This window comes from Haemophilus sp. HMSC061E01, assembly GCF_001810345.1.
GTDB lineage: Bacteria > Pseudomonadota > Gammaproteobacteria > Enterobacterales > Pasteurellaceae > Haemophilus_D.
The window spans coordinates 27,282-84,952 of sequence record NZ_KV801003.1 but is presented as its reverse complement, the minus strand read 5'-3'; the positions used below and the strand labels follow the sequence as shown (position 1 = coordinate 84,952).

Annotated in this window: 57 protein-coding genes (1 of these 57 only partly in view); 14 read left to right on the top strand and 43 right to left on the bottom strand. The window is 40.0% G+C overall.

What is annotated here, in order from left to right:
- The 22 genes from HMPREF2732_RS03075 to gpt all read right to left on the bottom strand — a co-directional run.
- Nucleotides 1–969 carry part of the coding region annotated (locus HMPREF2732_RS03075; protein WP_070591036.1) for an ABC transporter substrate-binding protein on the bottom strand (this coding region is incomplete at its 3' end). 475 nt of the annotated region lie to the left of the window's left edge, so 969 of the 1,444 annotated nt are shown.
- Between the two features lie 168 nt (nt 970–1,137).
- Nucleotides 1,138–2,547, bottom strand: coding sequence for an MDR family MFS transporter (locus HMPREF2732_RS03070; RefSeq protein ID WP_070591034.1), 1,410 nt, complete (start codon nt 2,545–2,547; stop codon nt 1,138–1,140).
- Entirely contained in the window at nt 2,526–3,035 is a 510-nt protein-coding gene (gene mobB / locus HMPREF2732_RS03065) for a molybdopterin-guanine dinucleotide biosynthesis protein MobB (RefSeq protein ID WP_070591031.1), read from the bottom strand. Before mobB ends, HMPREF2732_RS03070 begins: the two co-directional genes overlap by 22 nt.
- 135 nt (nt 3,036–3,170) lie before the next feature.
- Nucleotides 3,171–4,115 carry a sigma-E factor regulatory protein RseB gene (gene rseB / locus HMPREF2732_RS03060; protein WP_070591028.1) on the bottom strand — a complete coding sequence of 315 codons (945 nt, stop codon included), beginning with the start codon at nt 4,113–4,115 and terminating at the stop codon, nt 3,171–3,173.
- 70 nt (nt 4,116–4,185) lie between these two features.
- Entirely contained in the window at nt 4,186–4,767 is a 582-nt protein-coding gene (locus tag HMPREF2732_RS03055; protein ID WP_049366672.1) for a sigma-E factor negative regulatory protein, read from the bottom strand.
- Nucleotides 4,768–4,788: 21 nt separating this feature from the next.
- A complete protein-coding gene (gene rpoE / locus HMPREF2732_RS03050; protein ID WP_014064431.1) occupies nt 4,789–5,364 on the bottom strand; it encodes an RNA polymerase sigma factor RpoE in 576 nt (191 codons plus the stop codon).
- 117 nt (nt 5,365–5,481) lie between these two features.
- The gene (locus HMPREF2732_RS03045) at nt 5,482–5,739 is read right to left on the bottom strand and encodes an FAD assembly factor SdhE (protein WP_014064432.1); all 258 of its coding nucleotides are present in this window, start codon (nt 5,737–5,739) and stop codon (nt 5,482–5,484) included.
- An 85-nt stretch (nt 5,740–5,824) separates the two neighbouring features.
- Nucleotides 5,825–7,501: a fructose-specific PTS transporter subunit EIIC gene (locus HMPREF2732_RS03040; protein ID WP_070591025.1), complete on the bottom strand. Its 1,677-nt coding sequence runs from the start codon at nt 7,499–7,501 to the stop codon at nt 5,825–5,827.
- A 4-nt stretch (nt 7,502–7,505) separates the two neighbouring features.
- The gene (gene fruK / locus HMPREF2732_RS03035; RefSeq protein ID WP_070591022.1) at nt 7,506–8,447 is read right to left on the bottom strand and encodes a 1-phosphofructokinase; all 942 of its coding nucleotides are present in this window, start codon (nt 8,445–8,447) and stop codon (nt 7,506–7,508) included.
- A 3-nt stretch (nt 8,448–8,450) separates the two neighbouring features.
- Nucleotides 8,451–9,968, bottom strand: coding sequence for a fused PTS fructose transporter subunit IIA/HPr protein (gene fruB, locus HMPREF2732_RS03030; RefSeq protein WP_070591020.1), 1,518 nt, complete (start codon nt 9,966–9,968; stop codon nt 8,451–8,453).
- A gap of 74 nt (nt 9,969–10,042) precedes the next feature.
- Nucleotides 10,043–10,573: a hypothetical protein gene (locus HMPREF2732_RS03025; RefSeq protein WP_070591017.1), complete on the bottom strand. Its 531-nt coding sequence runs from the start codon at nt 10,571–10,573 to the stop codon at nt 10,043–10,045.
- An 81-nt stretch (nt 10,574–10,654) separates the two neighbouring features.
- Nucleotides 10,655–11,965, bottom strand: coding sequence for a polyamine export protein PaeA (locus HMPREF2732_RS03020; RefSeq protein ID WP_049369995.1), 1,311 nt, complete (start codon nt 11,963–11,965; stop codon nt 10,655–10,657).
- A 112-nt stretch (nt 11,966–12,077) separates the two neighbouring features.
- Entirely contained in the window at nt 12,078–12,602 is a 525-nt protein-coding gene (locus HMPREF2732_RS03015; protein ID WP_049369996.1) for a DUF1523 family protein, read from the bottom strand.
- Nucleotides 12,603–12,628: 26 nt separating this feature from the next.
- On the bottom strand, nt 12,629–13,411 hold the full coding sequence (locus HMPREF2732_RS03010; RefSeq protein ID WP_049384705.1) for a YchF/TatD family DNA exonuclease: 783 nt from the start codon (nt 13,409–13,411) through the stop codon (nt 12,629–12,631).
- Nucleotides 13,412–13,418: 7 nt separating this feature from the next.
- Nucleotides 13,419–14,399, bottom strand: coding sequence for a DNA polymerase III subunit delta' (locus HMPREF2732_RS03005; RefSeq protein ID WP_070591015.1), 981 nt, complete (start codon nt 14,397–14,399; stop codon nt 13,419–13,421).
- Nucleotides 14,396–15,028 (bottom strand): dTMP kinase, encoded by a 633-nt coding sequence (tmk, locus tag HMPREF2732_RS03000; protein ID WP_070591012.1) that lies wholly within the window; start codon nt 15,026–15,028, stop codon nt 14,396–14,398. Before tmk ends, HMPREF2732_RS03005 begins: the two co-directional genes overlap by 4 nt.
- Nucleotides 15,028–16,077, bottom strand: a complete 1,050-nt coding sequence (mltG, locus tag HMPREF2732_RS02995) for an endolytic transglycosylase MltG (protein WP_070591009.1) — start codon at nt 16,075–16,077, stop codon at nt 15,028–15,030. Before mltG ends, tmk begins: the two co-directional genes overlap by 1 nt.
- A 64-nt stretch (nt 16,078–16,141) precedes the next feature.
- Nucleotides 16,142–17,074, bottom strand: coding sequence for a peptidylprolyl isomerase (locus HMPREF2732_RS02990; RefSeq protein WP_070591006.1), 933 nt, complete (start codon nt 17,072–17,074; stop codon nt 16,142–16,144).
- Between the two features lie 77 nt (nt 17,075–17,151).
- Complete coding sequence (pyrR, locus tag HMPREF2732_RS02985) at nt 17,152–17,691, bottom strand: bifunctional pyr operon transcriptional regulator/uracil phosphoribosyltransferase PyrR (RefSeq protein WP_049365120.1); 540 nt, start codon at nt 17,689–17,691, stop codon at nt 17,152–17,154.
- Between the two features lie 78 nt (nt 17,692–17,769).
- Nucleotides 17,770–21,249 (bottom strand): DNA polymerase III subunit alpha, encoded by a 3,480-nt coding sequence (gene dnaE / locus HMPREF2732_RS02980; protein ID WP_070591003.1) that lies wholly within the window; start codon nt 21,247–21,249, stop codon nt 17,770–17,772.
- A gap of 35 nt (nt 21,250–21,284) precedes the next feature.
- Entirely contained in the window at nt 21,285–22,514 is a 1,230-nt protein-coding gene (locus HMPREF2732_RS02975; RefSeq protein ID WP_070591001.1) for a tetratricopeptide repeat protein, read from the bottom strand.
- A 79-nt stretch (nt 22,515–22,593) separates the two neighbouring features.
- On the bottom strand, nt 22,594–23,052 hold the full coding sequence (gpt, locus tag HMPREF2732_RS02970; RefSeq protein WP_070590999.1) for a xanthine phosphoribosyltransferase: 459 nt from the start codon (nt 23,050–23,052) through the stop codon (nt 22,594–22,596).
- A gap of 111 nt (nt 23,053–23,163) precedes the next feature.
- On the opposite strand from gpt, the gene HMPREF2732_RS02965 reads away from it, so the two are divergent.
- Nucleotides 23,164–24,612, top strand: a complete 1,449-nt coding sequence (locus HMPREF2732_RS02965) for an aminoacyl-histidine dipeptidase (protein WP_070590996.1) — start codon at nt 23,164–23,166, stop codon at nt 24,610–24,612.
- Nucleotides 24,613–24,664: 52 nt separating this feature from the next.
- Here the strand turns inward: HMPREF2732_RS02965 and htpX are convergent, their stop codons facing one another.
- Together htpX and mobA are read right to left on the bottom strand one after the other, a co-directional pair.
- Entirely contained in the window at nt 24,665–25,516 is an 852-nt protein-coding gene (gene htpX, locus HMPREF2732_RS02960) for a protease HtpX (protein ID WP_178162576.1), read from the bottom strand.
- Nucleotides 25,517–25,594: 78 nt separating this feature from the next.
- On the bottom strand, nt 25,595–26,161 hold the full coding sequence (gene mobA, locus HMPREF2732_RS02955) for a molybdenum cofactor guanylyltransferase MobA (RefSeq protein ID WP_070590992.1): 567 nt from the start codon (nt 26,159–26,161) through the stop codon (nt 25,595–25,597).
- A gap of 66 nt (nt 26,162–26,227) precedes the next feature.
- Here mobA and HMPREF2732_RS02950 point away from each other — a divergent pair, with 66 nt between their 5' ends.
- From HMPREF2732_RS02950 to HMPREF2732_RS02925, 6 genes are all read left to right on the top strand, one after another.
- Nucleotides 26,228–26,494, top strand: a complete 267-nt coding sequence (locus tag HMPREF2732_RS02950; RefSeq protein WP_005699179.1) for a YihD family protein — start codon at nt 26,228–26,230, stop codon at nt 26,492–26,494.
- A 9-nt stretch (nt 26,495–26,503) separates the two neighbouring features.
- Nucleotides 26,504–27,109, top strand: a complete 606-nt coding sequence (gene dsbA, locus HMPREF2732_RS02945) for a thiol:disulfide interchange protein DsbA (protein WP_070590988.1) — start codon at nt 26,504–26,506, stop codon at nt 27,107–27,109.
- A gap of 53 nt (nt 27,110–27,162) precedes the next feature.
- Complete coding sequence (locus HMPREF2732_RS02940) at nt 27,163–27,498, top strand: MaoP family protein (RefSeq protein ID WP_032804166.1); 336 nt, start codon at nt 27,163–27,165, stop codon at nt 27,496–27,498.
- Nucleotides 27,499–27,599: 101 nt separating this feature from the next.
- Nucleotides 27,600–28,691 (top strand): tRNA (uridine(54)-C5)-methyltransferase TrmA, encoded by a 1,092-nt coding sequence (trmA, locus tag HMPREF2732_RS02935; RefSeq protein ID WP_070590982.1) that lies wholly within the window; start codon nt 27,600–27,602, stop codon nt 28,689–28,691.
- Complete coding sequence (locus HMPREF2732_RS02930; RefSeq protein ID WP_070590980.1) at nt 28,673–29,440, top strand: class I SAM-dependent methyltransferase; 768 nt, start codon at nt 28,673–28,675, stop codon at nt 29,438–29,440. The genes trmA and HMPREF2732_RS02930 overlap by 19 nt, the downstream gene beginning before the upstream one ends.
- Nucleotides 29,434–29,874 carry a SoxR reducing system RseC family protein gene (locus HMPREF2732_RS02925; RefSeq protein ID WP_049384715.1) on the top strand — a complete coding sequence of 147 codons (441 nt, stop codon included), beginning with the start codon at nt 29,434–29,436 and terminating at the stop codon, nt 29,872–29,874. Before HMPREF2732_RS02930 ends, HMPREF2732_RS02925 begins: the two co-directional genes overlap by 7 nt.
- Nucleotides 29,875–29,979: 105 nt before the next feature.
- Here HMPREF2732_RS02925 and potE read toward each other — a convergent pair whose 3' ends face one another.
- The 4 genes from potE to HMPREF2732_RS02910 form a co-directional block, all read right to left on the bottom strand.
- On the bottom strand, nt 29,980–31,296 hold the full coding sequence (gene potE, locus HMPREF2732_RS02920) for a putrescine-ornithine antiporter (protein ID WP_070590977.1): 1,317 nt from the start codon (nt 31,294–31,296) through the stop codon (nt 29,980–29,982).
- A 105-nt stretch (nt 31,297–31,401) separates the two neighbouring features.
- The gene (gene speF, locus HMPREF2732_RS02915) at nt 31,402–33,564 is read right to left on the bottom strand and encodes an ornithine decarboxylase SpeF (protein ID WP_070590975.1); all 2,163 of its coding nucleotides are present in this window, start codon (nt 33,562–33,564) and stop codon (nt 31,402–31,404) included.
- A 253-nt stretch (nt 33,565–33,817) separates the two neighbouring features.
- Complete coding sequence (speFL, locus tag HMPREF2732_RS09915; protein WP_197534114.1) at nt 33,818–34,012, bottom strand: leader peptide SpeFL; 195 nt, start codon at nt 34,010–34,012, stop codon at nt 33,818–33,820.
- A 212-nt stretch (nt 34,013–34,224) separates the two neighbouring features.
- Nucleotides 34,225–35,229: an ornithine carbamoyltransferase gene (locus tag HMPREF2732_RS02910; RefSeq protein ID WP_070590973.1), complete on the bottom strand. Its 1,005-nt coding sequence runs from the start codon at nt 35,227–35,229 to the stop codon at nt 34,225–34,227.
- Between the two features lie 232 nt (nt 35,230–35,461).
- Between HMPREF2732_RS02910 and cpdB the strand changes: the two genes are divergently transcribed.
- The gene (gene cpdB, locus HMPREF2732_RS02905) at nt 35,462–37,435 is read left to right on the top strand and encodes a 2',3'-cyclic-nucleotide 2'-phosphodiesterase (RefSeq protein ID WP_070590971.1); all 1,974 of its coding nucleotides are present in this window, start codon (nt 35,462–35,464) and stop codon (nt 37,433–37,435) included.
- 57 nt (nt 37,436–37,492) lie between these two features.
- On the opposite strand, the gene HMPREF2732_RS09650 is transcribed toward cpdB, so the two are convergent.
- Both HMPREF2732_RS09650 and HMPREF2732_RS02900 read right to left on the bottom strand, forming a co-directional pair.
- Complete coding sequence (locus tag HMPREF2732_RS09650; RefSeq protein WP_032827301.1) at nt 37,493–37,591, bottom strand: methionine/alanine import family NSS transporter small subunit; 99 nt, start codon at nt 37,589–37,591, stop codon at nt 37,493–37,495.
- 2 nt (nt 37,592–37,593) lie between these two features.
- Nucleotides 37,594–39,108, bottom strand: coding sequence for a sodium-dependent transporter (locus tag HMPREF2732_RS02900; RefSeq protein WP_070590969.1), 1,515 nt, complete (start codon nt 39,106–39,108; stop codon nt 37,594–37,596).
- A gap of 159 nt (nt 39,109–39,267) precedes the next feature.
- Here HMPREF2732_RS02900 and HMPREF2732_RS02895 point away from each other — a divergent pair, with 159 nt between their 5' ends.
- From HMPREF2732_RS02895 to ilvA, 5 genes are all read left to right on the top strand, one after another.
- Entirely contained in the window at nt 39,268–39,906 is a 639-nt protein-coding gene (locus tag HMPREF2732_RS02895) for a tellurite resistance TerB family protein (protein WP_070590966.1), read from the top strand.
- A 183-nt stretch (nt 39,907–40,089) separates the two neighbouring features.
- A complete protein-coding gene (ilvG, locus tag HMPREF2732_RS02890; protein ID WP_070590955.1) occupies nt 40,090–41,745 on the top strand; it encodes an acetolactate synthase 2 catalytic subunit in 1,656 nt (551 codons plus the stop codon).
- A 1-nt stretch (nt 41,746) separates the two neighbouring features.
- A complete protein-coding gene (gene ilvM / locus HMPREF2732_RS02885) occupies nt 41,747–41,965 on the top strand; it encodes an acetolactate synthase 2 small subunit (RefSeq protein ID WP_070590954.1) in 219 nt (72 codons plus the stop codon).
- Nucleotides 41,966–42,372: 407 nt separating this feature from the next.
- Entirely contained in the window at nt 42,373–44,211 is a 1,839-nt protein-coding gene (gene ilvD / locus HMPREF2732_RS02880) for a dihydroxy-acid dehydratase (protein WP_070590951.1), read from the top strand.
- Between the two features lie 84 nt (nt 44,212–44,295).
- Nucleotides 44,296–45,837: a threonine ammonia-lyase, biosynthetic gene (gene ilvA, locus HMPREF2732_RS02875; protein ID WP_070590949.1), complete on the top strand. Its 1,542-nt coding sequence runs from the start codon at nt 44,296–44,298 to the stop codon at nt 45,835–45,837.
- Nucleotides 45,838–45,887: 50 nt separating this feature from the next.
- Here the strand turns inward: ilvA and HMPREF2732_RS02870 are convergent, their stop codons facing one another.
- The 13 genes from HMPREF2732_RS02870 to HMPREF2732_RS02810 form a co-directional block, all read right to left on the bottom strand.
- Nucleotides 45,888–46,316 carry a F0F1 ATP synthase subunit epsilon gene (locus HMPREF2732_RS02870; protein WP_005699104.1) on the bottom strand — a complete coding sequence of 143 codons (429 nt, stop codon included), beginning with the start codon at nt 46,314–46,316 and terminating at the stop codon, nt 45,888–45,890.
- 30 nt (nt 46,317–46,346) lie between these two features.
- Nucleotides 46,347–47,720, bottom strand: coding sequence for a F0F1 ATP synthase subunit beta (gene atpD / locus HMPREF2732_RS02865; protein WP_005694944.1), 1,374 nt, complete (start codon nt 47,718–47,720; stop codon nt 46,347–46,349).
- Between the two features lie 16 nt (nt 47,721–47,736).
- Nucleotides 47,737–48,606 carry a F0F1 ATP synthase subunit gamma gene (atpG, locus tag HMPREF2732_RS02860; protein WP_070590945.1) on the bottom strand — a complete coding sequence of 290 codons (870 nt, stop codon included), beginning with the start codon at nt 48,604–48,606 and terminating at the stop codon, nt 47,737–47,739.
- A gap of 18 nt (nt 48,607–48,624) precedes the next feature.
- Nucleotides 48,625–50,166 (bottom strand): F0F1 ATP synthase subunit alpha, encoded by a 1,542-nt coding sequence (atpA, locus tag HMPREF2732_RS02855; RefSeq protein ID WP_070590942.1) that lies wholly within the window; start codon nt 50,164–50,166, stop codon nt 48,625–48,627.
- Between the two features lie 12 nt (nt 50,167–50,178).
- Nucleotides 50,179–50,712 (bottom strand): F0F1 ATP synthase subunit delta, encoded by a 534-nt coding sequence (gene atpH, locus HMPREF2732_RS02850; protein WP_014064468.1) that lies wholly within the window; start codon nt 50,710–50,712, stop codon nt 50,179–50,181.
- Nucleotides 50,713–50,724: 12 nt separating this feature from the next.
- On the bottom strand, nt 50,725–51,195 hold the full coding sequence (gene atpF, locus HMPREF2732_RS02845; RefSeq protein ID WP_005699161.1) for a F0F1 ATP synthase subunit B: 471 nt from the start codon (nt 51,193–51,195) through the stop codon (nt 50,725–50,727).
- Nucleotides 51,196–51,244: 49 nt separating this feature from the next.
- On the bottom strand, nt 51,245–51,499 hold the full coding sequence (atpE, locus tag HMPREF2732_RS02840) for a F0F1 ATP synthase subunit C (protein WP_005539567.1): 255 nt from the start codon (nt 51,497–51,499) through the stop codon (nt 51,245–51,247).
- A gap of 55 nt (nt 51,500–51,554) precedes the next feature.
- Nucleotides 51,555–52,343, bottom strand: a complete 789-nt coding sequence (gene atpB, locus HMPREF2732_RS02835) for a F0F1 ATP synthase subunit A (RefSeq protein ID WP_070590935.1) — start codon at nt 52,341–52,343, stop codon at nt 51,555–51,557.
- Nucleotides 52,344–52,365: 22 nt separating this feature from the next.
- Entirely contained in the window at nt 52,366–52,740 is a 375-nt protein-coding gene (locus tag HMPREF2732_RS02830; RefSeq protein WP_049365099.1) for an ATP synthase subunit I, read from the bottom strand.
- Between the two features lie 140 nt (nt 52,741–52,880).
- Nucleotides 52,881–53,492, bottom strand: coding sequence for a 16S rRNA (guanine(527)-N(7))-methyltransferase RsmG (gene rsmG / locus HMPREF2732_RS02825; RefSeq protein ID WP_070590933.1), 612 nt, complete (start codon nt 53,490–53,492; stop codon nt 52,881–52,883).
- 170 nt (nt 53,493–53,662) lie between these two features.
- A complete protein-coding gene (mnmG, locus tag HMPREF2732_RS02820; RefSeq protein WP_070590930.1) occupies nt 53,663–55,552 on the bottom strand; it encodes a tRNA uridine-5-carboxymethylaminomethyl(34) synthesis enzyme MnmG in 1,890 nt (629 codons plus the stop codon).
- Between the two features lie 429 nt (nt 55,553–55,981).
- Nucleotides 55,982–56,419: an FMN-binding protein MioC gene (gene mioC / locus HMPREF2732_RS02815; protein WP_070590926.1), complete on the bottom strand. Its 438-nt coding sequence runs from the start codon at nt 56,417–56,419 to the stop codon at nt 55,982–55,984.
- A gap of 51 nt (nt 56,420–56,470) precedes the next feature.
- The gene (locus HMPREF2732_RS02810) at nt 56,471–56,689 is read right to left on the bottom strand and encodes a cell division protein ZapB (RefSeq protein WP_049370030.1); all 219 of its coding nucleotides are present in this window, start codon (nt 56,687–56,689) and stop codon (nt 56,471–56,473) included.
- Between the two features lie 143 nt (nt 56,690–56,832).
- Here HMPREF2732_RS02810 and glpX point away from each other — a divergent pair.
- Nucleotides 56,833–57,671, top strand: an 839-nt coding sequence (glpX, locus tag HMPREF2732_RS02805; RefSeq protein ID WP_070590922.1) for a class II fructose-bisphosphatase, incomplete at its 3' end; no start/stop codon positions are given.

Sequence of the window (57,671 nt, the reverse complement as noted above, 5' to 3'; positions counted from 1 at the left end):
TTGGCGTACTTTCACGTTATCAAATGGCGCTTTCTCTGTATTGAATGCGATATATGCCACGTTCAAACCTTTTTGTTCCAAAAGCTGTACTTTCGGATCAGTTTTCATTTTGGCTAAATCCGCCACATTCGGGAAGAGAATTAAATCACAAGAACCCGCTTGTAACTTCGCATAACGCGTCGTCGCATCTGGCACGATGCTGATGACCAAGCGATCAAGCGGTGTACGACCTTTCCAATAGGTTTCATTCGCTACGTATTGTGCCGCTTGGTCAGTTTTGTAATCCACAAAAATAAACGGACCTGTACCTACCGGTTTGTTATCGATCGTTTCTGGTTTACCCGCTTTCAGCATCGCATCTGCATATTCAGCGGAATAAATAGAGATAAAGTCCATTCCCAAGCTTGCTAAGAAAGTCGCATCTTTTTTATTCAAGGTGATACGAACGGTGTTGTCATCCACTTTCTCAACTGATTTTAATAAATCTGGGAATTTCATCGCTTTGAAATACGGATAAGTCCCTTTCGATACATTGTGATAAGGATGGTTAGGATCTAACTGACGTTGGAAAGAAAAAACCACATCATCCGCATTAAAATCACGTGTTGGCGTAAATTCTTTTGTCGTATGGAATTTCACCCCTTTACGTAGATGGAACGTATAAGTTAAACCATCATCACTGATTCCCCAGCTTTCAGCCAAGGCTGGCTCAAGGTCAGTTGAACCTTTTTTGAATTCAACCAAACGGTTATACACTTGTTGTGAACTCGCATTGTAAGATGTGCCTTCCATTACCAATGCCGGGCTAAAGCCAAGTGGTGCTTTTGCCGTACAGTACACAAATGTGTTATTGCCCGAAGGTTTTGCTGTTTCTGCTTTCGCAGTTTCTTTTGCAGCAGAACCAGATTGATCACAAGCAGCTAAAAACAAACTCGCTGCAACAAGTGTTAACGTCGCTTTTAGTTTCATAAGTTGTCCTTTCTTTGTAAGGTAAGTTTCTCGCTTACCCAACCATCAATTGTGGTAGATTCAAATCCACCCTGTATCTAAAATTTTACTTAAGATATAAGCAAATCAAACTTTTACAAAATAAGAAAATGATCTTTCTTATAACAAATTAAACTAAGGTATTCAATATCAGCGTTTTTTCCGCAAATGATCCCCGTCTGTTTTGTGCAAATAGCTCAATATCCAAACTAATGCGATCGCAAAAACAGAAGTAGTCAGAAATGTGTAACTGAAAGCATGTTGTAATGCTTCGCCTTCGTTACCAATGAATTGACGGTATAATGTTAAAATAATAGATGCCACCGCAATACCAAAACCAATACCGACTTGTTGTACGATGCTCAACACTGTGGAACCCACGCCTCCTTGTTCTTGGGATAAATCGCCGACTGTAAGAGTATTAATCGACGTAAAAATCATCGACATACAGGCACCATACCACATCAAATTACATATAATCCACATTGTTGATGATGAGGAATCAAGCCATGACATAGAAACCGTTGAGCCAGCCATTAAAACTGACGATAAAATTAACGTGGTTTTATAACCTAGCATATTTAAAATATGCCCAATAAAGCGTTTAAATACGACGGACATTAGCGCAATAGGTGCAAGTAACCAGCCTGATACTTCAGCTGAATAGCCAAAGGAAAGTTGGAACATTAATGGCAATAAGAATGGCACAGCCGATCCAGAAAGACGGATAAAAATATTGGCTGCAATGCCTAATCGGAATGTTCTTGTATTGAAAAGAGATAACGGCAAAATAGCACGATCATTACCTTTTGCATAAAAATAATAGGCCACCAATAATGCAATACCAATCGACAATGCACTATATGTAGTCATATTGTCACGGTGACTTTCGCCCAGTAAATCAAGTCCGAGCGTTAAACCGACTAAACCAAATGCAAAGAGTAAAAATCCTGTCCAGTCTAACTTACTCGCATTACCCTTATGATTTCCCATCACTTTAGCGGCAGCCCAGAAGCCTAACATGCCAATAGGAATATTGATTAAGAAAATCCAATGCCATGACGTATGCACTACAAGCCAACCACCTAAAATCGGGCCAAGAATCGGGCCGATAAGTCCTGCTGTAGCCATTAAATTCCAGGCATTAATTAATTGATTTTTCGGTACGGTTTGAATAATCGCAAGGCGAGCGACGGGCATCATAAATGCTCCGCCAATACCTTGGAGAATCCGTGCAAGCACAAGGGTCTCGAGAGACGTTGCCATCGCACAAGCCACCGAGCCGAATACAAAGGTAAAAACAGCAGAGCGGAAAACCGTAAGCGTACCAAATTTCGCTGCCGCCCAAGCGGTTAAAGGAATAAATAAGGCAACGGCAAGAGAATAGGCGATAATCGCCATTTGCATTTCAAAGACAGGAGTTTGCAGATCTGTAGCAATGGTTGGTAAGGCAGTATTTAAAATAGTCGCGTCCAAACTTTGCATAAACAAAGCCATGGAAGCCACCCAAGCCAGCCCTTTATAATGCTGACGTTCTATTACTGCGTCTTTTTCCACCATTGATAAATAAACTCTGCGATCTGTTCAATGTGATTAATATCTAATAAAGTGCGGTCAGTTTCAAGCGAATAATCTGTTGCTAAAGCCAACACGTTTTCATCTAATTCCGGCAATGGTTTTGTCATCTCTTGTCGATGCAATAGAATCTTTGGAATGGGTTCTTGTTTAAATCCTTCCACCAAAACTAAATCCGTTAAATGACGATCAAATTGTTGACTTAAATAGGCTAATGAAACTGGTTCTTGAGGGGTTTCTGTCATCAACGCCCAGCGAGTATCACAAGCCATAATAACTTGCGCAGACCCCGCCTCTTTCATTCGCCAACTGTCTTTTCCTTCTTTATCCACATGAGCGTTGTGATGGCTGTGTTTAATCACTGAAACACGTAGGCCTTTTTTAATTAATTGAGGAAGCAATTTTTCCAGCAATGTGGTTTTGCCACTACCGCTGTAACCTGTGATGCCAAGAAGAGGAAGGGGATTATTCATTGTAAAAACCTTAAGAAAAATGACCGCACTTGATAAAACAAAACCCCGCAGGACGGGGTTTAGCTATCAAAATCCATTAGGTGAAGAAAGTATAGCAAGGGGAAACAAAATAGCAACTTTCTCACTGCTACTGAATTATTTTAGGAATGTTACACCTTGTACAATTCGTTTCGCTGCGGCAATTGGAAGCTGTCCGATAAAGGTAATTTCTTTATCGCCTATGACTTCACTGTAAATCGTGTAAGCCCCTTGTTTCCACGTGTTTTCTTTTGCAGCGGTGCTATCCGCTTTATTGATATAAAGTGTGAAAGTGAAAAGACCGTCACTAAATAACGCATTTTCAATCACTTCACCGTCTATCACATCTTGATTTTGACGAATTAAATCAAACCCTTGCGGTAACCAATCTGTTTTCCAATTGATTGAAAGCGATGATTCTTGTTTTCCTTCATTTAAAAGTGGCGGCACTGATACCTTATTAAGGTAATCGGTTAAACCACGTAGACGATCATCGATATATAACGTCACCACACGGAACTGATCCAATAACTTGCCTTCACGATCAAGCATATCGCTACGCAATAACAAACCATTTTCTTCATCTAAGAAAACGAGGTATTGATAGCGAAAATCGTCTTTGGGCACAATACGAATAGTATCAACGAATCGGCCTGCAATTCGGTCTTTTCCAAGCTTAATAAAATCATAATTCTGACTCAGCTTGCTAAAATCAGTACGAATCACTGCTGGAAGCGCATCCACAATCTCACCACTGTTAATCGTGAAAGCACGTGAACCTGGCTGGAAATAGCTGACTAAATTACCGCGTTGGATGATTTCTTGCTGTTCACCATCTAATGTCACCAACTGCGCATACACTTTTTGCCCTTGCTTAATATGACGATAACGGAATGAGTCCATATTTGTTGGCGTAGTTTGCACAAAAGCAAGCTCATAGTTTAAATCTCGCATCGCTTGCGACATTTTATTTAATGACTGGATTGGCTCTTCTGCAAATGCCGTAAAAGGCAATAAGAATAAGCCTAAAAGAGCGGTTAATTTGAGAGACGTTTTTTTCATAAATAAATCAATTGATCCATAAAAAAATTCACCACGCCTAAGGTGGTGAATTATCGATTAATTGCTGTAATTATTTCGCTTGGTTGCTACCCACATTTAAGCTATCTGCATGCATACGACGCTGTAATTCATAGTTTTGTAACATCGTACCAATACGGCGATTTTTTTGTTCAACCTGTTCCGAAGTGGCTACATCTTTGGTCGGAGCGTTGTAACTTACTTCTTGAACTGAACTGTTAAATGGTAAGGTTTGTAAAACAGGGTTTTCTGGTGTAACCGACGTGCTTTTCGCATTAAATGATTGCACACCTACTACTGCCACTAAACACACACCTGCAGCCACCGCAATTTGTGTCATTGGTGCAAAGAATGCTTTTAATTTTTGCACGAATGGTAAGCTGTCTGCTTCTTCTGGTGTTGGTTGAGAAACAGTAATCTCAACGTGTTTTACTTCTTCTAATTCAATTAAATCAGCCATTTTCGCGGTAAAATCAGCACCTAATAATACTGGTGACTCTTTACGCATAACTGCTCTTACTGTGTGATACGCCGCCCAAGACTCTTGTGAATCTTTATCCTGACAAAGTTGTTCTGTCAACTCGGCACTGACTTCTTCTCCATCCATATAGGCTGAAAGTAACTCTTTTTGCATTTTATAAACTCCGACTTTATTTTAACGTTGCATAAGCGGTTGTATTTTGTTCTCAATCACTTCCCGAGCACGGAAAATGCGAGAACGTACAGTGCCTACTGGGCAATCCATTATTTCTGCGATTTCTTCATAGCTTAACCCTTCAAGCTCACGCAAGGTAATCGCGGTTCTTAAATCTTCTGGCAAACTGTGAATGGTATCGAATACCACTTTTTCTAATTCGCTAGATAACATTTCATTTTCAGGGGTATCTACATCACGTAGATGGGTTCCCACATCGTAGCTTTCGGCATCTTCAGCCAAAATATCTTCGCTCGGTGGACGGCGCCCCTGTGCCGTTAAGTAATTCTTTGCCGTATTAACGGCAATTCGATATAGCCAAGTGTAGAATGCACTATCGCCCCGAAAGGATTCAATGGAACGATAGGCCTTAATAAAGGATTCTTGTACAACATCTGGAATGTCGTTATGAGAAATGTAGCGGGTTAAAAGTCCGGCTACTTTATTTTGATAACGAGAAACCAATAAATTAAAGGCTTTTTTATCGCCTTGCTGCACTCTTTCTACCAAAGCCTGATCTGTTAGCTGTTCAGCCATATATCTCCTATGCTACGTCTAACACGCCTTCATATATTCAAGACAGCAAGCTATTGTTGCTTTATCAGACAGAGTTAAAATTGAAAAGTTCCTTATGTATAAAAAATTTCAAAAAAATTAACGGACATTCGTTTTCTGCACATCTTGGATATATTCAACCATCGCTTGCACTTCGGCATCGTCTGATTGACTGCCATTAAAAAACCACGAAAAAAGTTGTAAATCCGTGGCGGCAAGTAAACGAATAAAAATATCTTTTTTGTCGTCAGTCAGTTGGTCAAAATGCGCTTTATAAAAAGGCATGATGATTTTATCCAACTCAAGCATACCTCGACGACAATCCCATTCAATGCGGAGTTTATTGTATTTATCCATAATTTCTCCCTAAATCATTGTAATTATACCTGATAAATGAAAAGTGCGGTTAAAAATTACCGCACTTTTTTAATCAAAGAATTGGCTATTCTGTCGCCTTTGGTTTAATCACCGCGTAAACCACACCGGTTAATAATGCCCCCGTTGCAATTGCACCTAAGTAGAGTAATGGTTCTGAAACAAACGGAATCACAAATAAACCACCATGTGGTGCTTGCAGAGAAATATTTAATGCCATTGAAATCGCACCTGCAGTTGCTCCACCGATCACCGAGCTAATAATCACACGTAATGGATCAGCAGCTACAAACGGTAATGCTCCTTCAGAGATAAAGCACAAGCCTAAGACAAAAGAAGCTTTACCTGCATCACGTTGATTACGGGTAAATTTACTGCGAGCAATCCAAGTTGCAATCGCCATCCCAATTGGCGGCACCATACCAGCTGCCATTGCGGCGGCCATTGGGGTGTGAACTTGAGAGGCCAACATTCCCACAGAGAACGTATAAGCTGCTTTGTTTACTGGACCGCCCATATCAATACACATCATGGCACCGATAATCGCACCTAACACCATCGCATTGACTTCACCCATGGATTTTAACCAATCGCTTAAGGTGGTCATTATTTGTGAAACCGGAGGGTTAATCACATAAATCATGGCAAGACCAACAATCAAGGTACCAAAGAGCGGGAGAATTAGAATCGGTTTTAAGGAAGTTAAACTTGCCGGCAATTTAATGGTTGCATTTAATCCTTTCACTACATAACCCGCTAAGAAACCCGCGATAATACCACCTAAAATCCCTGCGCCCGCCGTGGTGGCTAACATACCGCCAATAAGACCTACTGCAAGCCCCGGACGATCTGCGATAGAAAAGGCCACATAGCCGGCAAATACCGCAATCATCAGATGGAATGCGGCGCCACCGCCGATATCCATTAAGGCTTTTGGAATACCATGAAAAATTGTTTCATCTTTGAAGGCTTCGATACCAAACATAAAGGAAATCGCGATTAATAAGCCACCGGCAACCACCAATGGCAACATATGCGATACACCGGTCATCAAATGTTTGTAAACACCTTTTTTCTCACCACTTTCTTCTGATTTCTCAGAAGATTTTGCTGAGCCACCTTCGTAAATTTTCGCTTCTTTAAATGCCTTATCGAATTCCTGTGCTGTTTTCTTTAAAGCCAAACCGGTCGACGTACGATACATCGGTTTTCCTTGGAATTTATCTAGCGGTACATCAATATCGGCTGCAACAAAGACTAAATCTGCTGCGGCGACTTCTTCAGGGGTAATTTCATTACCTGCGCCCACTTGGCCACGCGTTTCGACTTTTACCTGCCAACCTTGTTTTTTAGCATAGGTTTCGATGGCTTCAGCAGACATAAAGGTATGCGCAACTCCTGTCGGACAAGCTGTAACCGCGACGATATTTTTAACGCCAGAAACGCTACCAAATCCAACCGCACTTTGAACTGGTTGAACATAGTCTACTGCTTGATTAAGTGCATTCGTCAGCGTGACTTCAGGTGAAGCAATCGCCGCATCTTCATTGGCTAAAAAGACTTTTTTGCCCACAAGTTCAGCAGAGTTTGGCAAACTAGATCCGAAAACAATCACTAAATCCGCCTCTTTGGCTTGTTCAACCACAATATGATTGGCTTTTTTCGCTACCACGCTCAATGCTTGGCGAAGTAAATAGGCTTTTGCCGCACCAATTTGCGGAGATTGAGTTAAAAACAAATTCATTACATTATCCTTCAATCACAGAAATTTTGACATTCGCCAGAATTGGCTCAAGCAAGGCGATATCACTCACGCCCACATTGCTTTGTGAAACGGCAAAAGCAGAAACAGCACTCGCAAACGCTAAGGTTTCCGCTTGAGACAAGCCTTTTTCGATACCATAAATTAAGCCAGCCACCATAGAATCGCCTGCGCCTACAGTGCTCACCACATTTTCACATTTAGGTGGTTGAGCTTGAATCACAGCTTGATCGCTCAGCCATAAAGAACCGTTCGCACCCATCGAAATAATGACGTTAGCAATGCCTTCTGCTTTAAGTTTTTTGGCCGCTGCAATAATTTCATCAAGAGAATTTAACGGATGACCAATCCAAGCTTCCAATTCGCGATGATTTGGTTTCACCAACCAAGGGCTAGCTTTTAACCCTGCTGTAAGTGCCGCATTACTGCTATCTAATACGACTTTCACACCAGCTTGATGCAACTGATTAAGCCAATCCGCAAATAATTCAGGACTCACACCCCGCGGTAAACTGCCACATACCGCAACGATGTCAAAGTTCTGACAATACGCTAATGAATCTGCTGTAAATTGCTGCCAAGCTTCTGGAGTGATTTGATAACCTAAGAAATTTAAATCTGTTACATCCGCTTCGGTTTCTGTAATTTTTACATTAATACGGGTTTTGCCTGCAACACGATGGAATTTGTCTTCTAATCCTTGTTTTTTAAATAGTGTTTCGAAATCACCGACGTTATCTTCCCCTAAGAAGCCACCAACGGCCACCTCTACGCCCAAATCTTTTAATACCTTAGCGACATTAATGCCTTTGCCTGCAGGGAAAATACCGAGCGTTTCAACGGTGTTCACTTCGCCGATTTCAATACGAGGCAAACGCCCAACTAAATCATAAGCGGCGTTTAAGGTAATTGTTGCTACTTTTGCCATCACTTACCCCCGACCTTCGCCTAAACCACTTTCAATGACTGCACCAATACCCTCAATCGCTTGCTGAGCTTCTTCACCGCTCGCCACAAAACGTAGGCGGTGACCTTTCACGACACCGAGTGCCACAATTTTCATCAAACTTTTCGCGCTGACTAATTGGGTGTTACGATCTAAGTTTTGTACCGCAACCGACGCATTATATTTTTTCACTTCATTAACAAGCACCGCACTTGGACGAGCGTGCAAACCGTGTTCATTACGAATCATAAATACAGCTTCAATGGCATCGGCTGGTAAGCCCGTGTTTTCTTCGTGGATTTGTGGTGCATGCTCGCTGCTTACTTCAATAGTATCTGGTTCAGTCGGTGGTACGACAGATACGCTTTCGCCAAGCCCACTCGCAATAATCTTACCTAAGGCTTCAATGGCTTGTTTCGCATCATCACCTTCCGCAACAAAACGTAAGCGATGACCTTGAGTCACACCTAATGCCACGATTTTCATTAAACTTTTTGCACTAACTGGTGCGGTTTCTCGAGTAAGATTTTGTACCGTAATTTTGGAGGTGAATTTTTTCACCTCATTGACAAGCACCGCACTTGGGCGAGCATGCAAGCCATGTTCATTACGAACAGTAAAGGTGCCAATCACTGCACCTGTAGCGATTTGGTCTTCAGATTGAGTTGCTGCAACTGGCACTTTACCGCCATTAAGTACGGTCAAAATTTGCTGCGTATTACCACTTAATAAAATATTTTGGACTTCATCATCCAATAAACGCGCTAATGTCTCATTGATTTGATCGTTAACCGCCGAAATCGTCAACACGCCTTTCACCGCTTTGCCATTATGATTAAAAATGGTTTTCGCACGACTGAATGCTAAGGCATTTTTCACATTACCTGATACGGCATCGGTTACCCATAACCCTTTACCAAGCGGCAGAGCAGAATTGGATACCACTTCAGAAACAAAGCTATTTTCAACCGCACTTTGCTGTTGTAATTTACCTGCATTGATGGCGGTAAGGGTGAGCAAACTTTGCGTTTCAATATCTAAACTTAATGTTTCTTCAGCAATGCTAAAAGCATCGCTTTCACCTAACAAAATCGCACGGAATTTTTCAACATTTGTTAATGTCGCTAACTGTGCCGCCGTATCTTCATCACCTAAAACATGCGTTAATTGACGAAGCAAAGCAAGATGCTCATCGGAACGGGCAGCAATACCAATCACAACATAAGCAATATTGCCTTCTCCCCACTCAATACCTTGTGGAAATTGGAAAACTTGTACACCGGTTTTTTTCACCATTGAACGGGTTTCTAATGTACCGTGTGGAATTGCAATCCCATTGCCTAAAAAAGTGGAAGTTTGTTGTTCACGTCCAAGCATACCTTGCAAATAGCCTTGTTCAACATTGCCAGCTTGCTCTAACACGCTTGCAGCCATTTCAATAGCTTGCAGCTTATTTGTTGCCGTAGCATTTAAATGAATGTTGCTTTCCGAAAGTTCTAACATTCTTGCTCCTTCACATTGATGATTTAAAAAAAGAAAAGCTGCTGATGAGGTCTCTCATCAACAGCTCAAATTGATTATTGGCCGGTACAGGCTTTGAGTAGCATTTCGCTACCTTGGGAAATGTAGGCGTCATTTTCACCGCGCTCTTTGCCTTTTTGCAAATCACGCATTGCATCGTAGATCCCTTGCGTCACACTTGGCGAATCCACTTTTTGCCAACAATTTGCACTTAAACGGCTGAAGTTAGTTTGTAATGCTTCTGCATGTAACACACCGCTATAGTAAGCATACACATCAGAATCATGACCACCTGTGTAGAGTTTATCTTGAATTTGCTTGATTGGTACAACAATACGACCGAGATACCAGTCATTCGCACCACTTGCAAAATTATCCACAAAGAAATTTTTTGTTACACGATCTTTATACGTTGCCACAGTGGCTTCATAAGCGGCGGCATAAGATTTTTGGTCGATTTTATCTTTATCTAAATCAATGACCTTTTTGTCTTTACCCATAAACGGAATATAAGAGGTCATATCTGAAATCGAAGAACAACCCGCAAGCATGACTGCAAAAAAGAATATCGAGATTTTTTTAAACATTAAATTTTCCTTATTTATAGGCGGTTAAAACCGCTGTTAATTATACTTAGAATGGGGAGTTAAGCAAGGTAACACCTAGTACTACGCTGATTCTTTGCTCACTCCGCTGTCTTTGACAATCGAAACTAAAATTTGATCAATTTTGAAGTTTTCGGTATCAATGACTTCAAATTTATATTTATCGTATACAACAAAATCGGTTTTTTTCGGAATTTTGCGTAACATATACATCATAAAGCCACTAATAGTCTCGTAATTTTCTGAATCAGGGAAAGATTCAATATCCAAAACGCGCATCACATCTTCAAGCGGCGTTGCCCCATCAATCAACCAAGAGTTTTCATCGCGGCTAACGATTTGCTCTTCTTCGTTAGAAACCAATTCTCCCATCACAATACTCATCACATCGTTCAAGGTAATTAAGCCCATTACAAGCGCATATTCATTGACGATAATCGCAAAATCTTCCCCCGTAGATTTAAACAACTCCAATACTTCGTATAACGACAGCGTATCTGGGATAAATAACGCTTTGCGTAATAAACGGCTATCTGTTAAATCTACTACTTCTTGTTGAAGATAAAGCGTCAACAAAGTATGGGATTCCACATAACCTAAAATCTTGTCCAAACCATTATCACAGATCACTAATTTAGAATGAGAGTCAGCCGATAAGGTATTCAACACTTCCTGACGAGTAAAAGTGCGGTCTAAAAACACGATGTTTTCACGAGTCGTCATGGTTGAAGACACGGTACGCTCTTGCATTTCAAAGATGTTTTCAATCAAATAATGTTCTTGTGTTTTTAGTACGCCCGCTTCGGCACCAGCCTCCACAATCGCCACAATGTCTTCTGGAGTCATATTATCTTCGCGCTTAGTGGATATCCCCATTAAATGGAAGAAGATATTAGAAAGACCATCAAAAAACCATACAATAGGTTTTAAGAAGAAAATGAAGACTTGCATAATGCCAATAGTCCGTAACGCCACACCTTCAGGATTAATCAATGCGAGACGTTTCGGAATTAAATCGGCTAATAAAACAAATGTTGTGGTTACCATGAAAAAAGCAATCCAAGAGGAGGCTGGCTCAACCCATTCTGCCATAGTGTATTCATGTAAAAAACTCTGTAAGTGAAGACTAATGGTTGCTTCACCAATCACACCACCGAGTACGGCAACCATATTAAGTCCAATTTGTACTACAGTAATGAAACGCCCTGGCTGTTCCTGTAATTTTAAAACTTTCTCCGCTTTGATATTGCCTTCATTGGCCAACGTTTGTAGTTTAATGCGTCTTGCACCCGCGAGAGAAATCTCAGCTGATGACAAGATTGCACTGACAATAATTAATACGATTAAAATAAAAATCGCTGCAGATAAACTCATAATGTTCTCTTTATTGGCTTTAAAGTGCGGTCAATTTACCGCTGGTTTTTAAGCTAGAAATGTTATTATTAAATTGTGAGGGCGTTCTATGACGCCCCATATTTGAGAAACGCTAATTTTCGCTGTCGAACCAGCCACGTACAAATTGGATAGAAAGGAAAAGAGTAATTAATAAGAAAGCATAGAATACCCAAGATAAAATCGGATGGCTTGGTGTCACATCGCCACTGATTTCTTTCACTGCAACGGCATTGCGATATTCATCGAACATCGTCATCCGCCAACCGTAATACTTGATTTGCACTAATTTGTTTTCATTACCCAAGGCTTGAACTTGAGCCTGTAAGTTCGCTGAACCAAATTTAAAGTAGAATGGAAAACCCCAACGGGTATCTTCATTACGATACACCATGATTTTGCCATCATCATTTTGTGTATTGATAAAATACACATCGCGCGTTGGACCATCAGCCGGATTCGATTTTGTAATCGGGCCATCTTTATCCACACGTTTCACTTCCACACCGGTTACTCGCGTTACATCATAGTGTGGGAAAACGTAGTCTACCACCGCGAACATAAAGCCGTGGAAAACAAAGACTACTAAAAATAAAAAGTACTTAAAAAACTTACGCATAAAACTCCCTCATTTAAATCGATGATTTATTGTACATTAATTTTAAATAAACGCTCGAAGTTTTGTGTACTAATTTGTGCAAATTCTTCCATAGACAACCCTTTTAACGCTGCCACATACTCACACACTTCACGTGTATAGGCAGGTTGGTTCTCTTTACCACGATAAGGTACAGGTGCTAAATAAGGCGAATCCGTTTCAACTAACAAACGATCTGCCGGCACATAACGAATAGCTTCACGAATACTTTCCGCATTTTTAAAGGTTATAATGCCTGAACAAGAAATATAAAACCCTAAATCAAGTGCCTTTTTCGCAAAATCCAAGGTTTCCGTAAAACAATGAATTAATCCACCACACTTTTCTGCCTGGTGCTCACGCAACATGGCAATGGTATCTTCTGGCGCTGAACGAGTATGAATAATCACGGGTTTATCCACTTCATTAGCAATTCTGATTTGATCCGCAAAAACCGTTTGCTGCAATGCCTTATTATCTGCACTGTAATAATAATCCAAACCAATTTCGCCAATTGCGATCACTTTTTTATCTTGGGATAAACGTAATAAACGATCGGCATCGTAAGGTTCTTCTTCAAGATCTAGTGGATGTACACCGCAAGCCAAAGACACATTCGGAAATTTTGCTAACTCAGGGTAAGCTTTTTCAAAACGGCTTAATGTTACGCCAATCGCCAATAAATGCTTCACATCTCGTGCTTGGGCTTTGGCCACAACATCAGCAATATCTTTGTGTAAATTTTCATAATCCAATGCATCTAAATGGCAATGGGAATCTACGATAAACATAATTTATTTAGTCCTTAAATACGTCGGTAATTAACTTTGTCAAACCATCTAGTAACATTAATTCCGTGTTAACGCCGTTGATAGTGAGTAAATCCGAGCGCACTTTTTGCATAATTTTATTTGCGGTTAATAACCCAAGCGCTGTTTGCTCGTCTGCAAATTGAGTTACACCTGTTTTAAGATCAAGTGTTTGCCAGCCATTTTGTATTTCGAGTTTGTATTTAATGGCATCACTTAAAAACGCTAAAATCCAATCCACTTGCTGTACGGTGCGTTCTTTTTCAAAGAAAGGCAAAATTTCCAAAGGTGAACGACGACGATAAAACAGCCAAAATTGACGTAGGAAATTTTTTCTCTGTTCAATTAATCCTTGCCGGAGTGTTTCTAATGCTAACAGTGGACGACCCAAATTCATCGCAAGTGCGGTCAATAATTCAGATGTTTCTGCCTGAAATTGAGAAGAAAGCCAAGTTAAGGCTTCTGCTTCCGTTGGCAAAGGAACATTCCACACTTGGCAACGGCTGTAAATAGTCGCTAACAACGAAGAGGAAGGCTCTGTTTGCAATAAGAAATACGTGTTCGGACGCGGCTCTTCCAAAGTTTTGAGCAATGCATTCGCTGCCGCTTCCGTAAGACGTTCTGCATCTTGGATATACACTAATTTATTGCCGTTTTGTTGCGCGTGTTGGCTGACAACTTCATTAATCGCCCGTACCTGATCAACGCCAATGTCTTTGCCTTCTTGAGAGGCTAAAACATGAAAATCGGGGTGACTTTGCGCAACCATTAAGTGGCAAGCATGACAATGGCCACAAGGTGCATTATCTGGCGTTTGACACATAATGAGTTTTGTCAAAGCATCAAATAAACGTTCTGCCCCTAGCCCTTGATCGGCTTTAATTAACAACGCATGATGCCCCAAACCTTCGCTAAAAGTTTGGCTAATCTTGTTATAAGTAGGCACTAACCAAGGATAAAGTTCGCTCATTTTGCTTGTGAAACCCACCAATTTTTGATCGCACTTTGAATGTCCGCTTGTACTTGTGCCAAAGGCTGGCCAGCATTAATAATGGCGGCTTTCGGATTGTTTTGCACCAATTCCAAATAACGTTGGCGAGTACGATGGAAGAAATCAAGCCCTTGTTGTTCAATACGGTCTAATTCGCCTCGTCCTCTAGCACGTGCAAGCCCCTCTGCAGGATCAATATCTAAATACAGTACAAAATCGGGTTCAAAATCACCTAACACCATATTTTTTAAATTTGCCATCAGCGTTTGGTCAAACTGACGCCCACCACCTTGATAGGCCTGAGAAGACATATCGTGACGATCGCCAAGCACAATTTTTCCTTCTGCCAATGCTGGCTTAATCACATTTTCTACCAATTGAATTCGTGCCGCATAAAGCATTAATAATTCCGCTTTATCGGTAACAGGCTCTTCTGTTTCATGTTTGATTAAATGGCGTAATTTCTCTGCTAACGGTGTACCGCCTGGCTCACGAGTAAACACGATATCATTTACACCAAGAGATTTTAATGTATCCACCACCGTTTGCATGGCGGTACTTTTACCTGCACCTTCCAGCCCTTCAATGACGATAAATTTGCCTTGCATTAGTTGGCTCCTTTTTGTTGGTTACGATACCAACGTAAATATTCTTGCACCGCTTTATTATGCTCGTTCAGATTGCGAGTAAATTTATGACCGCCACTTCCATCAGCAACAAAATAATAAAAGTCCGTTTTCGCTGGATGCGCCACAGCCTGTAAAGCGCTCTCACTCACCATCGCAATTGGTGTTGGTGGTAAACCCTCAATCATATAGGTATTGTACGGGGTCATCGTTTCCAAATCTTTCTTACGAATATTGCCGGTATAACTCTCACCCATTCCATAAATCACGGTTGGGTCAGTTTGCAGTTTCATATTGGCTTTTAAACGATTAATAAATACTGAAGCCACTTGTGGGCGCTCCGCCGCAATTCCTGTTTCTTTCTCCACAATAGAAGCTAAAATTAGCATCTGATATGGATCTGCTAATGGGAGATTTTCATCCCGTTCACTCCACGCTTTATCTAAAGCTTTTTGTAAGCGAGTAGCTGAACGTTTTAATAATTCAAGATCCGTCGAGTTAGGCGTGTAATTATAGGTATCTGGATACAACCACCCATCCATGTTATTCCATTCGTAAACGGCTTTTGCAACGGCTGGAATATCCAATAACACCATGATCTCTTTATCCGTTTTACCTTGCAAGGTTTGTTTTAAGTGAGGTGCGCTTTCAAGGTTTTTACGCCATTCCTTGAACGTTTTACCTTCAATAAACTTCACGCTAAATTGCGCTTCCTTGCCGGAATTGAGCATATCCAATAAATCTTGCAACGTTTTCACGCCCGTTAAAGAATAAGTCCCCGCTTTCACTTTGTTGAGCTGCGGTTGTAATTTCAATAACCAAGGCAATAAATCGGCATGTTCAAGAATTTTTTCTTGCTCTAATAAAGCGGCGAGTTTACTGCCAGTAGTGCCTCGCTCAATTGTAAGCAATTGATCCTGCGTGACATTCACCGGCGTATGAACAAACTCAGTTAATTTTTGATAACCCCAAAAACCAACACCACCAAGAATTAGCAAGAGAATCAGTAAAAAGACAAAAAATTTTTTCATGCGTCACTCATTTTATAAAAACGACAAAAGGGGCAAAAATGCCCCCTTATTCTAACGGTTTCTGTTACTTATCGAAATATTGAATATCAGCATTTTTACGTAATGCTTTCACCCAGTCTTTGGTTGCATCTTGTAATTGGCTATTCACGATTTGTTCGTAAGCTTTTTGACGATAGGCATCTTCTGTTTTATCGCCATCACGACTACCGGTTACTTCGAGAATATGCCAACCAAATTCAGATTTAAATGGAGCAGAAATAGTACCTTGTGGGGTTGTTTCAACCATTTTTGCAAATGGACCTACATAAGCTTCTGGGAAAGCATAGCCTAAGCTTCCGCCATTCGCACCTGATAAATAATCTTTAGAATATTTTAATGCCGCATCAGCAAATGTCATTTTGCCAGAAATAATCTCGCTACGAATACGTTCTAATTCTGCTTTAGCTTGTGCATCGTTCAGTAATGGGTTTAATTTTAATAAAATATGACGAACTTCATACTCTTTACCCATCACTTTTTGTGCAGTACCTTTTGCTTTCGCTTCATCGAACATTTGTTTACCCAATGCATCCACTTGCTCACGAGTCACATCTACGCTGTTTTGAATGGCATGGTTACGCACACCCGCCATTAACATTTGACGAGAGATTTGTTGTTTAAATGCGTTTAAGGAAATGCCTTGATAATCCAACGCATCTAAGAATTGACCATAAGTTAAACCATTTTTCGCTGCAATATCTTCTACGATACGGTTTACTTCCGCTTGGTTTACTTTTACGCCTGATTCTTTGATAGCCTTATCAGTCAGCATATCATCAATAATCTTATCTAATGCTGCACGTTGGCTACCTTTCTTACCCATTACAGCATTCACTTGGCTTTGTAAAATTGGTGTACCATTCACAGTCGCCACAACGCGTTCTTCTGCTTGAACTTGAGAAAAAGTAAACAGACCGATCATGGCAAATAAAAGAGATTTTAACATTGATTTTTTCATTTTAGTTGTCTTAAAAAATAATAGGATAATGCTCGTTAGATTATCAATTTTATCAAAGGTTCACAATAGGCTGATCGTTATTTAGGCAATAATGCCACTTCATAACAACCATCGTATTTTAATGTACGCACCTGAACTTGTTCATCACGGGAAGTAGGCACATTTTTACCTACATAGTCTGCCCGAATTGGTAATTCACGATGTCCGCGATCCACTAAAATCACCAATTCAATTTTAGCAGCTCGACCAAAATCTGTTAACGCATCCATCGCGGCACGAATAGTTCTACCGGTAAAGAGCACGTCATCGATCAAAATGACTTCTTTACCCTGAATATTCATATAACTTGAGGCCCCGCTATACACAGGGGTTGGATTTTCAGGTTCAACGTACTCTAAGTCATCGCGGTAAAATGTGATATCCAATTCCATCATTGGAAGACTTACTCCATTCAACTCTTCAATACGACGTTGAATCAATTCGGCAATTTCAGCACCACGGCGTTTCACCCCAACTAAAATCACATTATCGAAATCTTGGTGCTTTTCAATAATTTCGTGGGAAATACGTGAAATGGTACGTAAAAATCTGTCTGCATCAATAATGATTTTTTCCATTTTATCTCTCGCTTTGTTTATCTCACCTAAAGTGCGGTTAAAAAACACGGATTTTTTGACCGCACTTTGACTGGAATATTAACCGAATTCTAGCTCTACTGCATTTTCGCCGAGCAAATTCACCAATTCTGTTAGAATGTCATCCGTTGGTGTAATCGACCATTGAATCCCTAAACGCAATAACGCACGACCTTTTGCGCTTTGATAATATACGTTAATCGGTAAAGTGCCGCCACTAACAGGTTCTAACATTTCTTTCAGTTTCTTGATAAAACTTGGGCTAATCTGCTCCTCAGACAAACTGATAGCCAAAGATTTCGCATAACGGGAACGCGCCTCATCCAAGGTCATCAAATCCCGTACCGACATTTTTAATCCACCTGAAAAATCATCAAAACTCACTTGGCCAGATACCACTACAACCGTGTCTTTTTGCAGTTTCTCACCAAATTGGTCTAAGCTTTCACCGAATATGGTTAAATCTAAACGTCCCGAACGGTCATCTATGGTTGCGATACCAATTCGATTACCTTTTTTCGTTGTCGCAAAGCGAGTTGACACCAACAAACCGGCTGCCGTACTAATTTGCCCACGGCGGTTTGGCGTGAGATCTTTTAATCGCGTAGAACTATAATGAGAGAGCTCTTTTAAATAACGACTCACCGGGTGGCTGCTTAAATACAAACCAAGGGTTTCGCGCTCACCATCTAAAATTTGTTTTTCTGTGTAAGGTGGCGTATGAGCGTAAGCATTTTCCACTTCTTCATGTGTTTCTGTCAGCACACCGAACATATCGGCTTGTCCCATGGCCTCATCTTTTGCATGCTGATCAGAGGCTTTGAGTGCATCTTCTAGATTCTTAGATAACGCCGCACGATGTGGCCCTAACTTATCAAATGCGCCCGACATAATCAGACTTTCAAAAGTACGACGGTTAATTTTCTTCAAATCAACGCGAGCACATAAATCAAATAAATCTCTGAAAATCCCACCTTCATTACGAGCGGTAATCAGTGCCTCAATCGGACCTTCACCCACACCTTTAATGGCGCCGATGCCATAAACAATTTCACCATTTTCATTCACGCTGAAATGATGTTTTCCTACGTTAATATCCGGTGGGGTAACTTTTAAGCCCATACGTAAACATTCATCGTATAAGCCGACAATTTTATCCGTATTATCCATTTCCGAGGTCATTACTGCTGCCATAAACTCAGCAGGGAAATGGGTTTTCAGCCAAAGGGTTTGGTAAGATACTAATGCGTAAGCGGCAGAGTGCGATTTATTGAAACCATAGCCGGCAAATTTTTCCACTAAGTCGAAAATCTTCATGGAAAGTTCGCCATCAACACCATTTTTTTCAGCGCCTTCTTTAAACACTGAGCGCTGTTTCGCCATTTCTTCCGGTTTTTTCTTACCCATCGCACGGCGTAATAAGTCCGCACCACCAAGAGTATAACCTGCTAACACCTGAGCAATCTGCATAACTTGCTCTTGATACAAAATAATACCGTAAGTTGGCTCTAGAATCGGTTTAAGGCTTTCATGTTGGTAGTTTGCATCAGGATAAGACACTTCCTCACGACCATGTTTACGGTCAATAAAGTTATCCACCATGCCCGATTGTAATGGACCTGGTCGGAATAATGCCACCAATGCGATAATATCTTCAAAACAGTCTGGCTGCAGGCGTTTAATCAAATCTTTCATCCCGCGAGATTCCAACTGGAATACAGCGGTCGTTTCAGACCGTTTCAGTAAATCAAAGGATTCGGGATCATCCAATGGAATAGCAGCAATATCGACTGGCGGTTTGCCTTCACGAGCAAGGCGAGCGTTAATCATATCCAAAGCCCATTTGATAATGGTGAGTGTACGCAAACCTAAGAAGTCAAACTTCACTAAACCTGCATATTCCACATCATTTTTATCGAAGTGAGTAACCGGATGAAGGCCCTCATTGTCACAATAAAGTGGTGCAAAGTCTGTAATCAAAGAAGGGGAAATTACCACGCCACCCGCGTGTTTACCCGCATTTCGCGTGACCCCCTCTAGCTTACGCGCCATATCAATTAGGGCTTTGACTTCTTCATCTGAATCATATGCCACTTGTAACTGTGGTTCAGCCTCAAAAGCCTTGGCTAAAGTCATGCCGGGATCAGGGGGAATCATTTTCGAGATACGATCCACAAAGCCATAAGGATGGCCTAATACGCGACCCACATCTCGAATTACTGCTTTGGCCGCCATGGTACCAAAAGTAATAATTTGTGATACCGCACCACGACCATAAGTTTCTGCCACATGATCGATAACACGATCGCGTCCATCCATACAGAAGTCGACGTCGAAATCGGGCATGGAAACACGTTCTGGGTTTAAGAAACGCTCAAAAAGAAGATCGAATTCAAGGGGATCCAAATCGGTAATTTTTAGTGCATAAGCCACCAATGAACCCGCACCAGAGCCACGCCCTGGTCCTACAGGAATATCATTGTCTTTTGACCATTGGATAAACTCCATGACGATTAAGAAGTAACCCGGAAAACCCATTTGGTTAATCACATCGAGTTCGACTTGAAGGCGCTCATCATATTCTGGTCGTCTTTCTGCCCGCACTTTTTCATCGGGGAATAAAAACGCTAAACGCTCTTCCAAGCCTTCTTTGGCTTTCATCACCAAATAATCTTCCGTGCTCAGCTCGCCAGTTGGAAATTGAGGGAGGAAATATTGCCCCAAACGCAAAGTCACATTACAGCGTTGTGCTATTAATACCGTATTTTCAAGTGCAGAAGGAATGTCCGCAAATAAGTCGCACATCTCTTCTTCTGAGCGAAAATATTGTTGCTCGGTATAACGTTTTGGACGCTTCGGATCGTCAAGGGTATAGCCATCATGAATAGCAACTCGAATTTCGTGTGCCTCAAAATCATCAGGTGCGAGAAAGACAACATCGTTGGTTGCAACAAGCGGTAAATCATGTTCCTCAGCCAATTTTAATGCGGCTTGAATATAACGCTCTTCATCCGGACGACCCGTTCTAGACAGCGAAAGGTAAAAATGGTCAGGAAAAAATTCTTGATAAAAACTGACCGCACTTTCCGCTTCGGAAATATTTTCTTTAAGGAGTTTTTTCGCGATATCGCCTTGTGTGCCACCTGATAAAACAATTACACCCTCACGGTGTTCAATCAACCATTCCTGGTCGATATAAGGCAAGTCCACATAGCCGCGTTGATAGGCTTTTGAAAGTAATAATGTGATGTTTTTATAGCCTTCATTGTTCTTGGCAAGTAAAGTGAGGGTGAATAATTCCTCACCACATAGCTCGCTTTTAACATGAACATCTGCGCCAATAATCGGTTTAATCCCCGAAGAAAGGGTTTCACCATAAAAACGCACTACACCACAGAAATTGGTAAAATCCGTTAATGCCAACGCAACCATATTGTTTGCAGCACACGCTTTGACCAATGGTTTCACTTTCACAATACCATCGATCATTGAAAAATCGGTGTGTGTACGAAGATGTACAAAACGCGGTTGAGTTGACATGAATAATCCTTATGTTGATAGTTAAAACAGATAACTTAGGCTTTTTTAATATCTATTCTAGCTAAGCCTTCTTTAAAAGCGTATCCATAACGTCTTGGTATTGATGCTTCAAATCTACCATTCTCTACTGTGGTTTCATAGCTGCAAACTTTAAATTCAGGCACACGAATAAAGGAATAATCGACATTGACCATAGGCGATATTTTTGAATATAACGTCCATCTTACTTTGCACCCTTCTTCAAAAGAGGTTTTCGCATCAAAACTACTTGCTCCTTCGCAATGCGCAATTTGATAATTAGGGTAAAACTCTCCAGGGAAAGGTTTTGCATTACAGAAATTAAATACCCTATCATGTGAGAATACATCTTGGCGAATATAGCCCCACAAGTCTTCAGCAAGGAAATCCTTATCAGCAAAATGACGAGAGTCATAACCCTTATCCACAAAACGTTGAATTCTTGCTTCCATATCTGGCACTGCGCCAGCTTTAGCCCCCCACATCCCCGCTAAAATAAGTGCGGTATGGGAGCCAGAATCACGCATCGTATGGAAGGAATGACCACTTTCAATCCATTCGGCCACAGCTTCAGCTTCTCGGTGAGAGACCACGGAGTCAGCATCACGGAAGATCACATACTCAGCTTCGGGATCATTAATTGCAAGAAAACGCCACATTGCGCCAGGCCATTTATTCACAGATGAAGTGACATAAACCACTTCTGCATCATTATTTTTTAATCGTTGAATCGTTTCAGATGAGACCGAATCATCCACATAAAAACGGCATACCCAACCAGGGAATAACATCGGAGAAACCTGTGTATTTAATACAGCCGGCTCAATATATTTAGAGTTATTACCAAATAAAGAAAATGCAATAATTCGTTTACCATTTTTAGGTGCTGGAGCAGGGAGCATTTCCTGTGTCGGGACGGGAATAGCTTTATCTTTCAACTCAAGGGCTAAACTGCCATAAAAGCCTGAACGTTCCCAATCATCTACTGCACCATAAGCATGTGCCAATAAATCTAAAGCCGGAATATATTGCGCATCTACTTTTAATGTTTTTAATTCTGCCTCAATTGCCTCTTCCCATTTTAATTGTTGCAAATAAACATAAGCAATTTTATGAGAGTATTCGGGATTATTAGGATCAAGTAAGCAAAGCGTTTCAGCCAGCTTGACTGCTTCATCATATTCTTTATTTTCAAGTGAGGAAACGTAAGATCGCTCTAGCGCTTTTTGTGTGTCGATATTATTCATAATCAAAATAAATTGGTCATAATTATTACGCCGGAACTATAAAAGCACCGGCGTAACGAAATTTTCTATTCAGGTTTTATTATTTTCTTGCCAATGGTGGCACGAAAGTTAAACCTAAATCCCAAGGTTGTTCAATCCAAGTGTTTTGTGGAATATCAATCACATAATCATCCACTAACTCAGCACCTGCAGGTTTTGCGAATACCGTAACAAATTTCGCTTTTGGATACATCTCACGAATTGCACGAGCGGTATTGCCGGTATCTACTAAATCGTCTACCACAATCATTCCTTCGCCATCACCACCTGCGCGGTGTAATACTTTTAATGAACCTTGTTCATCGTGGTCATAACTGGCGATACACACAGTTTCTACGAAACGAATATTTAATTCGCGAGCGAGTACCGCTGCAGGGAATAAACCACCGCGGCTTACTGCAATAATACCTTTCCACTGAGTGGCAGGAAGTAAACGTTCCGCTAATTTGCGGGCGTGCATTTGGAACATATCCCAAGTTACAACATATTTTTCGCTCATAACAAATACCTTAAACTTTGTCGCTAAATAAAAAATTGCAGAATTTTAACCCGAAATGGCGTTTTATGCTATGATTTCCGCAAAAATTTTAATGAAAAAAAGGAGTTCATTATGTCAGAAATTACCACATTACAACCGCAATTACTTTGGAAATGGTTTGATCAAATTTGTGCTATACCACATCCTTCACATCATGAAGATGCGCTCGCCACTTTTATTGTCAACTGGGCAAAAGAAAAACAATTCTTTGCAGAACGTGATGAAGCCGGCAATGTATTAATTCGTAAACCCGCTACTGCAGGAATGGAAAACAGCCAACCTGTTGTCTTACAAGCACATTTAGATATGGTGCCGCAAGCGAATGAAGGCAATCCTCATAATTTTACCCAAGACCCAATTCGTCCTTATATCGACGGTGATTGGGTAAAAGCACAAGGTACGACACTTGGCGCGGATAACGGTATTGGTTTATCCTCAACCTTAGCGGTATTGGAAAGCACCGATATTGCACATCCTCCGCTTGAAGTGTTACTCACCATGACTGAAGAAACCGGCATGGATGGTGCCGTACACCTTCGTCGTAACTGGTTAAAATCGGAAATCTTAATTAATACCGATACCGAAGAAATCGGTGAAATCTATATTGGTTGTGCTGGTGGGGTGAATGCTAATGTTGAACTACCTGTTCACCGTGAAAGCAATTCATTCAGCCATAGTTTGCAAATTAACTTAAAAGGTTTACGAGGCGGTCACTCTGGTTGTGATATTCACACCACACGTGCGAATGCAATTAAAGTATTAGCACGCTTATTAGCAAAACTTACACAAAATCAACCGCACTTTGCCCTTGCAGAAATTCGTGGTGGCTCAATTCGTAATGCGATTCCACGTGAAGCCGCTGCAACCATTTGCTTCAATCATGATGTAGAAAGCGTAAAAAGTGCGGTTAAAAATTTTGAAGTTTTATTGAAAGAAGAGCTCGCTATTGCTGAACCTAACTTAACCTTAACCGCTGAGCAAGTTGAAAATCCACAACAAACTTTCACGCTTGAAACCACCAAAAAAGTGATTAATTTACTGAATGTGTTACCAAACGGTGTTATTCGTAACAGTGATGTCATCAAAAATGTCGTGGAAAGCTCATTGAGCATTGGTGTATTAAAAACTCTTGAAGACAAAATCAAAGGTACGATTCTTATTCGCTCGCTTATTGAAAGTGGTAAAGAGTATGTAGAAGAAACCTTAACTTCACTCGCTGAACTCACTGGTGCAACGGTTGAATTCTCAGGTTCTTACCCTGGTTGGAAACCGGTAAACGACACGGCAATTTTAGCCTTAATGAAAAAACATTATGCAGAAGTGCTTGGCAAAGAGCCGGTTATTAAAGTGATTCATGCAGGGCTTGAATGTGGCTTATTGAAAGAACATTATCCAAATATTGATATGATTTCTGTGGGGCCAACTATTCGCAATGCGCATTCGCCAGATGAAAAAGTCCAAATTTCAACAGTACAAACGTACTGGGAATTACTCACTAAAGTCTTAGCGGATATTAAATAATCTACAAATAAAAAGGGCTAAATATTACATTTAGCCCTTTATTTTTTATCTTTTATAAACTACGTAATGCTTCGATACGTTTTTCAAGCGGAGGATGGCTCATAAAGAGTTCGCTACGTTTGCCGTTAATCATAAAAGCATTAAGTGAACCTTCCATCTCTTGCGGCTCATGAATTTGTTGTAAACGTTGTAATGCCGCAATCATTTTTTCTTTACCAACAAGTTGTGCAGAACCTGCATCTGCGCGATATTCGCGATAGCGTGAGAACCACATCGCGATAATGCTCGCTAAAATACCAAACAAGATTTCTAACACCATTGAGACTAAGAAGTAAATACCTGAACTACGGCTTTCTTCATCACCATTACGGGAGCTCGCCACCACATTAGCAATTACGCGAGATAAGAAAATCACGAAGGTATTCAATACGCCCTGCAATAAAGTCATGGTCACCATATCACCGTTCGCGATGTGTGAGACCTCATGAGCCAATACTGCTTCAGCTTCCTCTTCCGTCATGGAGTTTAATAAGCCTGTACTAATCGCCACTAAAGAATTGTTTTTAGTCGCACCCGTAGCAAAAGCATTCGCATCATTAGAATGGTAGATCGCCACATCTGGCATTGGGATACCAGCTTGCTGTGCTTGACGACGTACCGTTTCAACCAACCAACGTTCCGCTTGATTACGTGGTTCGGTAATCACTTCTGCCCCCACAGAGCGCAATGCCATGGTTTTTGATAAAAATAATGAAATCAACGATCCGGCAAAACCGAAAAGCATCGCCATAATTAAAATGCCACCTGTACTATTTCCTGCAATACCGGTCACATTTAAAATAATCCCTAACACAAGCATCACAGCAAAGTTAGTGGCTAAAAATAAAAGGATTCGCATCATAATAAAGTTCCTCAATAAAATAGAAAGTAAACACTGCAATAATGGAGAATTTTTTACAAAATTCAAGGTTAAACAAATAATTTATTGTAAATCTTCTAAGGTATTAAAATTTACAAATCGTCCTTCTTGTTCGTCAAATTGGACAGCAACCGCGCCATTTTTGTTCATAAATTGTAATAAACGACGTTCGCCTTCATTTAAATAAGCACGTAACTTCTCTTTAAGCTGAACGGACATCAAACAAAATGTCGGGTGTTCACGCTCTTTATCTTTTGCATAAGCCATTAAAGTGCGGTCATTTTTAACCGCGCTTTTTAGTTTTTCTAATAAGTTTTGTGGAAAATACGGACTATCACAAGGCACAAAAAGTACAAAATCCGTTTTAGCTTGTTCGAGTGCTGTCAGCATACCGCTCAACGGGCCCTGAAAATCAGGCAATTCATCTGAAAATACGGGAAAACCCCATTGTGCATATTCCGTATGGTGGCGATTAGCATTAATTGAAATATCAATCACTTGAGGTTGTAAGCGTTCAATTACATGGCTAATTAATGGTTTATTTTGTAAAAGCTGCAAGCCTTTATCCGCCCCATTCATTCTCCGTGCTTTTCCGCCAGCCAAAATAACCGCACTTATTGTGTATTCCATATTTTCTTATTGCCTTATTTGAAGTATGATCTAGCCTTATTTTTCTCCATTTAAAAGGAAATAGCAATGAAATGTAAGCGTTTAAATGAAGTTTTGGAACTTTTACAACCTTACTGGTCTAAAGACCCAGATCTTAGCTTGCTACAAATTTTGCAAAAAATTGCTGATGAAGCAGGTTTCGATAAGCCCGTGGCAGAATTATCTGATGAAGTGATTATTTATCATTTAAAAATGCATGGCACAGATAAGTTTGAGCCAATTCCTGGCATCAAAAAAGATTATGAAGAAGATTTTAAAACCGCATTGTTAAAAGCGCGCGGAATTATTAAATAAGGAAAACAAATGAAAAAATTTTTATTTTTACTCAGTGCTTTATTTTCATTTAACGCATTCGCAGCTAATCTAGAAGAAGGTAAACAATACGTTCAAGTGGGTCAAACCGCTTCTGCACAGCCTGAAGTGATTGAATTTTTCTCTTTCTACTGCCCGCATTGCTATGCCTTTGAAATGGAATACCACATTCCAAAACAAGTTGCAGAAAGCTTACCAAAAGGCACTGAATTTAAACAATATCACGTTAACTTCTTAGGTCGTCAATCTGAAAATCTCACTCGTGCATGGGCATTAGCGATGGCACTTGGCGCAGAAAGCAAGGTAAAAGCGCCTTTATTTGAAGCCGCACAGCAAGATAAATTAAGCTCAATGGACGATATTCGTAAAATCTTCATTGATAACGGCGTGACTGCTGAACAATTTGATAACAACATCAACAGCTTTGCTGTAAACGGTTTAGTGAATAAACAAGTGAATGCGGCTGAGCAGTTTAAAGTACATGGCGTACCTGATTTCTATGTAAATGGCAAATATCGTGTGAACCCTGAAGGCTTAAATTACGATGATTTCGTCAAAGATTATGTAGAAACCGTGAAAGGTTTATTGCAAAAATAAAAAAAAATTGGTTTAATGCCTGCCGTTTTTAAATATAAAGAAGAGAGATGATTATGGCTGCTAGTTTCAGTGTTACTCGTCGTTTTTTTGACGACAAAAACTACCCACGCGGATTTTCCCGTCACGGTGATTATACAATCAAAGAATCCCAAGTATTAGAGCAATATGGTCAAGCGTTTAAAGCATTAGATTCAGGCGAGCGCAAGCCAGCGACAAAAGAAGAAAAAGAATTTGTTGCTTTTTGCCGTGGTGAACGTGCACCGGAAACTTTCTTCGAAAAAACCTGGAATAAATATCGTACTCGCATTAACACAACAAAACGTGTTTACACCTTATCAGGTGATGTGAGCGAAGCGGCTTCTGGCGGCGAAGATTATTCTGGCGAATAATACATTTTAAAAGGCAGGCAGAAGCTTGCCTTTTGTTTTTTTACTCAATCCCCATGCTTGCCAAGGGCTGGGGAATATTTATCATTCAAACGTAAACATCAATGCAACTACCCGTTTCCCAATATACCGAACTCCTGCAAAAAAAGACTGAAAAACTGACCGCACTTTTGCAGCCTTTTAACGCCCCAGAAATAGCCGTGTTTGATTCGCCAACCAGCCATTATCGGATGCGTGCAGAATTTCGTATTTGGCATGATAAAGGCGATTTTTATCACATCATGTTTGATCAAAGTACCTTGCAGCGCTATCGAGTGGACGAGTTTCCAATTGCCAGCGAACTGATCAATCGCATGATGAAAGCCTTATTGCCGTTGTTAAAAACGCAGGAAGTGCTTCATAAAAAACTGTTTCAAATTGATTATTTGAGCACACTCAGCAATAAAATTATTGTAAGCCTGCTTTACCACAAGCAACTCACGGAAGAATGGCAAAGCGCTGCAGCAAACCTAAAAGGTGAATTACAACAACTTGGTTTTGATGTGCAACTGATTGGTCGTGCGAGTAAACAAAAAATCTGTTTAGAGCAAGATTTTGTTGATGAAGTATTACCAGTAAAAGGTCACAATTATGTTTATCGCCAAGTGGAAAACAGCTTTACCCAGCCTAATGCAGCTGTAAATTGCAAGATGTTGGAATGGGCGATTGATTGCACTCAAGGTTCTCAAGGTGATTTATTAGAGCTGTATTGTGGTAACGGCAATTTCTCTATTGCCCTTGCACAAAACTTCCGCAAAGTACTTGCTACTGAAATCGCCAAGCCATCCGTGGCTGCCGCACAATTTAATATTGCGGAAAATGCGATCGATAATCTGCAAATTATCCGTATGTCGGCAGAAGAGTTTACCCAAGCAATGAATGGTGTACGTGAGTTTAATCGCTTAAAAGGCATTGATTTAAAAGCCTATCAATGCAATACGATTTTTGTTGATCCTCCACGAGCAGGGCTTGACCCTGACACCGTAAAGCTGGTGCAGAATTACGATCGTATTTTGTATATTTCCTGCAATCCACATACCCTTTGTGAGAATTTGCAAACCCTAAGCCAAACCCACCGCATTGAAAAAGCGGCACTGTTTGATCAATTCCCTTACACGGATCATATGGAAAGCGGCGTATGGCTGGTGAGAAAATAAAAATTCAACTGCTTGCCGAAGTGGGAACATTGTCAGAATTGACCGCACTTTGCGCCCCTCTTGGTATCGAGCATTGTACTGAAAGTCCGCTTGCATTGGTGAAAACTGAAAGTCATCTCGCCTTGCGTAAACTCGATGAGCCCAAATTAGGCGATGTGTTTGTAGATTTCGTAGCCGGCGCAATGGCTCATCGTCGTAAATTTGGCGGTGGACGTGGAGAGGCTATTGCCAAAGCTGTAGGCATTAAGGGCACAGAATTGCCGAGCGTGATTGATGCCACCGCAGGACTTGGTCGAGATGCTTTTGTTTTAGCTTCTATTGGTTGCCAAGTGCGTTTAGTAGAACGCCATCCGGTGGTATATTTGCTATTACAGGATGGACTCAACCGAGCCTATCAGGATGCAGAAATAGGTGAAATGATGCAACAAAATATGCGTTTACTAAATGTTCATCATATTGCCGAACTTAATCCACAAACCGAGAGTGCCGATGTGGTGTATTTGGATCCAATGTATCCACACAAACAAAAATCTGCCCTAGTCAAAAAAGAAATGCGTGTATTCCAACATTTGGTTGGTGCGGATTTGGATGCCGATGAGCTCTTGACACCTGCGCTACAATTAGCCCGTAAACGCGTGGTGGTAAAACGCCCTGATTATGCGGAATTCTTAGCGCAAAAAGCGCCCCATGTCACTCGTGAAACCAAAAATCACCGCTTTGATATTTATATGGGAGAAGCGCAATGCTAAAAGAAAGTGCCGTTGTGATGAGCTATGATGCGGAAACCGGTCTTGCTAAAGTGAAATGTCAATCACAAAGCGCCTGCGGGGCTTGTTCGGCTAGAGAAGCCTGTGGGACAGCCTCCCTGTCTGAACTCAATGGAAAACGAGGTGAGCATATCTTCACACTCGAAACCATTACGCCACTGCGCACAGGTCAAATGGTGGAAATCGGTCTAGAAGAAAAATCCATGTTATTTTCTGCATTGTTAATGTATATCGTGCCGCTTTTGACTTTATTGATTGCAACGTTGCTTTCTAGCTATATCAGTGAAAATGAGCTCATCCGTGCGATTTTAATCTTTATGTTGACCGCACTTTCCTTTGTGATGGTTAAACGTTACACCCTAAAACTCGGCCAACAAACAGAATTTCAGCCTGTTTTGTTGAGAGTATTGTCCTAAATAAAAAGAGCGGTTGAAAACAAGTTAATTTTCAACCGCTCTTTTGTACTTAGCTTATTACTACTCGAAAGAGCCTACATTAAGATGTAGGCTTTTCTTTTTTAATTAAGCTTGAGATTTTTTAAGGTCAAATTTGTAAGAAACAAAACCATACAATGTCCAACCGATAAAGGTCACAATTGAACCGTATAGCATCGCTTGTTCACCCGCAGCATAAAGCGCATAGATACTATAGACTGAACCAATAAAGGCAACAAGAACAGTTTTTTTGTATTTTTGGTAAGGAACGTTTTCAGTTTTCAACAATACGGGAAGTGCAGCCATTGAGAGCAAGTATGGAATAACGTTTGTTACTACCGCTAGGTCAACCAGCACATTGAATTGTTTATTTAATGATGGGCTGATTGTCATTAATGAGAGTAATGTTTGTAACGAAGTGATAGTTACCATACCAACGATAGGTGCATCTTTGCTAGTAACTTTTTTGAAGAATGCTGGGAAATAACCTTCTTCTGCTGAAGATTTGAATACTTGAGCAATAGTGAACTGCCAACCTAATAATGAGCCGAAACAAGACATCACCATTAAACCCATGATGACTTTACCGATTGTTTCATCAAACATATGAGCAAAGGCTAAACCGAACGGTGCGGTTGAATTAGCAAGTTCAAGATTAGGAACAATACCTGCGATAACGTTAGTAGAAACGATATAAATTACCGCAGCCCCTAAAGTACCACCAAGTACCGCAATTGGTACGTTCTTCTCTGGATTTTCAACCGCATCAGAGTTCGCACAAGCAGACTCTAACCCTAAGAATGCCCATAATGTCATTGAAATAGATACACCGATCGCTTCAAAAGTAGGTACATTGTGTGGGTTCCAAGAATTTACATACATTGTACCATCAAACCATTTCCAACCGATGATTGAAATACCCACCACAGGAATAATTACACCCCAAATGGTGAATGAACTGATGTTACCCGTAATTCTTGCGCCACCGAAGTTAAGAATAGTCGCAAGCCAAAGAGTGAAGATTGTCCATAATGCGATAGAAAGTGGAGAAAGGGTTGCACCGAGGAACTCTGAACCATAACCTACAGCAGAAATCGCAATCGCAGTATTCGCAATAACTAATGATACACCGTAAGTGTAGTTTGCCATGAAGTTACCAGCTTTACCGAAAGAGTATTCCGCATAACCACCCATACCACCAGATTTTTTACTGAACATACCGCATTGTGCGAATGCATAAGCTAAGGCTGTTGAACCAACGGCTGTTACAAGCCAAGAAACGATGGAAATAGTCCCAATTTCGGCTAATTTGGTCGGTAACATAATAATACCGGAACCCATCATATTAACCATGGTAAGAATGGTGAGTTGTACCACACCAATTTTATTACTTTTAGCACTCATAATTTATACTCCTACAAGTGCGGTCAAAAAATCAGATGTTTTTAACCGCACTTTTTTTGTTTGTGCTGAGAGGGTTATAAGGAAAAACCTCATAACCTCACTTTATTAATAGTCAGTTAAAACATAGCCATATGCACGAGTACGTCCATCAGGGTCTTTTTGTAAGTAAACCCCTTGGATTTCAGGTGCAAAGCCAGGTAATGTGTTAATACCTTCTTCTAATGCAAGGAAGTATTTTTGTGCAGTTGAACTCCATCTTTCTCCTGGAACCACACATAACACACCTGGAGGATAAGGTAACGCACCTTCCGCAGCCACACGACCAACAATGTCTGTTAATGGAACAAGTTCAACTTTGTTACGAACGAATTCAATATTCGCATCGTGTGGATTTAATGCATATTCCGGTAATGTTGCTTTGCGGAATAGGTCTTTTTGAAGTTGTTTTACATTACGGCTTACATAAAGGTCATGCATTTCTTGGCATAATTGACGGATGGTATAGCCTTTGTAACGGTCTTCGTTGTTTTTATACACAGTTGGCAATACATCTTTTAATAAAGAGTCTTGTTTAATGTGTTTTTCAAACAAGGCGATTTGAGCAACCAAAGTTTGCATTTTGGTGAGGGTTTCTGCCGGAGTGAGCAAGAATAAGATTGAGTTCAAGTCACATTTTTCCGGAATAATACCGTTTTCACGTAAGTAGTTTGCAAGAATAGTTGCTGGTACACCAAATTTTTCATATTCGCCGGTTTCTAAGCTGATACCTGGAGTGGTAAGCAAGAATTTACATGGGTCAACGAAGTATTGTTCATCAGCATAGCCTTCAAATTTATGCCATGTATCTGTTGGGTGGAATTTGAAGAATTCGAGATTAGTTACAATTTCTTCTGTGTCATAATCTTGCCATTTTTTACCTTTAATTGTGGTTGGAATAAATGGACGAATTAATTCACAGTGATTTAATACTAATTTACGTGCTTCGATACCGACTTTCACACATTCATGCCATAAACGACGACCTGCTTCACTACCTTGAATTTTCGCATTCACATCTAATGCAGCAAATAACGGATAGAACGGACTGGTTGAAGCATGTAACATGAAGGCGTTATTGAAACGTTTATGGTTTACATAACGATCTTGACCTTTAATGTGTTTATCTTTTTTGTGAATTTGTGAAGTTTGTGAGAAACCTGCTTGTTGTTTATGAACAGATTGCGTTACTAAAATCCCCGGGTCATTTTCATTTAATTCAAGCAATAATGGCGAGCAGTCTTTCATCATTGGAATGAATTGTTCATAACCTACCCATGCAGAGTCGAATAAAATATAGTCACAAAGATGACCGATTTTATCTACCACTTGGCGTGCGTTATAAATTGTACCGTCATAAGTACCTAATTGGATAACCGCTAAACGGAATGGACGTTTTTGATTTAATTTTTCAGGTGCGACTTCTTTAATTAATGATTTCAAATAATCTTCTTCGAAGCAGTGACTATCAATACCACCAATGAAACCAAATGGGTTACGTGCTGTTTCTAAGTAAATTGGGGTTGCACCCGCTTGAATTAATGCACCATGGTGGTTTGATTTATGGTTATTACGGTCAAATAATACTAAATCGCCCGGAGCAAGTACTGCATTTAATGCAACTTTGTTTGAAGAAGATGTACCATTTAATACGAAGTACGTTTTATCTGCATTGAATACTTGAGCCGCATATTTTTGAGCATCACAAGCTGCACCTTCGTGAATTAACAAGTCACCTAATTTCACGTCCGCATTACAAATATCTGAACGGAAAATGTTTTCACCGTAGAAATCATAAAGGAAACGACCTGCCGGATGTTTACGATAGTATTGACCACCTTGGTGTCCCGGACAGTCAAAAGCAATATTACCCATTTCTACATATTCACTTAACATTTTGAAGAATGGAGGTAACATTTTTTCCTCATAAAGTCTTGCAGCAGTTTCGATTTGACGGCTATAAAGCTTAATGTCATAACCATTTAAATCTTGAATATGATAAATAGCATCATAGAATTTCGGATCAACTTGTTCTTCTTCAGTTTGAACAACAAATACTGGGATACCAAAATTTGTTGCTTGAATACGTTCAAGGTATTCACCTACATCCCCTGATGTCAACACAATAGCGGCAACATCAGTAAAGTCTGTTTTGGTAATTTCAACTAATTCTCTATTTGTAGAGAAATATTGTTCAACTTTTGGACTATATGCAATTTTTAAGTTTGGCATAATAAACTCCTTTTATTTATTTTTTTGACGTAAAGTTACCCTGCATTATTAATTTTAATAACACAATAGATTTATTTAGAATAAAACAACCCACTCTAGATTTTTATATAAAAAAACTAAAGTAAGAATTTTTTATTTTAAATTAAATAAGATTAAGTTAATTTCACAAAATATTTCTTGCCTGTTCTAGACAATACAAAAATATTCAGAAATTAATCTGTGGAGACTCTCTAAACAGAGAGAACAACTCTGTTTAGAGAGCCGTGTTGGATGGTTTGTTTTGAGAAGCAAATACTGAATATGAGAAGCAAGAACGATGCGATGGCATCATAATATGACGTGTACGACGGATATGCGCCATCAAAGAACGACCTTTTATCGGATTAAACCGTAAAAGTCTCAATACTTTCGTATGGACGTATCTGTGTATATATGTACGAAGTAGCATAGAAAAATTTCCTCTTTCTATCTAAACTAACCTTAGTTGGGTATATTCTCTGCTTGTGTAAATATCATGTCAATAATATTTTTCAAAAAATGTGATCATTATCAAAAAATAAATTGAATTTTTCACATAAAAAATAAAACCACAAAAAGTATGGAAATAAATTATTCTTAAAATAGATGATTAATAAATGTACTCATTTATCGAGATCTTTACTAAGCTAAACTCGCTACCATGACTGCTTTAATCGTATGCATACGGTTTTCTGCCTGGTCAAATGCAATATTCATCGGCGACTCAAATACCTCTTCAGTCACTTCAATGCCGTTTGCTAATTCAGGATACTTTTCAGCAATTTGGCGACCCACTTTGGTTTCGCTATTATGGAATGCAGGTAAACAGTGCATGAATTTTACTTTTGGATTACCTGTACGCTTCATGAGTTCAGGCGTTACTTGATAAGGAAGTAATAACTTAATACGTTCTCCCCAAGCTTCTAATGGTTCACCCATTGAAACCCAAACATCAGTATGCACAAAATCAACGCCGCTTACAGCTTTATCGATATCTTCCGTTACAGTAATCCGCGCACCGCTTTCTTTAGCAAAACCTTTACACATTTCAATAAAACTGGCTTCAGGTAATAGAGCCTTAGGGCCACAAATTCGCACATCCATCCCTAGTTTTGATCCAATTAGTAAAAGAGAATTCCCCATGTTATTGCGTGCGTCACCAATATACACATAACTTATTTGATGAAGTGGCTTGTCACAATGCTCAATCATCGTGAGAACATCCGCGAGCATTTGTGTAGGATGAAACTCATCCGTTAAACCATTAAACACCGGCACTCCAGCATAATCCGCAAGTTCTTGCACGGTACTTTGTTTAAAACCTCGATACTCAATCGCATCATACATCCGCCCGAGAACTCTCGCAGTATCTTTCATGCTTTCTTTATGTCCAATCTGAGAGGAATTTGGATCAATGTAAGTCACTCGAGCACCTTGATCATAAGCTGCAACTTCAAAAGCACAACGAGTACGCGTTGAGGTCTTTTCAAAAATAAGTGCGATATTTTTACCTTGAAGCTTAGGTTGTTCAGTTCCAGCATATTTAGCACGTTTCAAATCACGTGATAAATCTAACAAATAATTAATTTCGCGTTCTGAATGATGAACAAGACTCAATAGGTGTCTATTTTTAAGATTAAAAGCCATAGCGATCTCCTTATCGGATGCCATCAATAAATGCAGGCTACCTTACTATGAATGACTTAATTTCTAGTGGATTGGATAGCCTATTTTTGTCCCAAATGCGGAGTTTTGCAACAAAATTCAATCCTTTATTTTGTGATGCTCATCACACTTCATTCCAGAACTTTATATTGCGCTTTCTTTATATATAAAAGAGATTTAAAATCCCGTCGATTCTCACACAACAGGAGCACATATGATCAACAGAAGAGATTTCATCCAACTTGGCGCAAGCAGCATTTTAGCGTTAAGTGCGAGCCGTTTTGCTTTTGCGAAAAGCGACACACAAGTCGATTTACGTATCGTAGCAACGACCGATATTCACAGTTTTTTGACTGACTTCGATTACTACAAAGATGCACCTACTGAGAAATTCGGTTTTACCCGTGCAGCAAGCTTGATTCGTCAAGCACGTAAAGAGGTGAAAAACAGCGTTTTAGTTGATAACGGTGACTTAATCCAAGGTAACCCAATCGCTGACTATCAAGCGGCTAAAGGTTATAAAGAAGGCAAACCAAACCCTGCTGTAGATTGCTTAAATGCGATGCACTATGAAGTGGGCACATTAGGTAACCACGAATTTAACTATGGCTTAGACTATTTAGCCGATGCGATTAAACAAGCGAAATTCCCTATCATCAATGCCAACGTAGTGAAAGTTGGTACCGAAGAGCCCTATTTCACACCTTATGTGATTCAAACCAAAGAAGTGGTAGATAGCCAAGGTAAAAAGCACAAACTAAACATTGGTTATATCGGTTTTGTACCACCACAAATTATGGTGTGGGATAAAGCAAATTTACAAGGCAAAGTTGAAACGCGCGATATCGTAAAAACTGCACAAAAATATGTGCCAGAAATGAAACAAAAAGGCGCCGATATTATTGTGGCACTTGCGCACACTGGCCCATCAGATGAGCCATATCAAGAAGGTGCAGAAAACTCAGCATTCTACCTTGCTGATGTACCACACATTGACGCGATTGTTTTCGGTCACTCTCACCGTTTATTCCCAAACAAAGAGTTCGCCAAATCACCAAATGCAGATATTGCTAAAGGTACCGTAAAAGGCGTACCTGAAAGTATGGCAGGCTACTGGGCAAACAACATCAGCGTGATTGACTTAACCCTTGCTCAACACAACGGCAAATGGTTAGTGGCTGATGGTAAAGCGGTACTTCGTCCAATTTACGATGCAGAAAACAAAAAAGCGACCACAGAAAGTGATGCCGAATTGACCGCACTTTTAAAACCTGTGCATGAAGCCACCCGTGAATTTGTGGCACAGCCAATCGGTAAAGCGACCGATAACATGTATAGCTACTTAGCCCTAGTGCAAGATGACCCAACCATTCAAATTGTGAACCAAGCACAAAAAGCTTACGTTGAAAAAGTAGCACCAAGTGTTGCAGCAATGGCGGGCTTACCAATTTTAAGTGCAGGCGCACCATTTAAAGCAGGCGGACGCAAAAATGACCCAACAGGCTATACTGAAGTGAACAAAGGTGAATTAACGTTCCGTAACGCAGCAGACTTATACCTCTATCCAAACACATTAGTTGTGGTGAAAGCAACCGGTGAAGAACTGAAAGAGTGGTTAGAATGTAGCGCAGGTATGTTTAAACAAATCGATCCTACCAGCGACAAACCACAATCTTTACTTGATTGGGACGGTTTCCGTACTTATAACTACGATGTGATTGACGGCATAAATTATGAATTCGACCTGACTCAACCACCGCGTTATGACGGCGAATGTAAATTGATTAACCCGAACTCACACCGTGTAGTGAATTTAACTTACCAAGGTAAACCAGTTGATCCAAAAGCAGAATTCTTAATTGCGACTAACAACTATCGTGCTTACGGTAATAAATTCCCAGGCACTGGCGATGCGCACATTGTTTACGCTTCTCCTGATGAAAACCGCCAAATTCTTGCAGATTACATCAAAGCAGAAAGCGAAAAAAATGGCCATGTAAACCCTAGTGCGGATAAAAACTGGCGTTTTGCACCGATTAAAGGTAACGATAAATTAGATGTGCGTTTTGAAACCTCGCCAAGCGAACAAGCAGCGAAATTTATTCAAGACAATGCGCAATACCCAATGAAGAAAGTCGGCACCGATGAAGTGGGATTTGCGGTATATCAAATCGATTTATCGAAATAACAAAAAAGGGCGTGCTCAGCACGCCCTACTTACTTCAAAGTGCGGTCAATTTTGACCTTATTTTTCTTCTTTTGGAAGTCTGATTAAGGAAAAGATCAAGCCGCCCCAAATCACAAAAAGCGCCACAATCATCATTGTAATTGCAATACTTGTCATCTTTATTCTCCTTTTTCTTCAAGCTTGAAGTTATCTTCATTTTTCCATTTTAAACGAGAAAGAATGAATGAAACGACCACTAGCGAAATTGCCATACCCCAACCAAAGATATTTACAAACCAGCTTGGATAGCCTTCATAACCTTCTGTAAATACTTTCGCGCCTTCACTGAATAACATAAAGGCAAGAATACCAGTTGTGATGACAATACATAAACGCCATAGGAATCCCACTTTGAATGAAGAGCTTTGATTTAAGTGGTTGCCTAATAAGCCTAGTTTTTCATTTGCTACAATCACAATTAATGAAACAAATGCCACTGCTACAATACCGAAGTAGTTCACAAATTTATCGAATACATCAAGCATTGGTAAGCCGGTTGTTGTACCGAATAAAATCACCGAAACCACCATCATTGGTAAACCAACAACAAAGGTCGCTTTTGCTCGACGTAAACGGAGTTTATCTTGAATCGCTGAAATGATTACTTCAATAACAGAGATAAATGAGGTTAATGCCGCAAAGGTTAATGAACCGAAGAATAATACCCCTAACACTTCACCGAATGGTGCTTTGTTAATAATCGTTGGGAATGCAAAGAAGGCTAAACCAATACCACCTTTTGCCACTTCGCTCACTTCTACACCTTGCGCGGTTGCGATGAAACCTAATGCCGCAAATACACCGATACCAGCAAGCACTTCAAAACTTGAGTTCGCAAAACCAACAACTAAACCGCTACCTGTTAAATCTGAATCTTTTTTCAAGTACGATGCATACGTAATCATAATCCCGAAACAGATGGAAAGAGAGAAGAAGATTTGACCGTAAGCCGCAATCCACACGCTCGGATTAGAGAGTTTTGACCAGTCTGGTGTAAATAGTGCGTTTAAGCCTTTTTCTGCACCTGGTAAGAATAAAGAATAAACTACCAACGCGACAAACATCACCACTAAAACAGGCATTAAGATATCTGAAGATTTAGAAATCCCTTTTTGAATACCTAAAGAAAGCACGCCTAACGCCACTAACCATACAGCAATTAATGGGCCAGTTACCATGCCGACAAACTCGAAGCTCACGCCGTTACTGATATCACCCATTTTTAAGAATTCGTGTAGGAAGAAATCAATCGGTTGGTTGCCCCAAGCAGAATTAAGTGAGAAATAGGTATAGCTTGCCGCCCAACCTAATACTACCGCGTAGTAAAGACCGATGATCACATTCACCATTACTTGCCACCAACCAAACACTTCAAAGTGTGGGTTAAAGCGACGATAAGAAAGCGGTGCACCACCACGATGGCGATGACCAATTGCATAATCTAAGAAAAGCAATGGAATACCGGCGGTTAAAAGTGCAATAAGGTAAGGGATAATAAATGCACCGCCACCGTTTTCATAAGTGGTATAAGGGAAACGCCAGATGTTTCCTAAGCCAACAGCGGATCCAATCGCCGCCATAATAAATGCCTTCCGACCAGAAAAGGTCTCACGCTTTGCGTTTGACTGCGTCATATTAAGTTCCTTTTGAATGAAGAAAGGTTTCAATATAATGAATTCTAAAACCTAGTCAAGAATTTGATCTAAAGTGCGGTTAAAAATAATGAATTTTTTATAAAAATCACTGTCTAAAGGCCAAATTTAATCTCTATTAACAACCAAAAGGAAACATTTATGGATCTCAACAGCATTTTAAATCAAGTTTTAGATGTCGCTAAAAACTCTGCAAGCAAACTTGAAACCGGCAACCAAACAATCGACTCTCTCACCAAAGTAGGCGGTGGTGCAGCATTAGGCGGTATTTTATCAATGATTTTAGGCCGCAGTGGTGGTGCAAGTTTAGCAAAATTAGGTTCACTTGCCGTTTTAGGTAACCTTGCTTACCAAGCGTACCAAAATTATCAAAAATCCCAACAAAATAGCCAACCAAACATTTCAGAAAATGCGTTTGATGTATTAAATTCATCAAGCCATGTCAATGCGGGTGAATTAATTTTACGTACTATGATTGCTGCAGCAGCTGCAGATGGTGAAATCACTGAAGATGAAAAACAAACTATCGCAAATGAAGCAGGTAACAACCCTGAATTAGCGCAATGGCTTGAACAAGAAATCCAAAATCCAATTTCTATCAATGAAATTGCACGTCTTGTAGGTAACGATACTGCACTTGCAAGCAATGTATACTTAGCTGCACGTTTAGTAAGCAAAGATTTATCTCGCAAAGAAATCATTTTCTTAGCAGATTTAGCTCAAGCGTTAGGTTTAGATGATGCGCTTGTTGAACAATTAGAAAAACAAGCAGGCTTCTAATTTTGTGTAGAAAACATCGCGTTTTCTGACTGCACTTTTCATTAAAAAACACGATAATCTTAGTTATCGTGTTTTTTTCATTTGTTTTTTCGCGAAAACCTAACCAAAGGCGAAAAATTCCGCTACAATGCAAAACTTCAATATTCATAAAATTATTTAATAATCATAAAAACGGGAAGCAACATGACAGGCGCACAACTCATTATCGAATGTTTAAAAGCGCACGGTGTAACCGATCTTTTCGGCTACCCAGGCGGGGCAATCATGCCAACCTATGATGCCATCTATGACTCAGGTCTTGACCATCTCCTTTGTCGTAACGAACAAGGTGCCGCAATAGCTGCGATTGGTTATGCGCGCTCTACTGGCAAAGTCGGCGTTTGCGTGGCAACCTCTGGTCCGGGTGCAACCAATTTAATTACCGGTTTAGGCGATGCCTTTGCTGACTCTGTACCAATCGTGGCATTTACTGGCCAAGTGGCCGCCCCTCTTATCGGTACCGATGCTTTCCAAGAAGCCGATGTTTTAGGTTTATCTCTTGCTTGCACCAAGCACAGCTACATTGTGCAATCCATCGAAGAACTCCCCGAAATTATTGCCTCTGCTTTCCAAATTGCACAAAGTGGCAGACCTGGCCCCGTTCTCATTGATGTGCCTCGCAACATCCAAGTGAGCGATGTACCTGAACATGTAAAACCTATTGTCAAACCAACCGTAAAACCAACCGCACTTTCAGAATTAAAATTAACTGAAGCAAAAGCATTATTGGCACAAGCGAAAAAACCCGTGCTTTATGTAGGTGGTGGTGTAGGTATGGCAAAAGCTACACAAGCGGTCAAAAAATTCCTACAAATAACCAAAATGCCATCCGTTTCAACATTGAAAGGTTTAGGCTCAATTGACCCAACCGATCCCGTTTATATGGGCATGATTGGTATGCATGGCACAAGAGCCGCAAATATTGCCGTACAAGAATGTGATTTATTGTTAGTGTGCGGTGCACGTTTTGATGACCGTGTGACCGGTAAATTAGACAGTTTTGCACCACATGCGAAAGTCATTCATTGTGATATTGATGCAGCAGAAATCAACAAACTCCGTGTGGCAAATGTCGCCCTTCAAGGTGATTTAATTCAAGCTTTAGAAGCTTTAAGTATCCCGCTTGCGATTGATGATTGGCGAGCACACATTCAAGCATTGAAAGCCAAACTCGATTTCACTTATATTGACAATGCAGGCAACCGACCTATTGACCCTTGGTCGTTGCTCAACACGCTTTCTCAGCGTAAACCTCAAAATGCGGTGATTTGCACCGATGTGGGTCAACATCAAATGTGGTCTGCACAACATATGCGTCATTTCGCACCAGAAAACTATATTACCTCCGCGGGTTTCGGCACCATGGGATTTGGTTTACCAGCAGCGGTAGGCGCGAAAAAAGCACGCCCTCATGATGAAGTGATTTTAGTGACGGGTGATGGTTCATTGATGATGAACATTCAAGAATTAGGCTCAATCAAACGCGGCAAATTACCAGTGAAAATTTTGCTGTTAGATAACCAACGCCTTGGTATGGTGCGTCAATGGCAAGACCTTTTCTGGAACAAACGCCGTTCAGAAACCATTTTAGAAGATAACCCTGATTTCGTGATGCTAGCGAAAGCCTTTGATATTCCAGCTGAACGCATTGAGCGTGCTGATGATGTAGATGCGGCACTTAATCGCTTATTAAATAGTGAAACAGCCTATTTATTACAAGTATGCATTCCACCTGAAGAATGTGTGTGGCCATTAGTCCCACCAGGTGCGTGTAATGCCGATATGTTGGAGGAAATTTAAGATGAACCAATATACTTTTGAATTGACTGCTCAACATCGCCCAGAGGTTTTAGAACGAGTATTACGTGTTATTCGTTTACGTGGCTTTACCGTGACTAATATGGATATGGCATTGGTAGACACCCAAGTGCAGTTAAAAATCACTGTAAAATCTGACCGCACTTTTGATTTGTTGGTGAATCAATTGGCGAAATTGCCAGATGTTTTAAATATTATTTAAAAAGAATTTGAAGGACAATACGATACAAAACAAATGGTTTACAAGTGTGTAGATATAGCTAATGGATCAATTTAATTTAAATATGGTTAAAAAATTTTAATCGATAGGCTCTTTATCTAAATAATTGCATTTATAAACTTAATTTTATCGAATAATTTCTTCGTATTATCTTCTGCCAAATCTCCCCTACCCCTCTTTGCTAAAGAGGGGATTGAAATGAGATAAAATTTGATATTAGCGTTAATAATTTAGTACCGCTAAAATGAAAGTGACAAAATTGTTGCCGATTAACTAAAGATTTCCCCCTCTTTAGCAAAGAGGGGTAGGGGAGATTTGGCAGTATCAATTAACGAAGAAATTAAATAACATAACAAACTTTAACAAAAATTTACTTGGAGAGATTATTTATGCCAAAACTACGTTCAGCGACCAGTACACAAGGTCGTAATATGGCGGGTGCACGTGCCTTATGGCGTGCAACAGGGATGAAAGAAAATGACTTTGGTAAACCGATTATTGCGGTGGTGAACTCATTCACCCAATTTGTACCAGGGCATGTTCATTTAAAAGATATGGGGCAACTAGTCGCGGCTGAAATTGAAAAAGCTGGCGGCGTGGCAAAAGAATTCAATACTATCGCAGTAGATGACGGTATCGCGATGGGCCACGGCGGGATGCTTTATTCCTTACCAAGCCGTGATTTAATCGCAGACAGCGTGGAATATATGGTTAATGCTCACTGTGCTGATGCAATGGTATGTATTTCCAACTGTGACAAAATCACCCCGGGAATGTTAATGGCGGCAATGCGTTTGAACATTCCAACCATCTTCGTTTCAGGCGGTCCGATGGAAGCGGGTAAAACCAAACTTTCCGATCAGCTCATCAAATTAGACTTAATTGATGCAATGATCCAAAGCGCCGATGTGAATGTCAGCGATAAAGATGTTGATGCCATTGAACGCAGCGCTTGCCCAACCTGTGGTTCTTGCTCAGGCATGTTCACCGCAAACTCCATGAACTGCTTAACTGAAGCGCTAGGTTTATCTTTACCGGGCAATGGTTCTATGTTGGCAACCCACGCTGACCGCAAAGAATTATTCTTAAAAGCTGGTCGTCAAATTGTTGAACTTTGCAAACGCTATTATGAACAAGATGATGAAAGCGTATTGCCTCGTTCAATTGGCACCTTTGAAGCCTTTGAAAATGCAATGAGTTTAGATATTGCGATGGGTGGTTCAAGTAATACCGTTTTACACTTATTAGCAGCTGCTCAAGAAGCGGGTGTAGATTTCAAAATGGCAGATATTGACCGCTTATCACGCGTTGTGCCTTGCTTAAGCAAAATCGCGCCAAATACCAATAAATACCACATGGAAGATGTACATCGTGCAGGTGGGATTATGGGTTTATTGGGCGAACTAGATCGTGCAGGTTTAATCCACCGTAACACCAAAACCGTATTAGGTATGACTTTAGAAGAGCAATTAAACCAATACGATATCATCCGCAATAAAGACGAAGAATTACACAAATTCTTCCGTGCAGGTCCGGCAGGCATTCGCACCACGCAAGCCTTCTCACAAGATTGTCGCTGGGATAGCGTAGATGATGACCGTGTAGGCGGCTGTATTCGTAATAAAGAAAATGCGATTTCTCAAGAAGGCGGCTTAGCCGTATTATTCGGTAACATAGCTAAAGACGGTTGTATCGTAAAAACGGCGGGTGTGGATGAGTCTATTTGGAAATTTACCGGTCGAGCAATCGTATTTGAAAGCCAAGAAGATGCGGTAGCCGGTATTTTAGGTGGCAAAGTGAAAGAAGGCCATGTGGTAGTCATTCGCTACGAAGGTCCAAAAGGTGGCCCAGGTATGCAAGAAATGTTATACCCAACCAGCTATTTAAAATCTATGGGCTTAGGTAAAAAATGTGCTTTATTAACAGATGGTCGTTTCTCTGGCGGTACATCTGGTTTATCTATTGGTCACGCTTCTCCTGAAGCCGCTTCTGGCGGTGCGATCGGCTTAGTACATGATGATGATATTATCGAAATCGATATTCCAAATCGCGCGATTAATCTAAAAATCAGCGATGAAGAATTAGCAAAACGCCGTACCGAGCAAGATACCAAAGGCTGGCAACCAGCTAACCGTGAACGTGAAGTGTCTTTTGCATTAAAAGTATTTGGTCACTTCGCTACTTCTGCGGATAAAGGTGCCGTTCGTGATAAAACACTTTTAAAATAGTGTCTGATTCTCCCTCTCTTTTATGAGAGGGAGAAATAAAACAAAGAAAAAATTACCCGCACTTCATCATAAACAACAAATACCATGAAAAACCTACTCACCAATCCTCAACCCTCTCAATCGGATTACATTAACGCGATTGTCAAACTTGGCTCCAGAGTATATGAAGCCGCTACCGTAACTCCACTACAAAAAATGGGCAAATTGTCTGATCGCCTACATAATAATATTTGGATTAAGCGTGAAGACCGCCAGCCAGTAAATAGCTTTAAGCTTCGTGGTGCTTATGCAATGATTTCCAGCCTTTCTGATGAACAAAAACAAGCAGGTGTCATTGCGGCTTCTGCAGGTAACCATGCACAGGGTGTTGCTTTATCTGCTAAACAGCTTGGCTTAAAAGCGTTAATTGTTATGCCACAAAATACACCGAGCATTAAAGTGGATGCCGTTCGTGGTTTTGGTGGCGAAGTGCTGTTACACGGAGCCAATTTTGATGAAGCCAAAGCCAAAGCCATTGAGCTTTCAAAATCTAAACATATGACATTTATCCCGCCATTTGATCATCCATTGGTTATCGCAGGTCAAGGCACATTGGCGATGGAAATGCTACAACAGGTGGCTGATTTGGATTATGTCTTTGTGCAAGTCGGAGGCGGTGGTCTCGCCGCTGGCGTAGCCATTTTGCTCAAGCAATTTATGCCGGAAATCAAAGTCATTGGTGTCGAGTCCAAAGATTCAGCCTGTTTGAATGCCGCCTTAGAAAAAGGTGAACCTACAGATCTAGCACATGTTGGGCTATTTGCCGATGGCGTAGCAGTAAAACGTATTGGTGACGAAACATTCCGTTTGTGTCAAAAATATTTAGACGGTATGGTGCTAGTAGATAGCGATGAAGTTTGTGCGGCAATGAAAGATTTATTCGAAAATGTGCGGGCAATTGCTGAACCATCTGGTGCACTAGGTCTAGCTGGTTTAAAAAAATACGTGAAACAAAACAATCTAGAAGGCAAAAATATGGCAGCGATTTTATCTGGTGCCAACCTGAACTTCCATACATTACGTTATGTTTCAGAGCGTTGCGAAATTGGTGAAAACCGTGAAGCTTTACTGGCTGTAACCATGCCTGAACAACCAGGCAGTTTCTTAAAATTTGCCCATGTCATCGGTAATCGTGCAGTAACAGAATTCAGTTATCGTTATGCAGATAATCAAAAAGCCTGTATTTTCGTTGGTGTGCGCACGGCTAATGAAGCTGAAAAATCGGAAATTATTGCTGATTTAACGAAAAACGGCTTTGATGTAGAAGATATGTCTGATGATGATATTGCGAAAACTCACGTGCGTTATTTAATGGGTGGACGAGTTTCTAATCATCATGAACGACTTTATAGCTTTGAATTTCCAGAACAAAAAGGCGCTTTACTTAAATTCTTAGAAATTTTGGGTAAACGTTGGAATATTTCATTATTCCATTACCGTGCTCATGGAGCTGATTACGGTAATATTCTTGCAGCTTTCCAATTAGGCGAAAAAGATAACGCAGAATTTGAAAAAGCTTTAGCTGAACTCGGCTATGTTTATGAAGATGTGAGTGAAAGTAAAGCGTATCGATATTTCTTACGATAGAAAAACAAAAAGAGCGGTCAAAATAACCGCTCTTTTTTATTATCATTAACTTATCGTTTTGATTTAACGAGTTTTTCAGTAAGTTCGTAAGCACGAAGTTTCGCTAACTCTTTAGAAAGTTTAGCTACAAGTAAATCATGATCCACATCAACAGCGTGATTCACAATATTTTCTTCCGCTTTACGTTTTGCTTCACGAATACGATCTGCATCTAACTCGCTACCGCGAATTGCAACATCGGCAAGTACCGTTACTACTTTAGGTTGAACTTCTAAGAAGCCGCCTGAAACATAGATAACTTCTTCGTTGCCATCTTCGAGAGTAAATTTAACAATCCCTGGCTTAATCGCCGTCATCAAAGGGGTGTGGTTTGGTAAAATACCTAGTTCACCTTCCACACCTGTTGCTTGGATTTGTTTCACAGCACCTTCAAAGATTTTTCGCTCTGCGCTGACTATTATTAGGTTAAATGTCGCCATTTTTGTTCTCCTTCAAATGACTTGAAGTGATTACATATTTTTGGCTTTTTCTAGCGCTTCGTCGATTGTACCGACCATGTAGAACGCTTGTTCTGGAATATGGTCGTATTCGCCGTTTAAAATACCTTTAAAGCCGCGGATAGTTTCTTTTAAAGAAACGTATTTACCTGGAGTACCGTTAAATACCTCAGCAACGAAGAACGGTTGTGATAAGAAACGTTCAATTTTACGTGCACGTGCTACCACAAGTTTGTCATCTTCAGATAACTCGTCCATACCAAGAATTGCGATAATATCTTTTAATTCTTTATAACGTTGTAAGATACCTTGTACGCCACGCGCTACATCATAATGCTCTTGACCAACAACGAGTGGGTCTAATTGACGTGAAGTTGAATCTAATGGGTCAACCGCAGGATAAATACCTAAAGACGCAATTTGACGACTTAATACAACTGTTGAGTCTAAGTGCGCGAAAGTTGTTGCCGGAGATGGGTCAGTTAAGTCATCCGCAGGTACGTATACCGCTTGAACAGAGGTGATAGAACCTGTTTTGGTTGAAGTGATACGTTCTTGTAACACACCCATTTCTTCTGCTAATGTTGGTTGGTAACCTACCGCAGATGGCATACGACCTAATAACGCAGATACTTCAGTACCAGCAAGGGTATAACGATAGATATTATCCACGAAGAATAATACATCACGACCTTCGTCACGGAATTTCTCTGCCATAGTTAAACCGGTTAACGCAACACGTAAACGGTTACCTGGTGGCTCATTCATTTGTCCGTAAACTAATGATACTTTATCTAATACGTTAGAATCTTTCATTTCATGATAGAAGTCGTTACCTTCACGAGTACGTTCACCTACACCCGCAAATACGGAGTAACCTGAGTGCTCAATCGCGATATTACGGATTAATTCCATCATGTTAACGGTTTTACCTACACCCGCACCACCGAATAGACCTACTTTACCACCTTTTGCGAATGGACAAATTAAGTCGATAACTTTGATACCAGTTTCTAATAATTCCGTACTGTTAGATTGTTCTTCGTAGCTTGGTGCTGGACGGTGAATAGACCAATTTTCTTCCGCGCCAATTTCACCTTGCTCATCGATTGGTTCACCTAATACGTTCATAATACGGCCTAACGTTTTAGTTCCTACTGGAACTTGAATCGGGTTACCCGTATTTTCTACTTTTAAGCCACGTTTTAAGCCGTCAGATGTACCTAATGCGATACAGCGAACTACACCGCCACCTAATTGTTGTTGAACTTCAAGGGTTAAACCTGATTCAACTTTTAATGCATCGTAAACTTTTGGTACTGCATCTTGTGGGAATTCAACGTCAATCACCGCACCGATGATTTGTACAATTTTTCCTGCTGACATTACCGTTCCTCTTTTATTAAATCGCTGCCGCGCCGGCGACGATTTCGTTTAATTCATTTGTAATACTTGCTTGACGGGCTTTATTGTAAACTAATCGCAAGTCATTGATTAAATTACCTGCATTATCAGTTGCCGCTTTCATTGCTACCATTCTAGCAGCTTGCTCGGAAGCAAGGTTATCTACCACAGATTGATACACTTGTGATTCCAAATAACGAGTAAGCAAACTGTCTAATAAGACTTTTGGCTCTGGCTCGTAAAGGTAATCCCAGGTGCTTTGTCTTTGCTCTAAATTATCAGTTTCTAATGCCGGTAATGGTATTAATTGTTGATAAACGGGTTTTTGTGCCATTGTATTAACGAATTTATTGTAGGCAATATAAACTGCATCTACTTCGCCGTCTTTATAGACATCAAAAATGTCGTTTGCGACCCCGATTAAATCTTCCATTGCCGGATTATCACCCAAACCGGAAAGTTGTGCACGAACAGGTAATCCTAATGAGCGGAAAAAGCTGATACCTTTTGAGCCAATTAAGCCCAATTCAACAGTAACACCTTTATCTTTCCATTGTTTGATTTCTGTCATCACAGTTTTAAACAAGTTAATGTTCAAACCGCCACACATTCCGCGGTCAGTCGAGACCACTAAGATCCCGACTCTTTTTACTTCGCGTTGAATTAAAAATGGGTGTTTATAACCAACAGTTGCTTTAGAGACGTGGCTGATAACATTTCGTATTGTTTCAGAATACGGACGAGAAGCAGCCATACGATCTTGCGTTTTACGCATTTTCGAGGTTGCCACCATTTCCATTGCCTTAGTAATTTTTTGTGTACTTTGTACACTGGCAATTTTGGTTTTTATCTCTTTTGCACCTGCCATCTTATTTCTCCGTTACTTTTACCACGCGCTGTTGGCTTTAAAGTTATCCAAAATCGATTTCAATGATGCTTTAACTTCATCATTGTAATTACCGGTTTTGGTCAATTCAGCCATAAACTCGCTGTGGTTACGGCGAGCATAATCTAAAAGTGCGGCTTCAAAACTTGCAATTTTTTGCAATTCCACATCTTCTAAATAGCCAAACTCAACCGCGAAAAGCAACACAGATTGGTCTGCTACGCTAAGCGGTACATATTGTTTTTGTTTCAATAATTCAGTGACTTTTTCACCATGAGAAAGTTGTTTGCGGGTAGCATCATCAAGGTCAGATGCGAACTGAGCAAACGCCGCTAATTCACGATATTGAGCTAATGCGGTACGGATACCACCAGCTAATTTTTTCACTACTTTAGTTTGTGCAGAACCACCCACACGAGATACCGAAATACCAGGGTTTACCGCTGGACGAATACCAGAGTTAAACAAGTTAGATTCTAAGAAAATCTGACCATCGGTAATCGAAATTACGTTGGTTGGAACGAATGCTGAAACGTCACCTGCTTGAGTTTCAATAATTGGAAGAGCGGTTAAAGAACCAGTTTTTCCTTTTACTGCACCTTGAGTAAATTTTTCTACGTATTCTTCATTTACACGTGCTGCACGTTCAAGTAAACGTGAGTGTAGATAGAATACGTCACCTGGATAGGCTTCACGACCTGGTGGACGACGTAATAATAATGAAATTTGACGATAAGCAACGGCTTGTTTTGATAAGTCATCGTAAACGATTAACGCATCTTCACCGCGATCACGGAAATATTCACCCATTGCACAACCAGCATAAGGCGCTAAATATTGTAAAGCAGCTGATTCAGATGCAGATGCCGCAACAACGATAGTGTTTTCAAGCGCACCGTGCTCTTCTAATTTACGTACTACGTTTGCAATAGTCGACGCTTTTTGGCCGATCGCTACATAGATACATTTAATACCTGAATCACGTTGGTTAATGATTGCGTCGATTGCTAATGCTGTTTTACCAGTTTGACGGTCACCGATGATTAACTCACGTTGACCACGACCGATTGGAACCATGGAGTCAACCGCTTTATAACCGGTTTGTACAGGCTGATCAACCGATTTACGATCGATAACACCTGGTGCAATGACTTCAACAGGAGAGAAACCATCGTTTTCAATTTCACCTTTACCATCGATTGGTTGACCAAGCGTATTTACCACACGACCTAATAAACCACGGCCAACTGGTACTTCAAGAATACGGCCAGTACATTGTACTTCCATACCTTCCGCTAAATCTGCGTAAGGACCCATTACTACCGCACCAACAGAATCACGTTCAAGGTTAAGTGCCATTGCGTAACGGTTGCCTGGTAAGGCGATCATTTCGCCTTGCATCACATCGCTTAAGCCATGAATACGAATAATCCCGTCACTTACAGAAACAATTGTCCCTGTGTTACGGGCTTCGCTCACCACGTCAAATTGAGCGATGCGTTTTTTAATCAATTCACTAATTTCAGTTGAATTTAGTTGCATCTTGTATTCCTCTTATAATTGCAACTCATTTGCGAGACGAGCAAGTTGTCCACGACTACTTCCGTCAATCACAAAATCTTCTGTACGAATCACTACACCGGCAATCAGTGAGCTATCTACATTGCAATTTAATTTCACTTTGCGAGCTAATCTTTTTTCCATTGCAGCTGCAATTTTTTCGATTTGTGTTGCATTCAATGGTTGTGCAGAAGTTACTTCAACTTCTGCAATAGCTTGATGTTCTTCCACATAATGTTTAAATTCTTCAAACACGGTAGGAATCGCACTCAAACGCTTATTTTCAGCCATTAACCGAATAAGATTTTGCCCATATTGATCCAATTGTTCGCCACAAATAGAAATTACTGTATCAGCTAATTTCTGTGCAGAAAGAGAACTACTTAAGTAAGCTTTTACCGTTTCATCTTCAGCTACGGCTGCAGCAAAACCTAACATTTCAGTCCATTTTTCAACCGCACTTTGTTCAATGGCAAAGTCGAATGCAGCTTTTGCATAAGGGCGAGCTATTGTAGTTAATTCTGACATAAGCTAAGCCTCTTATAACTCTGCAACTAATTTATCAATAATGTCATTGTTTGCCGCTTCATCAATAGAACGACCCACAATTTTCTCAGCACCAGCCACTGCTAATGAAGCTACTTTAACACGTAATTCTTCTTGAACACGTTTACGTTCTGCTTCTACTTCAGCATAACCTTGAGCAATAATTTTTGCTTTTAGTTCTTCAGCTTCTGCCTTCACTTCGTCTAACACTTCATTGCGACGTTTATTTGCAGCATCTAAAATTTCTTGAGCTTGTACTTTGGCAGATAGAAGTTCTTGTTCAACAAGATTTTTAGTATCTGCTTGCTCTTTTTTCGCTGCTTCAGCTGACGCTAAGGCGTTCGCAATTTGGCTTTGACGTGTTTCAATCGCATTAATAATTGGTGGCCAAACAAACTTCATGCAGAACCACACGAAAAGTGCGAACGCAATAAGTTGACCAATCAATGTTGCATTTAAATTCACAACGTCCTCCTTACTATGCTTGTTTTACGTTGATAAGCAAATAAGGTGATTATTGTAATAAACCGATGAATGGGTTTGCGAAAATGAAAAGTAATGAAATACCAACAGCAATCATTGCAATCGCATCCAAAAGACCAGCCACGATAAACATTTTAGTTTGTAGGCTAGATGCTAATTCAGGTTGGCGAGCAGATGATTCTAAGAATTTACCACCTAAGATCGCAAAGCCGATTGCAGTACCTAATGCAGCAAATGCAAGAAGAATTGATGCACCAATGATTGTCGCTGTAATTACAGTTTCCATAATGTTCTCCAATAGATAGAAGTTAAGTTTAGCCCTAGAGCCGGTTAATAAAAAATTAATGTTCTGCTTTGTTATAAGCAATACTTAAATAAACCACCGTTAACATCATAAAGATGAATGCTTGTAACGTAATAACCAAAATATGGAAAATAGCCCAAGCTAGGTGTAATGGAATTCCCAATGCTGCAATAGCCACATTTGCAGAGTACATCACAGCGATAAGAATAAAGATTAATTCCCCTGCATACATATTACCGAAAAGACGGAAAGCAAGAGAAATAGGTTTAGCTAATAAAGTTACTGTTTCAAGAATAAAGTTTACAGGAATAAATGCCCAATGATTAAAAGGGTGGAGTGTATATTCTTTAACTAAACCACCAAAACCTTTTGATTTAATTGTATAGAAAAGAATAAGGAAGAATACACAGATTGACATACCTAATGTTGCACTGATATCTGCTGTTGGTACTGCTCTTAAATAATGAATACCAAAAAGACCTGCAAATTGAGGAAGAAAATCAACTGGAATTAAGTCAATAGCATTCATAATGGATACCCAGCAGAAAATGGTTAAAGCAATTGGTGCGACCACATTACGCGGACCATGAAAGTTTTCTTTCACAATGCCATCAACCCAACCTACAACAATTTCAACCAAACATTGCATTTTGCCTGGTACGCCTGTCGTGGCATTTTTTGCAACACGAGAAAAGATAAACAAGAAAATCACTGCCGATACAATTGAGAAAAAAAGCGTATCGAAGTGAACGTTCCAGAAACCATCACCTGTCTTCAAGAAAGACAAGTGGTGGCTAATATATTCGGAAGTTGTTTGTCCAGACATAGTCAACCCTTTGTAGAAAAAATTAAGATCTATTTAACAAAAACGGAATAAAATTATTCAACGCTAATGCTGTAAAAAAACCAACAAAAAACAAAATAAAATGTGAGATAGCAAGCCATTTAAAGGCCCCCCCCACAAGCACAATCGTTAGTATAAACTTTAACGCTTCACCACGATAAAATGCCGTTAATTTTGTTGAAAAATCTTGTTTGCGAAAAAAAACAATATAAGCAAAAGCACAAAATGGCACAAAAGCACTGATAAATCCTAAACTAAAATCTACCGCACTTTCACCTTGCCAAATTGCAAGGAATAATCCCAAAACAACAAGACAAACCGACTCAATGATTATCGCCTTTTGATATCGATTTTTAGCCTGTGTTAAAACCTTAGACATTATCTTATTTTTTTAAAATACAAAAACTATCTAATTATACCCGTGCTACAAAGAGTTTCAACTTTTAAACCACTAAAAAATGTTAAACAAATCACACTTTTAAAAAATAATTAACAAAATAGCCGTAAAAAAAGTGTGTTTTATCGTAAAACAATTAAATGTCGTTCACCAACAAGCTCAGGGACATGTAAAGTTATCACGTCTTTTACTTCGAATTTTTTGTCTAATTCTTGAACTTCATCTTCGTGATAAATGCCTTTTAAAGCATAAAAATATCCATCTTGTTTTGGCAAATGAGTACACCAATCTGTCATATCTTTTAACGAAGCAAATGCACGACTTAATACACCGTCGAATTTTTGTGCAGGTTGGTATTCCTCGACGCGGCTAAGAACAGGTTCTACATTTGTTAGTCCTAACTCACGTACTGCATTTCGAATGAAGCTAATACGCTTACCTAAACTATCTAACAAGACAAATTGTTTGGTAGGGTTAATAATGGCTAAAGGCAGGCCTGGCAAGCCTGGACCCGTTCCTACATCAATAAAACTATCCCCTTGTAAATAAGGACTAACAACAATACTATCCAAGATATGTTTTACTAACATTTCCTGTGGATCACGCACAGAGGTTAAGTTATAGGCTTTATTCCATTTATTGAGTAATTGCACTAACTGGATAAGTTGATCTTTTTGTCGATCTGTTAATTGAATTTCTGCTTGAGCCAGTAAATTTTCGAGTTTTGCTTTCATTTTTCTATCTATCTTGTCTGTTTGTCGTCATTCTACTTGAAAGTGCGGTTAAAATCCTTAGTGTTTTTATTTCAGCAAAAATTTAGCCTACTAATTACATCTTTTTAATTTGTAATATAAAAAAGTGCGGTGAAAATTCACCGCACTTTTACTTTCAAACACAGAAAATCTTATTCCCCACGTTTCAACATTCCTTGTTTTTTCAAATTCACCAGAATAATTGAAATTGCTGCAGGGGTGATACCTGAAATTCGGCTTGCTTGACCAATAGAAACCGGACGGTGCTGTTCTAACTTCGCACGTACTTCATTAGATAAACCAGACACTTTGCTGTAATCAAAGTTAGCCGGGATAGCCGTATTTTCGTGGCGTTTTTGTTTTTCAATTTCTTCTTGTTGATGCTCAATATAACCTTGATACTTAATAGCAATTTCCACTTGTTCTACGGCTTCTCTATCTTCCATTGCCGGTTTATACGGCGTTAAAGAAGTCAAAATATCGTAAGTCATTTCCGGACGGCGTAATAAATCTTCACCATTGGCTTCACGCACAAGTGGGCTGCCAAGTACTTTATTCGCTTCTTCTAAATATTCAGAACGTGGATGCAACCAAATACTGCGTAAGCGTTGGCGTTCCTGTTCAATATTTTCCATTTTTTGATTAAAGCGCGCCCAACGAGCCTCATCAATCAAACCTAATTCATGGGCAATTGGCGTTAAACGAATATCCGCATTATCTTCACGTAATAACAAACGGTATTCTGCACGAGAAGTAAATACGCGATATGGTTCTTTGGTACCAAGTGTACAAAGGTCATCCACCAATACGCCAGTATAAGATTGATCGCGACGTGGATACCATGCCTCTTTATCTTGTACGTAAAGACCTGCGTTAATTCCCGCCAATAAGCCTTGTGCCGCCGCTTCTTCATAACCGGTTGTACCGTTAATTTGACCCGCAAAGAATAAACCTGAAATCGATTTAGTTTCTAACGTTGGTTTTAAGTCACGTGGATCAAAATAATCATATTCAATGGCATAACCTGGTTTAATGATGCGAGCCTTTTCCAAACCTTTCATGGAATTTACAATGCCCATTTGTACGTCAAACGGCAAACTGGTAGAAATTCCATTTGGATACACTTCATTGCTGGTTAAGCCTTCTGGTTCCAAATAAATTTGATGTGAATTACGATCCGCAAAACGCATCACTTTATCTTCAATGGATGGGCAATAACGTGGACCAATCCCTTCAATTACTCCGGTATACATTGGACTGCGATCCAAGTTATTACGGATCACTTCATGGGTTTGCTCATTGGTATGGGTGATATAACAAGGAATTTGTTGCGGGTGATCAGATATCGATCCCATAAAAGAAAATACAGGTAATACAGCATCACCATGTTGTTTAGCCAATATATCAAAATTGATCGTGCGTGCATCAATACGCGGTGGCGTACCCGTTTTTAAACGATCAACACGTAAATTCAGATCACGTAAACGATGAGAAAGTGTAACAGATGCAGGATCACCAGCTCGGCCACCTTCATAATGTTCTAAACCAATATGGATCTTACCCGCTAAGAAAGTACCGGCAGTTAAAATGACCGATTTAGCACGGAATTTAAGCCCCATTTTGGTTTCCACACCACAAACGCGATCTTGCTCAATTAAAATATCGGTTACTTCTTGTTGGAAAATATCTAAATTTGGTTGGTTTTCAAGTGCGATGCGTACGGCTTGGCGATATAACACGCGGTCAGCTTGAGCACGAGTTGCACGTACAGCAGGCCCTTTACTGCTGTTTAAAGTACGAAATTGAATCCCCGCTTTATCTGCAGCATGCGCCATTAACCCGCCCATGGCATCTACTTCTTTCACTAAATGGCCTTTACCAATCCCACCAATAGCGGGGTTACATGACATTTGTCCAAGGGTATCAACATTATGTGTCAATAATAGGGTTTTTAATCCCATGCGTGCCGGAGCCAACGCGGCTTCGGTACCAGCATGACCGCCACCCACAACGATCACATCATAATTTTCGGTGTAAAACATATCTCTCTCTTCGTCTTCAATTTGATCTTCGATCTAAAAATAGGCGCTATTCTACTGAAAATTACGTGTGCTTGAAAGCAAGAATTCAATTTGTGATAAGAGAAGATCGAGAGGTAATAAAAATAAGATCTATTTATATATAAAGATCTTATTATTGTTACTATTAGGATCCTTTTACCTTGTGCATAAGATCCTTTTCCTTTTTTAAATGAAGAAGTTAGATCATTTTAGACTGTGTTGAAATGTCGTCAGTTTGAAGGCTTTTTCTTGTGGATAACCTTTAATTTTATCCACAGTTAAAACAATCATCATATTTACTCAGTGGAAAAGAACAAGTTTTTGACAGGTTTTATTAAAGTTATCCACAGGTGATTTTTTTGGATAATGGATAAAGAAAAAGCGATAACTCAAATTATCGCTTTATTATGACTAAAGTGCATTTATAAATTGTGGTAGCCAATCTTCAGCAAATTGTTCTTGATCATCAACATGCAAGACATCGATTTTTAAACTGTCGCAAATTTTGACCGCATTTTTTTCACTTAATTGTGTTTCAACTTTATTCACGGCATGACAGAATGTATCGTAATCTGAATTGCCTAAGCCTACAACGGCAAAGCGGAGAGAAGATAAATCTTTATCTGATGCCGCAATTTGTTCAAAGAGTGGTTTTAAATTATCAGGCAATTCACCTGCACCATGTGTTGAAGTGACAATCAACCAAATATTTTCATCAATCACATCATCAAGTTCTGGTCCGTGGAAAAGTGCGGTAGAAAAATTTTGTGTTTTTAGCACATCTTCTAAATGTTCCGCCACATATTCAGCGCCACCTAATGTGCTGCCTGAAATCACGCAAATATTCATATTGTTTCCTAATAAGAAAAAAGGCTTAGATTTTCTAAGCCTTTATAGTCATTATACGTTGTCGAATTTACCCAACAATGAACGAATATGTTCTTGCCAGTTGCGGTGTTCATTTTTAAGTTGCTCGTTTTCATGTTGCAACGCTTCTACCGCTTGTTGAGATTGATTTTTTTGTTCTTTTAATTCTTCTACTTCAAGTTGAAGTAATTGAATGGTTTCTACTGCTTGTCTAATTTTTTCTTCAAGCTGATCTAAAATTTCTAAAGACATAGTGATTTCCTTTTTTAAAATAAGTCCGAAACGGCTTTATTCTACCGACTTAATCCTATTTTTAAAAGCCTCTTGTCAAAATTTATTATGCAAACGTTTGCTTAGTGATAAAATAACGAGACTTTTTGCATTGGGAGAGAAAAATGAATCGTGCATTAGCTATTGAATTTTCAAGAGTAACCGAAGCGGCAGCATTAGCAGCTTATACTTGGCTTGGACGTGGTAATAAAAATGCGGCGGATGAGGCGGCAGTCAAAGCCATGCGTTATATGCTGAATTTAATCCATATGGACGGTGAAATTGTGATTGGTGAAGGGGAAATTGACGAAGCACCAATGCTTTATATTGGCGAAAAAGTGGGCTCTGGTAATGGTGAGCTTGTTTCTATTGCGGTTGATCCGATTGATGGCACAAGAATGACTGCAATGGGTCAATCAAATGCCATTTCAGTATTGGCTGCTGGTGGTAAACGTACTTTCTTAAAAGCGCCCGATATGTATATGGAAAAATTGGTCGTCGGCCCTGAAGTGAAAGGTATGATCGATTTAAGTTTACCGATTGAACAAAACCTTCGCCGTGTGGCTTCTCGTTTAGGTAAATCCTTATCGGATTTAACCGTGATGGTGCTTGCTAAACCGCGCCATGATGAAGTGATTAAGCAAATGCATAATCTAGGTATTCGTGTGATGGCTATTCCAGATGGTGATGTTGCGGCTTCGGTTTTATGTTGTTTACCGGATGCTGAAGTGGATATGGTTTATGGTATTGGCGGTGCACCTGAAGGTGTGGCAGCTGCCGCTGCAATTCGCGCATTAGGTGGAGATATGCAAGCTCGTCTTATTCCACGCAATGAAGTGAAAGGCGATACAGAAGAAAACCGTAAAATTGCCGCTGAAGAAGTCCAACGTTGTGAAGCCTTAGGTGTGAAGGTCAATGAAATCTTAAAATTAGAAGATTTAGTACGTGATGATAACCTTGTTTT

Bases quoted from the DNA above. Each gene is read 5' to 3' on its own strand.
- atpA (WP_070590942.1), bottom strand. From the start codon at position 50,166: ATGCAACTAAATTCAACTGAAATTAGTGAATTGATTAAAAAACGCATC.
- HMPREF2732_RS02990 (WP_070591006.1), bottom strand. From the start codon at position 17,074: ATGAAAAAATCAATGTTAAAATCTCTTTTATTTGCCATGATCGGTCTG.
- mobB (WP_070591031.1), bottom strand. From the start codon at position 3,035: ATGAATAATCCCCTTCCTCTTCTTGGCATCACAGGTTACAGCGGTAGT.
- HMPREF2732_RS02830 (WP_049365099.1), bottom strand. From the start codon at position 52,740: ATGTCTAAGGTTTTAACACAGGCTAAAAATCGATATCAAAAGGCGATA.
- potE (WP_070590977.1), bottom strand. From the start codon at position 31,296: ATGAGTGCTAAAAGTAATAAAATTGGTGTGGTACAACTCACCATTCTT.
- dsbA (WP_070590988.1), top strand. From the start codon at position 26,504: ATGAAAAAATTTTTATTTTTACTCAGTGCTTTATTTTCATTTAACGCA.
- rpoE (WP_014064431.1), bottom strand. From the start codon at position 5,364: ATGGCTGAACAGCTAACAGATCAGGCTTTGGTAGAAAGAGTGCAGCAA.
- HMPREF2732_RS02895 (WP_070590966.1), top strand. From the start codon at position 39,268: ATGGATCTCAACAGCATTTTAAATCAAGTTTTAGATGTCGCTAAAAAC.
- speF (WP_070590975.1), bottom strand. From the start codon at position 33,564: ATGCCAAACTTAAAAATTGCATATAGTCCAAAAGTTGAACAATATTTC.
- mioC (WP_070590926.1), bottom strand. From the start codon at position 56,419: ATGAATATTTGCGTGATTTCAGGCAGCACATTAGGTGGCGCTGAATAT.
- cpdB (WP_070590971.1), top strand. From the start codon at position 35,462: ATGATCAACAGAAGAGATTTCATCCAACTTGGCGCAAGCAGCATTTTA.
- HMPREF2732_RS03025 (WP_070591017.1), bottom strand. From the start codon at position 10,573: ATGTTTAAAAAAATCTCGATATTCTTTTTTGCAGTCATGCTTGCGGGT.
- ilvG (WP_070590955.1), top strand. From the start codon at position 40,090: ATGACAGGCGCACAACTCATTATCGAATGTTTAAAAGCGCACGGTGTA.
- HMPREF2732_RS02940 (WP_032804166.1), top strand. From the start codon at position 27,163: ATGGCTGCTAGTTTCAGTGTTACTCGTCGTTTTTTTGACGACAAAAAC.
- mobA (WP_070590992.1), bottom strand. From the start codon at position 26,161: ATGGAATACACAATAAGTGCGGTTATTTTGGCTGGCGGAAAAGCACGG.
- HMPREF2732_RS02810 (WP_049370030.1), bottom strand. From the start codon at position 56,689: ATGTCTTTAGAAATTTTAGATCAGCTTGAAGAAAAAATTAGACAAGCA.
- HMPREF2732_RS02965 (WP_070590996.1), top strand. From the start codon at position 23,164: ATGTCAGAAATTACCACATTACAACCGCAATTACTTTGGAAATGGTTT.
- fruK (WP_070591022.1), bottom strand. From the start codon at position 8,447: ATGGCAAAAGTAGCAACAATTACCTTAAACGCCGCTTATGATTTAGTT.
- atpG (WP_070590945.1), bottom strand. From the start codon at position 48,606: ATGGCAGGTGCAAAAGAGATAAAAACCAAAATTGCCAGTGTACAAAGT.
- pyrR (WP_049365120.1), bottom strand. From the start codon at position 17,691: ATGGAAAAAATCATTATTGATGCAGACAGATTTTTACGTACCATTTCA.
- atpE (WP_005539567.1), bottom strand. From the start codon at position 51,499: ATGGAAACTGTAATTACAGCGACAATCATTGGTGCATCAATTCTTCTT.
- fruB (WP_070591020.1), bottom strand. From the start codon at position 9,968: ATGTTAGAACTTTCGGAAAGCAACATTCATTTAAATGCTACGGCAACA.
- HMPREF2732_RS02870 (WP_005699104.1), bottom strand. From the start codon at position 46,316: ATGGCGACATTTAACCTAATAATAGTCAGCGCAGAGCGAAAAATCTTT.
- HMPREF2732_RS03040 (WP_070591025.1), bottom strand. From the start codon at position 7,501: ATGAATTTGTTTTTAACTCAATCTCCGCAAATTGGTGCGGCAAAAGCC.
- HMPREF2732_RS03020 (WP_049369995.1), bottom strand. From the start codon at position 11,965: ATGAGTTTATCTGCAGCGATTTTTATTTTAATCGTATTAATTATTGTC.
- atpB (WP_070590935.1), bottom strand. From the start codon at position 52,343: ATGTCTGGACAAACAACTTCCGAATATATTAGCCACCACTTGTCTTTC.
- HMPREF2732_RS03015 (WP_049369996.1), bottom strand. From the start codon at position 12,602: ATGCGTAAGTTTTTTAAGTACTTTTTATTTTTAGTAGTCTTTGTTTTC.
- mnmG (WP_070590930.1), bottom strand. From the start codon at position 55,552: ATGTTTTACACCGAAAATTATGATGTGATCGTTGTGGGTGGCGGTCAT.
- atpD (WP_005694944.1), bottom strand. From the start codon at position 47,720: ATGTCAGCAGGAAAAATTGTACAAATCATCGGTGCGGTGATTGACGTT.
- HMPREF2732_RS02950 (WP_005699179.1), top strand. From the start codon at position 26,228: ATGAAATGTAAGCGTTTAAATGAAGTTTTGGAACTTTTACAACCTTAC.
- HMPREF2732_RS02910 (WP_070590973.1), bottom strand. From the start codon at position 35,229: ATGGCTTTTAATCTTAAAAATAGACACCTATTGAGTCTTGTTCATCAT.
- tmk (WP_070591012.1), bottom strand. From the start codon at position 15,028: ATGCAAGGCAAATTTATCGTCATTGAAGGGCTGGAAGGTGCAGGTAAA.
- ilvM (WP_070590954.1), top strand. From the start codon at position 41,747: ATGAACCAATATACTTTTGAATTGACTGCTCAACATCGCCCAGAGGTT.
- mltG (WP_070591009.1), bottom strand. From the start codon at position 16,077: ATGAAAAAATTTTTTGTCTTTTTACTGATTCTCTTGCTAATTCTTGGT.
- HMPREF2732_RS02975 (WP_070591001.1), bottom strand. From the start codon at position 22,514: ATGAATAATATCGACACACAAAAAGCGCTAGAGCGATCTTACGTTTCC.
- rseB (WP_070591028.1), bottom strand. From the start codon at position 4,115: ATGAAAAAAACGTCTCTCAAATTAACCGCTCTTTTAGGCTTATTCTTA.
- HMPREF2732_RS09650 (WP_032827301.1), bottom strand. From the start codon at position 37,591: ATGACAAGTATTGCAATTACAATGATGATTGTGGCGCTTTTTGTGATT.
- HMPREF2732_RS02900 (WP_070590969.1), bottom strand. From the start codon at position 39,108: ATGACGCAGTCAAACGCAAAGCGTGAGACCTTTTCTGGTCGGAAGGCA.
- gpt (WP_070590999.1), bottom strand. From the start codon at position 23,052: ATGAGCGAAAAATATGTTGTAACTTGGGATATGTTCCAAATGCACGCC.
- HMPREF2732_RS02930 (WP_070590980.1), top strand. From the start codon at position 28,673: ATGGCTGGTGAGAAAATAAAAATTCAACTGCTTGCCGAAGTGGGAACA.
- trmA (WP_070590982.1), top strand. From the start codon at position 27,600: ATGCAACTACCCGTTTCCCAATATACCGAACTCCTGCAAAAAAAGACT.
- rsmG (WP_070590933.1), bottom strand. From the start codon at position 53,492: ATGAAAGCAAAACTCGAAAATTTACTGGCTCAAGCAGAAATTCAATTA.
- HMPREF2732_RS03005 (WP_070591015.1), bottom strand. From the start codon at position 14,399: ATGAGCGAACTTTATCCTTGGTTAGTGCCTACTTATAACAAGATTAGC.
- ilvD (WP_070590951.1), top strand. From the start codon at position 42,373: ATGCCAAAACTACGTTCAGCGACCAGTACACAAGGTCGTAATATGGCG.
- HMPREF2732_RS03070 (WP_070591034.1), bottom strand. From the start codon at position 2,547: ATGGTGGAAAAAGACGCAGTAATAGAACGTCAGCATTATAAAGGGCTG.
- HMPREF2732_RS03010 (WP_049384705.1), bottom strand. From the start codon at position 13,411: ATGTTTATCGTAGATTCCCATTGCCATTTAGATGCATTGGATTATGAA.
- HMPREF2732_RS02925 (WP_049384715.1), top strand. From the start codon at position 29,434: ATGCTAAAAGAAAGTGCCGTTGTGATGAGCTATGATGCGGAAACCGGT.
- ilvA (WP_070590949.1), top strand. From the start codon at position 44,296: ATGAAAAACCTACTCACCAATCCTCAACCCTCTCAATCGGATTACATT.
- speFL (WP_197534114.1), bottom strand. From the start codon at position 34,012: ATGCTACTTCGTACATATATACACAGATACGTCCATACGAAAGTATTG.
- HMPREF2732_RS03045 (WP_014064432.1), bottom strand. From the start codon at position 5,739: ATGGATAAATACAATAAACTCCGCATTGAATGGGATTGTCGTCGAGGT.
- HMPREF2732_RS03055 (WP_049366672.1), bottom strand. From the start codon at position 4,767: ATGCAAAAAGAGTTACTTTCAGCCTATATGGATGGAGAAGAAGTCAGT.
- dnaE (WP_070591003.1), bottom strand. From the start codon at position 21,249: ATGTCAACTCAACCGCGTTTTGTACATCTTCGTACACACACCGATTTT.
- atpH (WP_014064468.1), bottom strand. From the start codon at position 50,712: ATGTCAGAATTAACTACAATAGCTCGCCCTTATGCAAAAGCTGCATTC.